This is a genomic window from Desulfopila inferna, assembly GCF_016919005.1.
Taxonomy (GTDB): domain Bacteria; phylum Desulfobacterota; class Desulfobulbia; order Desulfobulbales; family Desulfocapsaceae; genus Desulfopila_A; species Desulfopila_A inferna.
On record NZ_JAFFQE010000001.1, the window covers coordinates 173,014 to 230,684 of the forward strand.

Here is a 57,671-nt window from a genome sequence, read left to right on the forward strand (position 1 = left end):
TATTTCGGTATTCGGAGATGTCATCGGCAGAGCCTGACAGCAAATCCTTCTTAATCTCTCCTTTTACGCTTTAATCCCAGATGTTCACTAAAGCTCTTGTGGTGAAAATCCTTTGCAGATAACCCGAGGCAGGTTGCGGTTAAGTCCTGGCCATATAAGGTCCCACTGAACTTTCAGATGGGTTTGAGAAAAATTCCACAAGTCAGGGCAGGAGATCTGTCTTTCCCCAAGTCGGAATTTATGCCCGTACGGGTGCTTATCGTGATACTCTCATTGTTGAAAAATCTGATTGATGGTAAGCTCCTTTTCTTTGCACTTCTGCCTATCCCAGGCAAATCTTTTAGACAGCAAATCATTACTATCAAGAGAACAATCATGGATAACGTATTTCTTTGCAGCCGCTGTGGATTTTGCTGCCAAGGTGAAACTACAGTGTCATTAAACGAGAAAGATCAGGAAAATATGCTGTTTTTTCTTGAAACAACACGCGAAGAAGCCTTGAAAAAATATTGGAGGCTAACTGACGGAGAGGTACAGATGAAAACCGTCAACGGACACTGTATCTTTTTTGAGAACGGCTGCACTATTCATCAGGCAAGACCATGGCGATGTCGTGAATGGCCGCTGGTGAAGGCTATTCTGATTGACAGAAACAACCTTGAGTCCATCAGCTCTTCATGTCCAGGGCTAAACAGGGAAGCATCATATACCGATATCTGCCGCATCATAGAAGATGGCGGTTGTCTGGGCAGTAGTACTTCGGATAAGAAGGAGGATTTACGTAGTGAAATATGAGATTCTCCTACTTGGAAAAACAAAATTATCGTTTATTTCTGAAGGAGTAAATGATTACAGCAAACGACTGCAGCATTATTCTCAGGTCGAGCTTAGGACTTTAAAAGCCAAAAAGATTCAAGGCAGCGACGAGCAGATAAGGGAGAAAGAAGGGGAAATACTTCTGGCAAATATTTCTTCTTCTACCTTTCCTGTGGTGCTTGACGCTCAGGGAAAACAGTTTAGTTCAACAGAATTCAGCACCATAATTGATCATTGGGAAGGAACTGGAATCAGGCATGTCACCTTCATTATAGGCGGGCCGTTGGGACTGGCTGAAAAGGTACTGCAGCGTGCCGAACTTGTTATTTCGCTGTCAAAGATGACGTTCACTCATGATATGGTCCGGCTTTTTTTGCTTGAACAGCTCTACAGGGCACATACCATCAAATGCGGGGAAAAATATCACAAATGATGGCGTCGTAAAAAGCCCGATCTCCGGCGTTGCAGGTTTTTGGCAGGCCTCCGACATACTACCTGTATAGTCGGAGAACTGCCAAAAACACTGCGCCTTGTATCTCGAACTTTTTATCTAGCCATCTGACATCGTGGCGACTTTTTACGGATTATCACAAATGATTTTTAGGTGGTAGTAAATAGACGTCGAAACGGCCGCTCTTCATCAAAATCCGGTGAGATGGTTTCGGAACTGGGCTGATGGGCTCGGCATTTTTGGGTCGTTTGACCACGACTCTGTTGTCTGCAGTCTGCAGCGCCGTTAAAAAAAGCTCCCTGCTGTCAATATCACCGCCCACTATCTCTCTGAGCATCCTCATTTCCTTTTTATTCAGTGCTCCTCCTTTTACGGTTTCCGGATACATTGGATCGACAAACACCGTATCGGCCCGACTAAGATGCGGCAAAATTTCTGTTGAATTTCCCTCCATAAGTCTCAGGTTGTTACCAATAATTTTCTGGAACCGCCAATCTTCCACAGCACGCCGAATACCGTCGTGCAGCAGGGCGTGCACCACCGGATTTCTTTCAATTAACAGAACCGAACATCCTAACCAGGCCAAGGTGATTCCATCCATTCCCATACCCGCCGTGGTGTCGATAATCGAAGGTCGCTTACCCGATTTGATGCCGACAGCCTTGCACAGGGGGTCCTTGATGGAAGTTGTCAGCAAACGCTGATGGATAGAGCCGCTCGGGAAAAGGTCAATATAGACGGGCTTTTCTTTCTGTGTGGTGCAGCCAGGATTATGTTGAAGCTCAAGTCGAATATCTGTATATACAAGGTGATATTTACAGCGGTTCTCGTGGCTCTCTTGGAGAGGAAGACCCAGTTTTTCTGCAAGAGCAGCTGCCTTTTCTCTCTGTCGAGGGAATCTGCTTGCAAGTACAATGCATAATGTATTTTGAGACATGAGTATATTCTGAATTTACCGATGAAGACAGCTTGGTGAGTTCCTGGAAAAATGAAAAATATCACGGGTACAATAAAAATGGAATCAAATATTGAAGTAGTGGCAATTATTCCCGCCAGATATAAGTCAAATCGTTTCGAAGGCAAACCTTTGGCTTCGATTTGCGGGAAACCAATGATTCAGCACGTGGTTGAAAGGGCTAAAAAGGTAAAGTTATTATCCCGAATCGTCGTGGCGACAGATGATATTCGCATCGGGGAATGTGTCGAATCATTTGGCGGGGAATTTGTGCTTACCAGGGATGATCATGTTTCCGGAACCGACCGCCTTGCCGAGGCTGCGGAAAAAATCGGAATTTCCGAGCACGATATTGTAGTGAATATACAGGGGGATCAGCCCCTTTTTCCTGAAGAAATTGTCGAACAGGTTGCCCGGCCATTACTCGATGATCCGGCCTTGCCGATGTCAACTTTGATGTATAAGATTATACGGAAAGAAGAGATAAATGATCCCAACCATGTAAAGACTGTCTTCGACAGAGATAATTATGCTCTCTATTTCTCCCGCGCTCCCATACCATTTCAACGGAATCCCGAAGACACCGAGACTCCTACCTACTATAAGCATCTCGGCTTCTATGCCTACAGAAAAGGTTTTCTGCTCTCCTTTGTGGCATTGCCGGAAGGGGAATGGGAACGTTTTGAGAAATTAGAACAACTGCGTGCACTGGAGTTCGGGTATCGGATCAGGGTTACCTTGACCGAGCATGATTCCATTGAAGTGGATACAGTGGAGGATCTCAAACGAGTCGAAGCTTTTCTCAAGTTCCACATGGAAAAGTAAGTGAAGGTAGCGTAGTAAAAAGCCCGATCTCCGGCGTTGCAGGTTTTTGGCAGGCATTTGACATACTACTTGTATAGTCGGAGACCTGCCAATAACATATATAGAATCTTTTATCTAGCCATCTCTCATCGTGGACTTTTTGCGAAATTATAATGGAAGGCATATGAAAAAAAATGGTAAGGCGGAACTGGAAGAATATGTGGAAAAATTATCCCGTCCATTTCTCTCTCCGCTTGATTTGCTCCCCCATTCGGATTTCAGAGAGAAATGTATTGATCTGGTTTTAAATGGAATTCCCGGAAATTTTGATCACTCAATCATCGCAGACTTTCATGAACTCCGGCGGTATCTGGTCGAGAGCGAAGTAGGTGATGTTCGCGTTGTCGTTTTCGGCGGCGGAACGGGACTTTCCAACATAATAGGCGGAGACAGCCGGAGAAGCTCCTGGCCCAGGGAACCATTTGCCGGTCTGAAGGAGATCTTCCCCCGGACACAATCGATAGTCTGCGTCACCGATGATGGCGGCTCTACCGGCGAACTGATCAAGGATCTTCCCATAATAGCCCTGGGGGATATCCGTCATGTCCTCCTATCTTCAATTCAACTGCAGCTCCTGCAAAAAAGATACAGCATTACCTTGCAGGAGGCTCAGGATGCAGTTGACGGTCTGGCGTCTATTCTTAATTTCAGATTCCTGGCAAATGAGATTACCAGGGACAAGGTGACAGCTGTCTGCCAAAATCCAGAAATCCGTTTGCCATCTCAGCTGGAAAGCTATATTGCCCACCTCGTTGACACGCTTTTTTCGGACAATCGTTTATCCGGTACCCTCTCCCGGTCTCATTGCCTGGGGAATCTCCTCTTAGTTGCAGCTATTTATGCAAAGATAGAGAAGGAATGTGATAACAGCAGACTCGAAAATGACAGAAGAGTGGCCAACACGGCATTATATGCCGGGATTGATGAATTTTCGTACAGAATCGGCACAGTGGAGAGAGCCGTGCTGCCCTGCACTACGACACCGTCCCAACTCCGGATCTGTTATACCAATGGCGTTCAGGTGACGGGTGAGTCCAAATCAGGGGATGCCGAACGTGGATTCCCCGTTGACCGGGTGGTTGTCGACTTTTCTGATACCATTCATGTCCCGCCGCAGATTTTTAAAGACATCGAGGCGGCCGACATTATTATCATGGCCCCGGGCAGCCTTTATAGTTCCATCATTCCAATTTTTCAGGTTCCTGGAATCGCAGAGGCGGTCAGAAGAAATAAACCGGCGCGAAAGCTTTTGATCTCTAATCTCTGGGTTCAGGCCGGGGAAACCGATATCGCTATTTCCGACCCCGAGCGAAAGTTTTATGTATCGGATATGATCAGGGCCTATGAACGAAACATTCCCGGCGGCACCAGAGATCTTTTTCATGAAGTTTTTTGCCTGTCTTTAAAAGATGTTCCCGCCTCGGTAATCCAGAATTATACCCTTGAGGGAAAAATCCCCATTTATCTGGATAGACATATTGTCTGTGACCAGGGATATCTGCCAATCGAGTGCGGAATATATTCCAAAAAAGCGCTGGCGGAGAGAGGTGTTATACAGCATGATCCGGAAATTCTGGCACAAGCGGTCAAAACCGTTTTTATTGCTTCACGACTGCAGAAAAAACCGGATTGCTCGGTGGAGGAGGCGGATTCGTCCTCTACCGAGATTGAACCTCAGTATGTGCAGACCAGAAATGTTATGTATCCTTCACGGAAATACCGGGTGCTGGAATCCTTTATTCAGAATCTGCCCATCTCCTTTTCACCTGCGGAACAAAAAACCGAATCTTTCAATGCCTTACGTAGCCGCATTATCGATATTATCTGGAAACATCAGGATATTTCCTTAGATCACCTGGTGTTCATTCGCGGTATTGTCTGTATTGCCAAGGAAAAATGGCGAAGAGAGCAGATTTGGGACAAGGTGTTTTCTTTTTTTGATCCTGAGGATGGATATATTAAAATTCGATCAGATCTGATCTCCGATTTTCGCAAGCTTGAAGTCGGGATCCTCATAGCCATCGGACAATCTCTTCTGGGTAATTACGCTAAAGAAAAAAGGGTCGAGGAAGTTACTGTCGATGGTGTTACGGTAGGTAAGATATATCATCTGCACGTTCGCGGGATCTCCGAGATTGAAGCTTTTTTTACTTCTGAAGAAATTGACCGCTATCTCCATTTTGCCAAGATGATCGAAACAAGCAAAAATGATCACCATTTTACCCGGTTGATCAATGGGAATGACGGCTTCACTCCTCCCGGTGTACTGATGGGGCTTACCTATGCCTGGTACCTTGATAACAGGCTCGCCTCTCATATAGAATACAAAATGGCTCTGATGAAAATCGGCAGGTCCGATCTCATTCCGGAACAGCAGAAGATGCTGGAACGACGCAATTCCATGGTCGATTTTTTCAGAGAAGTGGTATTTTCAGGATAACTGACCAGGGAATCACCAAGATTCGGACACCGTAGGTTGAATTCCGGAATGTTTCCACTGCAACATCCTATTTTTTCTTATGCATCATCAGGAAAATCCCGACGATAAACATCGGAAGTCCGACAAGCGGCTGATGGTTGTGCAGCAAAATCAATGATAATATGGCGAGCAACAGGCCGATAATGACTTTATTCATAAGGACGACCTGAATATATCGCCAAAGCCGGTGGTGGGATTAGCACTGCTCACAGATGTCCCTCCAGGTAGTCTTCAGTTTTTTTTGAGATACAGGCAGGGCGGTTTTCAGCTCCGGTGAGAACACAGCTATGCGCATCTCATGTACCATGCGTTCGTAAATCCGCATTTTTTCTTTACAATGGTCTGAGAGATCCTTTTCCTTTTCCTGCAAAGTTGCCAGATTTTGTGCGTGAGGAGCAATCATTTCAGCCTTTTTCATATCCTTAGCCAAGTCGGAGTGAGCACGGGCAATGCGAATAATAAGGCATTGCAGATATCTTTGACGATCGGTCAGGTCATAGGAAAAGTCTTCCAGGAAATTATCGGGAAGGATCTCCCCGAGCATACGTTGATACTCGGTATATTGTGGTGCCGAATGGGTTCTGGTCTTTTTCGCCAGCTCTTCATGCCGGCTGATTTCACTGATCACTTCTCTTCTCTTGCGCAACAGAGACAATACTTCATCACATATGTTTTTGCCGGTGTCGAAAAAATTCGTCTTCCGTGCCTTTTCGATCTTTTGTTCAAAAATCTGCCTGGAAGGTATCTCCCCTTGAGCAGTGGAAAATACCGTATCGACAATAAAATTCAAGAGAGAGTCAACGGCCTCAGCCTTTTTCTGAAAGATGTTTACCAGCCACAGAGAGGAAGGTCCGGACAAGTTTGTGGAGCAGTAATTTTTAAGAGATTTATATTGTGCTGAGAACTGAAGCCTATAAAGATATCTCATCCCGGCACGAGTTTCCGTCTCCGCCTTTTTAGAGGTAGAATGGAAGCGAATTGTCACCGATGCTTTCTCATATACAGGAGTAACCGCAGGATAAAGAAATCCCGCAATCTCCTTGCTGTCGGAGAAAAGAGGGATATTTACCGGCAAATCATCAAAGGCCCAGGTTGCGGTCAGGATCTCTTCCCACTGCTGCATTGTCTCCTGCTCCTTCGGGGCGGCGCGTTGCAGAGAAACAGGAGTGGGAGTCTCGCTCTTTGAGGTAATAAAGGAGAAGTCTCTGCTGCAGGCCACTTCCTTTCCGCTAAGATCAAAGAGAACGAAGCGCATCTGCAGATGAATCGGAAGCTGATCCGTCCAGTCAGATCGTTTGACGGATATCTGGAAATGCTTGAATATCGAAGCTTCAATGGCCCTGTAATAGGAACCTTTATACATCTCGATATCATCAAGAACTTTGTCCACAGCGATGTTGAGAGGAACAAGGTGCTTGCGGATTTTCTTGGGAAGGCTTTTGAGGAGGTATGTCGTCTTCTCTTTTATCAGTCCGGGCACCAGCCACTCGAAAATATCGTTTCTGAGTATATCAGCCAGTGCCTGAGGAATTCTGACAGTTACTCCATCCTGTTCACTTGCCGGGTCGAAGACATATTCCAGGTTGAGGCTATGTGAACCTATGGTAAGAACAGGCGGAAAATCGGCGAGTTCACGGTCTTGAGGGGTTCTTGCAATAACGTCTTCTTCCTTCAGTTTGAGGAAGGCGTCATTTTTTTTCTTTTTCAGGAATCTGTTCAGGGTGAAGCGATCATAGACAGAGAGCGGGAGCCTGTCCTGGTAAAACTGCAAAATGGCTGTCTCGTTTGTCAAAATATCACGGGTGCGCAACCGATTTTCCACATCTTCCCAGTTTTTCACCAGGTTGATATTGTGCTGCAGAAAATCATAACTCCCGGAAAGGTTTCCTTCCAGCAGTGCCGACTGAAGAAAAATGGAGCGGGCCTCCTCCCTGTTGGCATCGTTTGTCCGGCCAAAATCCACTTTGCGCGAGGCAATAATAGGGAGACCGAACAGCGAGACTTTCTCTTCAGCGATAACTCTTCCTGATTTTTTGTGATAGCGGGGATTGAACCAGCTGTATTTGCAGAGTCTGCCCCCGGGTTTCTCCAGCCATTCAGGTTCAATTCGGGCAGCATTCAGGGCATAGAGCCTGCTGGTCTCCAAAAAAGAAGAGGCAATGATCCATGACGGTTTTTTCCTGTATTGCCCTGATCCGGGAAAAATCACAAGCTCCTTGCCGGATGCCCCAAGGTACCCCCCTTCCTTTTTCATGGCGATATTTCGCAGAAATCCTGCAGCAAGAGACATGTGGATGGCATTATAGTCGGCGTCCTCGGTGTTCATCTGCAGCTGACCCTGTGATTGCAGGATGTTGACCATCTGGTCATGAAGATCGATCCATTCGCGCATTCTCTGAAACGAGAGAAAATGACTTTTGCAGAATTTTTTCAGGCGGGACCATGAGGTTTTTGTCTTTACTTTATGAAAAAGGTTCCAGATATTGAGAAAGGTCAGGAAGTCCGATTGCATATCGATAAACTGTTCATGGGACTCATCGGCCTGTTTTTCAAAAGCTGATGGTCGCACCCTGGGATCCTGAATTGCCAGAACAGTGGCAATGGCCATGATTTCTTTAAGGCAGTTGTTCTCTTTTGCCTCGATGACGATACGGGAAATACTGGGATCGATAGGCATCGAGGCCATTTTTTTTCCGATTGCGGTCAACCTGCGCTCCCCGGATATGGCCCCGAGTTCCAGCAGTTGATTGTAGCCGTCATTAATAGCCGAAGCCAGTGGAGGATCTATAAACGGAAAGGTGGATGGATCGCCGAGCTGATAGGAGAGCATCTGCAGAATGACCTCTGCAAGATTTGATCGTCTGATCTCCGGAATACTGTATTCTTCGCGTCCCAGATAATCTTCCTCTTCAAAAAGACGTACACACACGCCGGGAGCTACACGGCCACAGCGGCCCTTGCGCTGGTCGCAGCCGGCTCGCGATATTTTTTGAATCGGCAGGCTGTTGGTTTTGGCGCGGAAATTATAAAAGGCCATTCGCGCCAGACCCGTATCCACGACATAGCGGATCCCGGGAACGGTGATGGATGTTTCGGCAACATTGGTGGCAACCACGATTTTTGTGCGTTTGCTCGGCAGGAAGATCTTCTTCTGATCCCCTGTATGAAGTCTGCCGAAAAGAGGAAGTACCTCTGCATCAGGTATTTTCTTCCTCAGAATATCGCAGCAGTTGCGGATATCTCTCTCCGTGGGGAGGAAAACCAGCATGTCCCCTGGCGGTTCTATGGTGTAGAGTTGCCGGACGGCACTGACACAACAGTCAATATAATTTTCAAGTTCACCGTACTCATCCGGATCAGGGGGAGAGTAGCGCACTTCAACGGGATAGGTTTTACCAGGGATCGAGACAATCGGGGCATTGTTGAAATGTTTGGAGAAGGCTTCCGTATCTATGGTAGCCGAGGTAACGATAATTTTCAGGTCAGGGCGCTGGGGAAGAATATTCTTCAGATGGCCGAGGAGGAAATCGATATTCAGGCTTCTCTCATGAGCTTCATCGATAATCAGAACGTCATAATCGGGCAGAAGTCTGTTCTTCCGCGTTTCGGCCAGCAGCACACCATCCGTCATAAATTTGATTCTGGTGCCCTTGTTGGTGCGGTCCTGAAAACGGATCTTGTATCCCACTGTATGGCCAAACTCTCCCAGTTCTTCAGCCACTCGTGATGAAACGGTCAGGGCTGCGATTCTCCGCGGTTGAGTGCAACCTATCCTGCCCGATGAGTGGAGCTGCAGTTCGAGGCACATTTTAGGGAGCTGGGTGGTTTTTCCGGACCCGGTATCACCGGCAATAATAACGACCTGATTGTTGCGCAGCGTTTCCAGGATCCGCTCACGCTGTCGGCTGACCGGAAGTGTGTCTGGGTAATTGAAATTCATGAAAAATATTGGAGGTAAAGCTCTTTTTGTGGTAAATATAATATGTCGAATTTCGATTTTTACCACATTTATTCATATTTGGTTATTGAAAAATAAGGAGCCTCTATGAAGGTCAGAAAAGCGGTTATTCCGGTAGCAGGCTTAGGAACACGATTTTTGCCGGCAACAAAGGCTATCCCTAAGGAAATGCTCACTATTGTTGATAGACCGACGATACAATATATCGTTGAGGAAGTTGTGGCTTCGGGTATCGAACAGATAATATTTGTCACCAGTGAGGGAAAGTCGGCCATCGAGAATCATTTTGATTATAACTTTCAACTTGATTCCGTTCTTCGGGAAAAAAAGAAGGTCGTCCTCGGTGAAGAGCTTAACATGATCTCCAATCTGATCGATATCGTTTCGGTACGGCAAAAAAAACCACTGGGACTTGGACACGCTATCTGGACGGCAAGGCATGTCGTCGGTGATGAACCATTTATGGTCCTGCTGGGTGACGATCTGGTCCTGAGCAAACAGCCCTGCGCCAGGCAGATGCTCAATCTTTTTGATGACGTCGGTGAGTCCATCATAGCCGTACAGAGGGTGGCCCCGGAGCAGACCCATCAATACGGTATTGTCGAGGGGGAAAAAAATGGCCGTGAACGCACCTACAAAGTAACCAGGCTCGTGGAAAAACCGGCCCCCGGAACGACTGACTCCGACATGGCCATTATCGGCAGATATATCCTGATGCCGGAAATATTTGATTTGTTGAGCAGAACCACTCCGGGCCATGGCGGAGAAATCCAGCTCACCGATGCCCTGCTTGCGCTTTCCAAAAAACGTGAGATGTTCGCCTATGAATTTGAAGGCACAAGGTATGATGCGGGTGACAAACTCGGCTATTTAAAGGCCATAATAGCCTATGGTCTCCGTCATACCGAGTTGGGTGAACCTTTTAAAGAGTATCTAAAAGAGACATTAGCGGATTTATGATTTATCTGGAGGTGGCTGTTGCAGCACCTCTCTTTTCGACGTTGACCTATCTTCTTCGGAGCGAGGAACGTGAAGAGGGAGTAGGGGCTGGATCAGAATATATCGGGTATCAGGTGCTGGTTCCTTTGGGTCGTAGAACGGTTTCCGGATATATTCTGGGACGAATGGTTGTTGAGAAGGTTGAGTATTCTCTGAAATATATCCGGGAAATTGTCAGCCCTGGCCCGCTTTTTCATGCCAATATGGTCCCATTTTTTCGCTGGGTTGCCGACTACTATCAGTTTCCTCTGGGGGAAGTTATTACCACCGCCTTGCCCGCCGGACTGAAGCGTTCCTCAAACAAAGTATTGAGGCTTAAGGAAGATAGCGGTCTTACGGAGTTCCTGCAGTTAAATGACCAGCCCCCCTGGTTTGAGGAGCTGTCGGCAAAAAAATCTCTTAGTCCTGCGGTTACCCGGAGCATCCTGGCTGATCCACAGTATAAAAAGTATATCTCCCGGCTTCTGGACGAGGGCATTGCCGAGATCGAGCATCAGGTCAGTGAGCGGACAACCCGGGAGAAGATGGAAATCTGCTACTCCTCGACTCTCGATATTGTCCCTCCCGATCAGCTCGATGGTATCAACTCAGAGCAACTTCGGGAATTTGGCGAAAAGTTGCGCGGCGGCTGCCAGCTTGACTTGAAGCTCTCGGAGATCAAGGTTCTTTACTATTATGCCAGGCACCACGGCGCCACTTCTCAATCCGTGCCGCAGAAAGAGATTCTACGGTCATACAAAGGCGGAAGCGCCCCCCTGAAATCACTTTGTGAGTATGGTATCCTGAAAAAGTCCTCAAAGCGAATCTACCGAAATCCATTAGGTGAAATTCCTGAACATCTGCCTCGGCCTGAACGTTTGACCAAGGAGCAGGAAAGTGCCGTCAAGGCAATAGGAAGCAGTATTGAAGAACAGGATTATGCAGCTTTCCTTCTTCATGGAGTAACCGGCAGCGGCAAGACCGAAGTTTATCTGCAATCAGCACAAGCCTGCCTTGATACTGGCAGAGACGTCCTTGTTCTGGTTCCTGAAATTGCCCTGGCAACACAGCTGGAAGCCCACTTCCTGTCCCGCTTCGGCGAAGGAATCGCTCTTCTCCATTCAGGTTTGTCTCAAGGCGAAAAGTATGATCAGTGGTCTCTTGCTGTATCCGGTCAAGCCAGGATTGTTATTGGGGCCAGATCGGCAGTGTTTGCTCCTTTGCAAAACCCCGGGCTGATCATTGTCGATGAAGAACATGATGGTGGATTCAAACAGGATGACGGTTTAAAATATAATGGCCGTGATCTGGCAGTCCTCCGCGCCAAGCTGCAGAATTGTACGGTTGTTCTGGGCTCCGCAACACCTTCTGTTACCAGCTATTTTCACGCCAAAAACAAGAAGTATCAGCTTCTGACCATGCCCGGCAGAGTTGGAGGGAGTGAACTGCCGCAGGTTGAAGTCATTGATGTGAACAAGGATCAAAAAAAGAATAAAAAAAGTATATTTCACCAGAGATTCATCGATGAGCTGGAAAAAAACCTTGAGAAACAGGAACAAAGCCTGGTTCTTATTAACCGCCGAGGGTTTTCAGCTTCGTATATATGCCGGGAATGCGGAACTGCCGTGCAATGCCGCCATTGTAATGTCACCCTTACATATCACAAGGGCAAACAATCTCTGATTTGTCACTATTGCGGATATTCGGTGGGGAGCAGGCTTATCTGCTCAACCTGTCATTCCGACACCCTCGTTCCTGTAGGGATCGGCACCGAACGTATAGAAGAGGAACTGCGGCTGCGCTTTCCCTCTGCACGTATTGAACGGCTCGACTCGGATACCGCCTCCGACAGGAAAAAATTCCTGTTAATCCTTAAGGCAATGCGGCTCAGAGAAATTGATATACTCATAGGGACGCAGATGATCGCCAAGGGACATCATTTTCCCCATGTCACCTTTGTCGGCGTGGCCTGGGCCGACGGCGGCCTCAATATGCCTGATTTCAGAGCCGCTGAAAGGACATATCAGCTTCTTTCTCAGGTGACGGGAAGATCCGGCAGAGGTGAAAAGAAGGGCAGGGTGATTATACAAACCATGCGTCCCAATCATTATGCCATTGAACTCGCCAGAAGACATCAATATGAGGAGTTTTTTAAAAGAGAAACGACTCTGCGGCAGCGCCCGGTCTTTCCTCCATATGTCAGGCTTGCCTGTTATAGGATTTCGGGGAAAAATGAATACGAGGTGCGAAAAACTTCGGAAAAAATAGCCGCGGCCTGCAGAGGATTGGCACGAGGAGAGGAGCTTCCTCTTGAGGTTTTAGGTCCGGCCACTTCGCCCCTTGAGAAAATCAAGGATAAGTATCGCTGGCAGATTCTGTTGAAATCACCCCGGACTTCCATATTTCATCAAATCGGCAGTCATATCGGATCACGCCGCAAAGACCTGGTTATCGGTAAAACTCATATCACTCTTGACGTCGATCCTGAAAACATGATGTGATCCGGGAAATCATAGTAGAGAATCTTTGAAGATATACTGCAGAGACTGAAGATTGTCATCCAGTTCAAGATAGAGAATCTGCGCCAGACAATTGAGAATCACGATGGCATTCCTGTCTGCATCTTTTCTCGAGGCTTTTCGTATCCTCTCCAGAATACCGCTGTTTACGACTTCTATTTTGCTGTAGTAGGCTTTGACGTTTTCGAGATGGAAATCACTGGCGCCGCTATCCAGATGAATAAAATATTGGCGGAGCAGGTAGACTGAAATGGATCTGAACATTGATTCGTCGACTGTCGCAAAGGGCAGATGAAACCGGGCCATCGGCTTTAAAATATCCATGATGGGGCAGCCGCTGGTGGCCATAATAATTCCCATTATAGAGCTCAGTCCCTCTTGTACGATGGTATTCTTGGAGATAACGCGTTCAGCTGTGGTACAGGAGACGTGACAGGATTCATAGGAAGCGGTATCGGTGAATGCGCTTACAAGTTCCGAGAGATTGGCGGCTATGGGACAGTGCTGGTTTTCTTCAAGCGAGAGAGGGCAGCAAGAGCACTGGTTGCTGGAAAGTCTGGACCAGTCTGCAAAAATGTCGGTCCCGGGAATGAGCAGCAGCGTATTGTGGTCGATTTCTAGGGTAAATTTTTTTTTCTTACCGCGAGGAAAGGTAAAGCAATAGTCGTAGTGTATGGATGCCATATTAACATTCTCTTTTCTGAACAAACACAGTTTAGTGCCTTACAATTGAAATACCACCACAACCAACACGTAACATAAAACGTATTAAAATTCGCGACGAACCCTTACACCCAATGCACTTATCCAGCTCAGCTGGGATAGTGCCTTACCCCTGCAAAACTGCCCATCTATTAGAATTTGTGAGCCTGCCTCTATAGCCAAGGCTTTAATACACCTCAATGGGGTACTGTAAAGAGTCCATCTCAGCTGGCTAGAATTTAAACCACTTCTTCTTCGGTGAATAGATACATGAGGTATTTCGACCGCTTTCCTTGGCGGCGTAGAGGGCACTATCCGCTTTGCTGATCAGTTGGTTTTTGTCGAAATTGTCTTCAATTGCCGGCCTGCTACCGGCTACACCAAAACTTGCAGTAACCGCGTATTGCTCTCCGCCATCATCGAAGGAACTTTTTTCTATAGCCTGCCGTAGTTTTTCAGCAACGGTCAATGCCTCGCTTTCCTCCGTTTCGGGGAGAATAATAACGAATTCTTCACCGCCATAACGGGCCAGCACATCATATTTTCGCAGATGGTTTTTCAAGACGCCGCAGAATTCTCTGAGAACGAAGTCACCTGCCTGATGGCCGTAATTATCGTTAAATTTCTTAAAATGGTCGATATCTGAGAAGACAATGGAGAGACAGTTGTCATTGCGTTCGGCCCGGCTTATCTCCTGATCCAGGATATTTTGGAAGTACCTGTGATTAAAGACGCCGGTCAATCCATCGACATTGGCAAGATTATCCAGTATACGATTTTTTTCTTCAAGTTCTTTGGTTAAATTTTCGAGGGTCATTTTTGTTTGAATGAGCTGCTTGTTCATTTGGTCATAATCGAGGTTAAGCAGGCTCAAACGGATGTTGGCTTCCTGTAGAATATCCTGAATGGCACGGGTGTTTTTGATCTTCAGGCCAAAATAGTGGCCGGCCTTTTCCACCTGATTGTGGATATCATCAAGAATGGATTCGATATCGGCAGGGGAGATTTTAAGCAGTTTCCTGGCTTCCTTGCGGAATTGCCTGTGATAATCTTCAGGCTTTTCTGAATAGAGAATATTAATCAGGATATCGGAGAGATAGACGGCATTGATCATCTGCTTGAGTTTTGCGCTCTTACCTTCAAATCTATCTGGAGAGTGGTGATGCAGAATGGGCAGAAGCAGTGTTTCCGGGAAACCCCATTTCCTGGCGACTTCGAACCCGACGAAGCAGTGATTGGCCCCGATTACACTCTCTTCCGCAAGGATGGTGTCATGCTGTTTGTCGGCAACTTCGTGGAGCACCCGATCATATTCTGCTGCGAAAGTGCGGGCAAAGATGAGCTCTCCCAGATTCTGTAAAAGTCCGGAGATAAATATCTCTTCTGTATCGGCTTCCTTCACCTTTTCGAGAATAAGCTTTGAGGCAACCGCGAGCGCCAGGGAGCGCTGCCAGAATTGTTCAAAATTGAATTTGGAGGCATTACTGCCCGATTTAATGGAAAGAAAGGAAAAAGAGAGTACAAGGCTCCTGACCGCATTAGTGCCGAGAATCGATACGGCCTGATGGATGGAGCCGATCTGTTGCGGAAAACTGTAGAACGCCGAATTAGATACCTTCAATATCTTGGCAGATAGGGAAATGTCTTTTGATATCAGTTCGGCAATATCAGAAAGAGTGGTATCCTCCTTGGAAGTAAGGGTAATCAGCTTTGATGCCACCGTCGGCAGTGTTGGCAGATCTTCGGATCTCAGTACCTCTTTGAGGATATCTTTTTGCTTCATGATGCTCTCCAGGATAGGGAATGAATATACGCGCTAAGAGTAAGCTAATTTTTACTCTCGTTCAAGAGGGATAAATTTTTTAAATAACTATTTCAGCAAGGAGCTCAAAATTGGGGATCTACCCTGAAAGTTAGCTTTTTAAAAGGTATCGACGGGCTCAGGATAGTGACAGATCTCCCCGGTATAGTTGGTAAAGCTGAGATCTGAGCCATGATTGATTATATATTCAGGAGTCAGTGGTATTTTGCCTTTTCCTCCCGGAGCATCAAGGGCAAAGGTGGGTATGGCCATCCCTGAAATGTGACCAATAAGATCCCGCATTATAGCTATGCCTTTTGCCGTTGGGGTACGGAAATGATTGGTTCCACACGTCAAATCCGTCTGAAAAAGGTAATACGGCTTAACGCGGATTTTAAGGAGATTAAGGAACAGGCGGCGGAGAATCTCGCTGCTGTCGTTTATTCCTTTGAGAAGAACTGTGTGGTTGCCCAGCGGAATTCCGCCGTCTGCCAGAAGATTGCAGGCGGTTTTCGCCTCTGCGGTTATCTCCAGGGGGTGATTGAAGTGGGTATTGATGTAGAGAGGGTGATACCGCTTCAGCATGTCGACAAGCTGCTTCGTAATCCGCATCGGAAGTGTCCCGGGAACCCTGGTGCCGATACGGAGCACTTCGATAGAGGGTATTTCCCTGAGCCTGCGGAGTATATCTTCTAATTTATCATCTTCAAGGAGCAGAGGATCGCCTCCGGAGATAAGCACTTCCCGGATCTGCGGCGTAGCGCGCAAATAAAGATAACAGTCTTCAAGGGATTTGGCGGTAATCCGCATTTTTTCAGTTCCGACTTTTCTTTTGCGTGTACAGAATCGGCAATACATGGCGCATCGATTAGTCACCAGAAAAAGTGCTCTGTCCGGATATTTATGAACCAGGTTATTCACCGGGCTGAGATTGTCTTCATCAAGAGGATCCGATATACCCACAGTGTCCTGAATTTCCAGGATATTCGGAACTGCCTGACGGCTCAGTGGGGCTCCGTGCTTTTGAATCAATTCTAAAAAATATGGATTAATCCGCATTGGAAACGTTGCTATAACATCTTCTAATACGTTATTATCGCAATTTAAATGCTTTTGAAGATCGGCGAAAGTTGTTACACTTTGTCTGAGTATCTCTTGCCAGTTTTTCATGGAGGTCATTATGGTAGTGTACTTCTAGCTCAGCAGAGCTGGATATTTATCTTGGTGGTTGTAATTGAGCTGTTTGCTTTTTCTTTAAAGTACTTTCCGTTTTGCTGTTTTTAGTGGAAGACTTTTAGGAGCAATACACTAAAAAGTCAATGGACTCCTGAGCCAGCTTAACTTTTTGTAACTATTCAGCAAGAAGCTAAAAACCGGCAGTTTGCCCTGAACTATAACTGTTCAGCAGCGCTCCAGTTGTGCGCAGGTAAGCGCAGACTCCGAGCAGCCCGGAGAACTATAGTGTGCCTATGTTTTACGGGTTGATCGGGTGCAGATGGGATGCTGCTGAGGTTACCACTTTTTTATTGAATCGAGCATTGAGGATTATACATGGCGACTAATCAATACAGATTTAAATATGATGAATATGGAAATACCAGAGAAATCCTCGTCTACGACAGCGGTCCGTCCGTTCATGCGATAAGTTTTGTCAACAAGGGAACGGCGTTCAACCTCAAAGAGAGAAAAATGCTCGGTCTCGAGGGTGTTCTGCCGCCATCTGTTCGTGATCTCGACAGCCAGGTCGAGGCGACCAAAGGCAAGGTTGAGGCGCGGCAGGACGATGTCGAAAAATTTCGGTTTATTCGCGAACTTTTTGATAGAAATGTTACCCTTGCTCATGCGGTCATAGAAAGCGATATAGAAAAATATATCGGTATTATTTATACACCTACCGTTGAACTGGCTGTACAGCAGTATTCTTCGATGTTCCGAAAGGCCAACGGCATACATTTATACCCCGGTAATATTAATAATGCCGAGGACATCCTCAGGAGATATGCTCATCGGGATATCAGGATCGCTGTAGTCACAGATAATCAGGGAGTCCTCGGGGTTGGTGACCAGGGTGTCGGAGGAATTGCCATCTGTCTCGGCAAACTGATGCTCTACACTCAGGGTGCCGGAATAGCTCCCTGGCACTGTTTGCCGATATCGCTTGATGTCGGCACGAACAATGAATCGCTGCTGGCCGATAACGAATATTTAGGTTGGCGTCATGAGCGGCTCCAGGGGGAGGAATACCTCCAGTTTATCGGCAGGTTTGCCCGTGCATTCAGGAATGTTTTCCCCCATGCAATCTGTCAATGGGAGGATTTTACCAAGCAGAATGCCTTTTCCACCCGAGATGCTTTCAGTGATGAACTGATTTCCTTCAATGAAGATATTCAGGGGACGGGAGCTATCGTGCTGGCATCTATCCTGACGGCCATGAAAATAAAAAGAGAAAAACTTACCGATCAGATATTTCTGATTCATGGTGCCGGTACATGCGGAGTAGGTGTAGCCGAACAGCTCGAACTTGCTTTAATGGAAGAAGGCCTGTCTGCCGCCAAGGCCAAGGAGAGAATATTCGCCCTCGACTCAAAAGGCATAATCTATAAAGGGCGTCAATGTGAGCTGTATAAAAAGAGATATGCCAAGGATGTCAATCAATTCCCCTGGATAAGGGAAAAAAACCTTCATCTTGAAGATATAATCGCCAAATCCGGCGCCACAGTCCTGGTCGGCACCTCGGGGCAGGGAGGATGTGTCGGCTGCTTTACTCAGGAGGTGGTAGATGCAGTTGCCGGAAATACCTCCAGGCCCGTGATCCTGCCGCTCTCCAATCCTGAGTCTGTTATTGAAGCGCAGCCGCTGGATATCTATAAGTGGACAAATGGCAGGGCCATTGTCGCCACAGGCAGCCCATTTTCACCATTTCATATTGACGGGAAGGTGTATACCACCAGGCAGGCCAGCAATGTTCTGGTCTTTCCAGGCATAGGGTTAGGCATTCTGGCTTCCGGCGCAAAGGAAGTGCTTCCCCAATTTTTTACGGCTGCAGCCAGGGCGGTGTCCGATTGTGTAACACGAGACGAAATGGAAGAAGGCTGCCTTGTTCCCCGGCTTGCCGAGCTGAAAAATATTTCACTCAAAGTTGCACTTGCGGTGGCCATGAGTGCAGTAAGAGAAGGAGTAAGCAGACCTTGTGTATTTTCAGATTTCCAACATGAAAACGATGAGCAGCGAATGAAAAAGTTGATCCGCAAGATGCGCTGGGAACCAGACTATCTGCCGCTTGTTGCTATGTAATTCCGGATATCCGGTTTTTATGATAGTCTTGAATAGTTGCGGGTTTGATTGTTTGGCAGGAATTTATCCGTTGGCTTTGGTCAATTATTTATAATTCTTTGGCATTTTGTAGCAGGGCGTGGTATTTCAGCTGAATATAACTGTGCTGGAGGTACCGGCTTATCAGCAGAACCAATCTATTGATGGCATCATAAAAAGTCCCTGCACCCCAAGGGTATCCAAAGTACTTGCTTATCTCGGGTCTTCGCTACTTTCATCCAGCCATTCGGGGAACATAGCGAATTTTTGCACTATCATCATTTTAAAATATTTTTTTTTTGAAGAGATGGATTAACAATCATTCCAATAAATTGCCTTTTAAGCTATTATTTCGAGAGATTGTCCGGCAACCTGCGGACGGTATATAAGGGACTTAAACAGGGGTTCCAGACGAGAGGGAGAAACATTCAAGATAAGCTTTCAACAAGAGGTGAAAAAAATGACAGCTAAAATTATCAGCGGTACTGAAGTAGCTAAGCAAATCAGGGAAGAACTGAAAGTAGAAATCGCCGAATTAAAAGAAAAGCACAACATTATACCAGGTCTCGTGACCATCCTAGTAGGAGAAGATCCCGCTTCACAATCATATGTTGCTGCCAAGAACAAGACCGCGCATGCCATCGGTATCCATTCCGAACAGATAACTTTAGATGCCGACACACCTGAAGACGAGCTTCTCGAGCTTGTAAGAAAATATAATTCTGATGATTCATGTAACGGCATCCTGGTCCAGTTACCTTTGCCCAAGCATATCAATGAAGGGTTGATCCTCAACGAAATCAATCCGGATAAAGATGTAGACGGATTTCACCCGGTCAATATAGGGAGAATGGTACTGGGCGAGAAATGCTTTCTTCCCTGCACACCTCATGGTGTTCTCGAACTCCTGGCCAGAAGTGGTGTAGAGACCAGTGGTGCTGAGGTGGTGATCATCGGAAGAAGCAACATCGTCGGCAAACCTATGGCAAACCTGATGATGCAGAAAAGAGAATCAGGAAATGCCACCGTCACCGTCTGCCATACCAGAACAAAAGATATGGCGGCTCACTGCCGCCGGGCCGATATAATTATTGCCGCCGTCGGTGTTCCGAAAATGGTAACCGCGGATATGGTCAAAGATGGTGTGGCTATAATGGATGTAGGAGTGAACAGAATAGGCAAGACAGAATCAGGTAAAGCTATTCTTGCCGGAGATGTTGATTTCGACGCTGTTAAGGAAAAGGCCTCGGTCATCACGCCCGTACCTGGTGGTGTCGGACCTATGACGATTACCATGCTTATGAAAAATACTCTGCAGTCTGCCAAAATGGCGGCAGGACTGATTTGATCAGATAAATAAAATCGTCCTGCGTTCAGCCGAAAGCGGCAGTTTTGCAGGGCGATTTTCATTCCCCCTATCTTTCCGCAGGAGTTTTCTCAACTCCTGTAACTTCTTCACACCTGCTGGTTCGACGCAAGATCTTTCATCAAGGTATGGAGTTCAGTAAATGATGAGCTCTCATATATTTGTTTACGTATTTGGGCGCTTCCTTTCATATGCTTAACATACCGGCCTATGTGATTTTTTATGACGGCGAGCAGGCGCTCCACATCCAGGTGTTGCTGCATCAGCTCAAGATGGCGGCTCGCTCCCTTGAAAATATCGGCTGGTAGGCCAGGACGCCCGTCCTCAGAAAAAACCCAAGGGTTCCCTAATGCACCTCTGCCGATCATGACACCGTCGCAGCCTGAAGTCCGTAATCGTTCCCGTGCCTCCTGAAAACTGCCGATATCACCGTTGCCGATAACCGGAAGGGATATTGCCTTTTTTACCTGCGCAACACACTCCCAATCGGCAATACCGGTAAATCCCTGGCTCCAGGTGCGGCCATGAATTATTGCGGCAGCAGCACCGCATTCTTCAACCATTTTGGCGAAATCGACGCAGGATATCGAGTGGGCATTGATACCTTTGCGAAATTTGACCGTTACCGGAGCCTCGCTGTTTTTGACAACCTCTCTGATAATTTTCTCAGCCAGCTCGGGTGTAGACATTAAGGCGGCCCCCGCGCCTTTTTTGGTGACTTTTTTAACGGGGCACCCCATGTTGATATCGACAAGATCAGGAGAGAAGGAATTGAGAATCCCTGCAGCCTTGGCCATCATATAGACATCGGCACCAAAAAGCTGGAACGACACCGGCTTTTCTGCAGGAAAGGAGCTGAGCATCTGCAGCGTTTTTTTCTGCTGATAAGCCAGGCCATGACAGCTGATCATTTCCGAGACGCACATTCCTGCGCCGAATTCCCGGCATAATAGCCGGAATGGTAAATCGCTGTAGCCGGCAAGTGGAGCGAGGACAAAAGGCGAAGAGAGTTGGATGTTGGCGATACTGAGCATTATTTAAAAAGCAAGAAGAAAGGCGTTAATCTCGGACAAGGGTGCTTAAGTCAATTGCCGTAAGATCAGTGAACTCCTGACATCGATGGGTATTTAACCCGCAAAGATGATGGGGAGAGAGTTGGGCGAGGAACCTTTTAAACCATTATCCATTAGCCATTAACAATTAGGCAGGTTCAGGATAGCTGCCGTCAGCATCATGTTACTCCTGGCAAACCGCCATAAAAAATGTGAGGTTGTCTCTATGGGGCTGGGCTATTATCCTGTTTCGCCGCCGCTGGTTTAGTGCCTGACGAATTATTTTCCTGGTATTTTAAAAAGCAATTCGTCTAAAGGCACTTGTCAGGCACGGCTGGGTTTGGGTGGTGCTAAAGCGTGGGCAGTTTTGTCAAAGTTTGCAGATAAATATCCTGGGAGAGTTCGTCAATAATGGTTTCAAGGGCTTTTTCTTCACTGTCACGAGTGACTGAAGAATCTGCTGAAACCACATATTCTTCGGTGCGCAGCTGGTTTGGTTGCTGGAAGAGTATTTCCCCGGTCTCGATATCCTTGAGGATATATCTGACCCTAAGGAGAAGCTTGACCTCCTGAGTCGTGTTGTTTGCACCATAAGAGAGGCTCGGCAAGTCAATAGAGATAATTTCTCCGGCCAATATCAGATCCGCGGAGGACCTGTCTTTCACAATATTCAAGGAATCACTCTTCTGGAACCACTGCAGCAACGATTGATAAATTTCTGATTCGAGCTGAAGCTCACTGGTCCTGTTTTTCCAGGAGGTGATATAGATGGATTTATCAGGCCCGGTATAAACGTAAGGATTTCTATAACCACAGGATACCACAATCAAAAGCACGCCAATACATAAAAGAATAGAGATTTTGTTTTTCAATTGTAAACTCCGTTAAGTTGTGACAACTATGATCAAATTACCAGAAATCGGTTTCTTCGCCAAAGAATGACCGAATGGTTGAGCGGTAGCGCTTATCCCCAGACAAACCTATCTAAATCTAAATGACGATATTAACAAGTTTCTTCTTTACCACAATAATTTTTTTCACAGGTTTCTCGCCAAGAAAACGTCTGATCTTTTCATCTTCCATTGTCATTTCTTTAAGAGACTGGTCATCAATATCGGCCGGCACCTCCAGACGCGAACGGACCTTGCCGTTTACCTGCAGGACTATGGTCAGCATGTCTTCTTTGGCAGCTTCCTTATCGAATTCAGGCCAGGTTCTGCTTTCTATATCATCGCTATTTCCGCATATTTGCCACATTTCCGCGGTGAAATGGGGAACCATGGGAGAGAGCAGAAGCAGCAGAGTATCCACCGCCTCCTGGATAACTGCGTCCGGGACATCGGCATCTCCGCCCTCCGCGGTGAGGGAAGAAAGAGCGTTGAACAACTCCATAACCGCACTGATAGCAGTGTTAAAATGGAAGTTCGTCTCAATGTCATGGGTTACTTTACGAATAGTCTGGTGACATTTGCGATGCAGTTCCTGTCCTTTTCCAGATAGCTTCGGCAGAGTGCTTTTGCGATCATGCAGACTTGCCTTGTTGGCATCGATGAAACGAAAAACCCGGTTAAGAAAGCGTGAAGCGCCTTCAACACCCTGGGAAGACCACTCCAGATCCCTTTCCGGCGGAGCCGCAAAGAGACTGAACAACCGTACCGTATCGGCGCCATATTCAATAACGAGATCGTGCGGGTCAACCACATTCCCTTTTGATTTTGACATCTTGGCTCCATCCTTTATCACCATTCCCTGAGTGAGCAGGTTGGTAAAGGGCTCAGCTATATCCAGGTAACCGAGGTCCCTGAGAACCTTGGTGAAAAAACGGGAGTAGAGAAGGTGAAGGATAGCATGTTCCACGCCGCCGATGTACTGGTCAACTCCAAGCCAATATGATGCTTTTGCCTTGTTCAAAGGTCCATCAGTGTAGGAAGGGCAGGTGTATCTGGCAAAGTACCATGAGGATTCAACAAAGGTGTCCATGGTGTCGGTTTCCCGTCGTGCCGGGCCGGAACAGTTTGGACATGATGTTTCAATGAAGGAATTACGCTGGTGCAGGGGCTTACAACTGCCGTCCGAAGTTGGCGTGTCCTGAGGCAGTTTCACCGGCAAATCTTCCTGCGGTACCGGCTGTATCCCGCATTTGTCGCAATAAACCATGGGAATGGGTGCTCCCCAGAATCTCTGCCTTGAGATCCCCCAGTCTCTTAACCGATACGTCGTCTGAGCTGAACCAAAAGCATTTTCTCGGGCATAATCAATAATGGCCTTCTGGGCTTCGATACTTTCCATTGAGTCGAAGTGACCGGAATTTCTCAGCACGCCGGGAAGAATGGAGGCTTCCTCCATAGTTTCTCCATCTAAATCTCGGTTTTCCGGAATGACGACTGGACGGACTTCGAGATTATATTTCCTGGCAAATTCGAAGTCCCGCTGATCGTGGGCCGGTACCGCCATGACTGCACCTGTTCCATATTCCATAAGAACGAAGTTAGCGACATAAATAGGAATTTTTTCACCATTGAAAGGATTGATGCAATACCTTCCGGTAAATATACCTTCCTTGACCGGTTCTTCCTCATGGCTGCTGCGTTGCTTTTCGGTAATGATCCGGTTGGCAAATTCTGTAACTTCTTTTTCCCTGTCGGTGCCGGCAATCAAACTGTGCAGCAACGGGTGTTCAGGAGCAAGTGAAAGAAAGGTGACGCCGAATATTGTATCCGGCCGGGTTGTGAAAATTGCAATGGATGCGTCGGCGCCGTCAACTTTAAATTCACAATTTAATCCGGTGGATTTACCTATCCAGTTGCGCTGCATGGTGAGAACCTTTTCCGGCCATCCCGTCAATGAATCGAGATCGGCGAGCAGTTCTTCGGCAAAATCGGTGATCTTGAAGAACCAGCCTTTCATTTCACGGGGAAGAACGGCTTGATCACAGCGCCAGCAAACACCTTCCACTACCTGTTCATTGGCAAGAACCGTCTGGCAGGATTCGCACCAGTTCACCGTGGTGACCTTCTGGTAAACCAGTCCCTTGCGGTACATTTCCAAAAATAATACCTGTTCCCAGTGGTAGTATTTTTCATGGCAAGTGGCTATCTCTCTTTCCCAATCATATGAAAAACCGAGCTGTTTCAGCTGATTACGCATGTAGTCAATGTTTTGATACGTCCATTCCGCAGGGTGGGTGTTATTCTTGATGGCTGCATTCTCCGCAGGAAGGCCAAAGGCATCCCAACCCATGGGATGAAGAACGTTGTAGCCGCGCATGCGCTTGTATCTGGCGACGACATCCCCAATGGAATAGTTTCTGACGTGTCCCATATGAATACGACCGGAGGGATAGGGAAACATTTCCAGGACATAGTATTTTTCCTTGGTGGAATCTTCGGAAACACTATATGATTTTTCAACTTCCCATTTTTGCTGCCATTTCGCCTCAATGGCTTTAAAGTCGTACCATAAACTGTTTGTTGTATTTTCACCCATTGGAAGACTCTCAGTTGCGCTGTGTTGATAGTGGTATTGGTGATTCCTGAAAACAGTCGAATTATTAATGGTAATCGGAATCATCAAAGTTGCTCATGTTCTCGAACATTGTGAATTCTTTAATAAATGTTAACTTGGCCACACCGGTAGGTCCATTACGCTGCTTGCCGATGATGATTTCAGCCGTACCCATGTCCGGGTTATCCTCCGACTTGTTGTAAACCTCGTCGCGATAGATAAAACAGATGATGTCGGCATCCTGTTCGATAGCGCCCGACTCGCGAAGATCCGACATCATCGGCCGTTTGTCGGTTCGGCTTTCAAGCCCACGATTCAGCTGAGAGAGGGCGAGAACAGGCACATTATGTTCTTTGGCCAATGCCTTCAATGATCTGGAAATTTCACTAATTTCCTGGGTCCTGTTTTCGGTGCTGTTTCGTCCCCGCATAAGTTGAAGATAATCGACCAGTATCATGCCTATCGGATACTGTGAAGCAAGTCTGCGTACTTTTGACCGCATTTCCAAGACGGAGATCGCCGGAGTATCATCGATATAGAGCGGAGCCTCAGACAGCATGCCAACTGCGCGAGTCAGCTTGGGCCAATCTTCATCGTGAAGTTTGCCCGTGCGAATTCTCTGTGAATCTATTCTGCCGACAGAACTCAACAATCGCATGGTAAGTTGTTCCTTTGACATTTCCAGACTGAAAATCGCCACTCCTGTTTTTTCTACCAGAGCGGCATGTTGAGCGATATTCATGGCAAAGGCTGTTTTTCCCATGGATGGCCTTCCCGCCAGGATGATAAGATCGGAAGGCTGCAGTCCGGCGGTCATTTTATCAATTTCAAAATATCCGGTCGGTACCCCGGTAATGAGTTCCTTGCGTTTGAAGAGCTGTTCGATTTTTTCAAAGGCTGTCGGGATAATTTCTTTTAAAGGAGTGAAATTCTGCCCGCTTTTCTTCCCCGCAATATCAAAGATCGCCTGCTCGGCGTCATCGACAAGCTGGTCTATCTCACCCTGTTCGTCGTAACACCTGCCGGCAATTTCGGTATTAACTTCTATGAGTTTTCGTAAGACGGCTTTTTGTTTAATGATGTTGGCATATGATGAGATATTGGCTGTAACCGGCACAATAGAAGTGAGATTGGCCAGATATGCAGCACCGCCAACCTGATCAAGGGAATTTTGATCCTTGAGATAATTGGCCAGGGTAATGATGTCATGCGGGTCATTTTTTTCAAACAATGACATCATCGCATGGAAGATGATCCGATGCGCGGGAGAATAAAAATCATCAGGATGCAACACTTCAACAACATTGCCGAAAGCATTGTTTTTGAGCAGGATGGAGCCGAGGACGGATTGTTCAGCCTCAAGGTTCTGGGGGGGGACTCTGGACTGTGCTAATGAAGTTGACGGATTACTCATTGTCTTTTCTTTCTACACTGTTTTTTGAAAACACAAACACACCATAGAGAGCATTATCTCATATGGTGTGTAGAGGTCGAACGGGTCCGGACACCGGCAAAACTTCATGAAGCTGATCAATATCTCTGTTTGGCCGGATTTCAAATTACATTTACTCGTTAGTATCCTTGGCAGAAACTTTTATTTGAATATCTGCTGTTATCTCAAAACCAACTTTAATTGGAACAGTGGTGACGCCGACGGTTTTGATAGGATTGGGAAGAACAATTTGCCGTTTGTCGATATGTATGTTGTGCTCTGCAAGCTTTTCGCAGATATCGCCGCTGGTTACCGAGCCGAAAAGCCTCTCGTCCTCGCCGACGAGCTGTGTAATCTCAACAGAAATACCGGCAAGTTTCTTGGCGAGCGCCTCCGCTTCTTTACGCTCTTTTGCAAGACGCGCTTCAATGATTGCCCGATTTTTTTCAAAAAGGGCTTTGTTCTGAGCGTTGGCGATAACGGCCTTGCCTTTAGGCAGCAGGTAGTTCCGCCCAAAACCGGGCTTTACCTTTACTACATCGCCTTCCTGGCCAAGTGAATTAATAGTTTCTTTAAGAATGAGCTCCATTTTTTGACTCCCTCAATAGTACTGGAAAGAATAATCTATCGTAAATAGTTGTTATTCCGTATCAGTGGTATCATTTTTTTGTTCTGAATGTATTCGCCTTATGTCGAACCATACATCAGCTACCCCGGCAACGATTAAAAGAACCGTACCAAAGGACTGTAAAATTATCATTATATAGATGAGCGAACGGACCAGTCGTGGAATATTCCATTTATCCAGCAAAAAAGCAAGTATGGCCAGTCCTTGAAAACTGTATAGTATGGTAATAATAATTACACAGTTTATTGCAGCGATTCGGATCATATTACCAGGTATCATTGCAGCAACACCTGAAATAATCAACCCCCAAACCAACGTTTCGGGCAGGCACCAGCAGCGGTAGTCCGGCCAGGGTTGAGCAGCTCCAGTTTTGGGGAGTAATGCGTTACCCAGCACCAGCGTCACCCAGGAAACAAGAAGCAGTATACCGCCTAGAATCGCTGGCATAATCAAGGGAGCGCCTGCTTTTACCTGCTCCAGAGTCTGCTCCAGCATGGCAAAATTTTCAGCAGACAAACTGTCGCTTGCTCTGTATTGCCTTAAAGCCTCATCTATGCCGTGATGAAGCGATGCGGTAACAGCCTGAAAAAAAGAAATTTCACTGTTGATAAGCAATATGCCGAAAAACAGAAAAAAGGATAAACATAACGTCAGCCATGCTTTTAAACCAGCCTGCCAGGGTAAATCTCCGCGTTGAGCCGCGTAGGCTGCAGCATATCCAGCCGGCAAAAGTGCTGTAGAAAAAAATACCAGCTCCAGGCTTTGGAATAAGTAGCCCAAAAAAAGAGCGGCGGGCCCTGCGATTACCAAGTGGTTGTTAGTATATCTCCACCCATATTTGTTGATGAAAAAGAAAACAAGCAGGGGTAGAAAGCAGCTGGTCCAGCCAAATACCATCCACATTGTGCTCGGCAGCAGCAAGGCCAGGGCAAGCAGGACTATATGTGCCAGATTTTTCTTTCTCTCAGGTTTTTTTTCAACCTGCTTGGCCACAATAAAAATTCCTAGTAATGAGTGTCTTGAAAATTGTTTTCCTCAGGTGGTCCTTTAGAGGAAAACAATTTTCCAAAAAGACACTACACCCCCTTAAGGGATACTGTAAAATCTAACTTGGCCGATTATCCCTGCAGAGATCCGGAATAGGGCAGCAGGGCTATCTGGCGTGCCCGCTTGATCGCCTCGCAAAGATGCCTCTGATGAGTGGCACATGTTCCGACGATGCGGCGGGGTATAATTTTTCCTCTCTCTGAGACGAAATTCCTTAAGGTTTTTATATCCTTGTAGTCTATGGTCGCTTCTTTGTCAGCACAGAACCGACAGACCTTTTTCCTTGAGAATAATCTTTTTTGTGGTCTTTGTGCCATAACTTGCTCCTATATCGTATGCGTTGTTTCCACGCTGTTTTAGTTTCTTTACGATTGTGTTCCTGTTATTTTGCAGGGAAATAATCTATCCAGAGGTTCTGAATACTGCCAGGAATTTGTTGAAAACCCCTTCGCTGCTTTTATTCCGCCTCTGAATCAGATATCTCCGAATCTTCTTCTTCTTCTTCTTCTTCTTCTTCTTCTTTTTCGACCTCAGTAGCTTCAGCGTCTTCGGATTCTTCCTCGGCGACGGTTTTGTTTGCCGCTAAAGTTGTTGCTTCGGCTATCTCTTCTTCAGTGATAACGTCGGCTGTCTTGATTGTCATGTACCGGAGTACTGCGTCCTCGATACGGAATTTACGTTCCATCTCGGCAACCGCTTCAGGCGTACCAGAGTAATCGGAGTATATATAGAACCCCTGAATCTCTTTTTTGATCGGATAGGCCAATTTCTTCATGCCCCATCTGTCGAGTTCAATAATTTGCCCGCCGTCACCTGTAATGACTGCGGTTGAATTATCAACGATGATGTTGATTTCTTCTTCATTCAATGAAGGACGAAGAATATAGATTGTTTCATACCTACGCATGTGTTCCTCCTCGTGGACTCATGGTTTAAGGGATTGTTTGTCCCTTGTTGGTGGCCCTCGCTTTCCTGTTGTTTTCAAGCAGAGAGCGAAGAGGTAGCAGCCGCAGCCGAAATGGTGCGGTGCATACTTGTTGACTGTAACTGGTTCCTCAAAATTTAAGGCATTAAATCATGAAGAACAGAGCAGTATAGGTTAAACCAGCGAATGTGTCAAATAATTCCTTTTTTTTCCTCTCTTTTTATCTTCTCCCACTGAAGACGCAGATCCTCGTCATTTTGTATCTCTTTGCCGGCAAAAACATGTGGATGGCGTCGTATCAGCTTGGCATCTATCTCGTTAATGCTGTCGTTAAAAGTAAATTGTTCATTTTCCGCATGGATCTCGGCCAACATTATAAGAATATAAAGCACATCTCCGATTTCTTCACAGATATTTCCTGTATCATCATTATCAATTGCCTGGAGAAGCTCACCGACTTCTTCTTTGAGATATTTTTGCAGAGAGTCAGTTGTCTGTTTTTTATCCCAGGGACATCCCTGAGGTCCGCGCAGAATTTGAATGGTATTAAGTAATTTGTCAATAGATATAGTGCTGTTTTTCATAAATATAAGAGATATAATCTGTGTCCTGCAACAAAAAGCTAGCAATATTTTGAGAGATGCTTTAGGTTGTTAGACAGCTACGGAGAGAGATAGTTATTCGCACCTGATAAAGTAAAAAAAATGTTGACATAGGTCACCTGACCAACTAATTAGGTTTGCTTTCCGGTGAAATATGACAATATGGATGCAGCCTCAAAAAATAAATCTGAAGGTAAATTAACTCATTTAGTAAATATATGCTATCAAGCATAGCTATAAAAAATCAGTTTTTACATTAACAGTTAAAATCAGTGAAGAAGGAATAAAATGGAAGACGACAAGAAACAAAACATACTATTAGAGAAGCATAAGGATATTGCCCGAATCGACCAGGAATCCAAACGCACCCACGGTTGGTATGTGCGGGTTCGTTTTCTGGGTAAGACTCATTCAAAATTTTTCTCCGATAAAAAGTGTGGCGGACGTTATTCAAGCCTGCTTTCCGCTATCTCCTGGAGAGACAAGACAGAAGGCAAGCTCGGTAAAATTCGTACCAATAAGCACATGGTTACCGTCAGCAACTCCGGAACCGGAGTTGTCGGAGTGAGGTTGAATGACAAATTGAACAGGTATGAAGTAAGTTGGGTTACCGACAGCGGCAAACAAGGCAAGACATCAGTTTCCATTGCCAAACACGGCAAAAAAAATGCTTTCAATAAAGCATGCTCAATCCGAAAGCAGAAGGAATTTGAAAGATTGGGCTATACCACCTGATCTTGCTTAAAGATGATTGGCCTCTGGGTTGGGTTGTAAGGCAAGGGAACAGAAGCAGTATTCTTCTTCTGTTCCCTTTTTTGTTGTGATGGACTCGTAAAAAAAATCACGATCGGCTCATTTCGGTTTCTACGTTTAGTTTAAAGAGCTTTTTTAGAATCCATCCCAATGACTTTTAGTAAGATCACCTATTGTGAGAACAGATAGGGAAGGTATTCCATTTTCATGGAAACTGCTGTATATTAAAAATAAATATTGACATAAGTCTCATTAAAGTGTCAAATTCAATGTTCTGGTAAAAATAATTATATTGTAATTGAATAACTTGCGTAGATGAGGATCATATAATGTATGCTATAGTCCGTACCGGTGGAAAACAGTATCAGGTTGCCCAGGGAGATCAACTCCGCGTCGAGAAAATCAACGGTGAGGTTGGTGATACTGTCGAGCTCAATGATGTACTCATGGTTGTCAATGAAGAAAATGTTGATATCGGTACGCCGCAGCTTGAAAATGCTAAGGTAAGCGCGACCATTGTTGAGCAGGGAAAAGCAAAGAAAGTAATTGTTTTCAAAAAGAAAAGAAGAAAGGGATATCGCCTGAAGCAGGGACACAGGCAGCTCTACACTGCTCTTGCGATCAAAGAAATTACGGTGTAAACCTTCGGTGACGTAAAACTGGTGTCCGCCAGGAATGAACAATTTCGAACTACGCTATCTGTTCCTCATTGAACACATGGAGTTAGAGTGAATTTTTGCATTTATGGATGGGCACAAGCTGTAATAAGGAGTAAGAAATGGCACATAAGAAAGCGGGCGGAAGTTCAAGAAACGGTCGTGACAGCAAAGGACAGCGTAGAGGCGTAAAGAAATTTGGTGGAGAAGAAGTCAAGGCGGGCAATATAATTGTGCGTCAGCTTGGAACCAAGATTCATCCCGGTACCAACGTAGGTTGTGGGCGGGATTACACCTTATTTGCTAAAATAGACGGCGTTGTAACGTTTGAGGCATTCGGAAAAGACAGAAAGAGAGTCAGTATTTACCCTGCAGCATAGAAACTCCGATAACCATCAATGCCGTCAGGCTAGGCCTTTTAAAAAAATGAAAACTCGACCTCATGGAATTGATGGTCGAGTTTTTTTGTGCGGTTACACTCTCCTTGTCATCCAAGCTGTTATTTGCTGCGGTCTCTCCGTTCTCCTGGATTCAACAGGCAACATCAACAAAAAGAGTAATTGAAGTTTTTCCTCTGATGTTTCAGGATGAGAAAAGAACCGATAATCTGGATTGATAATCTCCTGAAGTCATCCGATAAGTGCAGATTTCGGGAAGGATCGAAATCAGAAGTGTGTGAAACGGTAATTCGGCACTACACGTGGTACGGCGAATCGTCGTGTCAGATCTACAACGATGTAGATCGAGCTTTTCACGAATCCATTTGGATAGATAATCATCCGGGAATACTCCTTCCTTATTCTCTTTCTTGATGCAGATAAATTATCATTATACACAGTTCCCGGTGAGAAAACTGAAATGACCTTTATAGATGAAGCCAAATTTAATGTAAAAGCCGGAGATGGTGGGAACGGATGCGTTAGCTTCCGAAGAGAGAAGTACGTTCCCAAAGGCGGCCCCAATGGTGGCGATGGTGGCCATGGGGGCAGTGTGGTCATCGTTGCCAGCAGCAAACTCCATTCTCTCATCGATTTCAGATTCAGATCCCATTTCAAAGCTGAAAGAGGCATGCATGGTCAGGGAAAGAACATGCACGGCAGGAAAGGGAAAGATTGTATCGTCACGGTTCCCGTGGGATCTGTGATCAAAGATGCTGAGAGCAATGATATCCTGGCTGATCTGGTCCATGAGGGTGACCGGTTCATTGCTGCTGAGGGCGGTTCCGGAGGTCTAGGCAACAGCCATTTTGCCAGCGGTTCAAACAGGACACCTCGATTTGCCACAAAAGGAAAGGAAGGGGAGGAGAGGTGGCTGAAAATCGAACTCAAGCTTATAGCGGACGTAGGTTTGGTCGGATTGCCCAATGCCGGTAAATCGACGCTTTTGTCAAAATTGTCTGCAGCTAATCCCAAAATTGCCGATTACCCGTTTACTACTCTGGAACCGCAGCTTGGAGTACTTCACCTTCCCTATCACAAAAGCTGTATCATTGCCGATATACCCGGACTCATAGAGGGAGCAAGCGAAGGAGTTGGTTTGGGCCATATCTTTTTGCGGCATATTGAAAGAACTAAAATCCTTCTTCATGTAATTGATGCTTCTCAGGAAAATGCAGTTCCTGATTTTAAAATAATTAATGCAGAACTGGAAAACTATAAAGAGGAGCTGCTGCAGAGAAAACACCTTGTTGTTCTCAATAAATCTGATATTACTGATGTCAAACGACTGGAGAATCTGAAGAAATACTTTGAACAAGAAGGATATCAAGCCGTGGAAATATCTGCTCTTCAGGAGGACAATATAGAATCCTTGAAAGAATTAATCGGCAATATTCTATTCTTAGACTCTTGATAATATAATGAAAAGCTGCTACCAACTTAGATGACTGGATAGTTAGTTTTATAAGGATCAGGTTGGAGATCGGGCTATTTCGACAGCATCACTATGATTGGGTTAATTACGGTGCGAAAATTCTCTAGTTATAGCTCAGGGGCCCGTCTGAACCTTTTTCCGGAATATATGTACTCGTCAGACGATATTCTCTCGTTTGAGAGAAATTTTCCTCCTGATGTTATCACTGGGAAATGATATGACATTACAACATATTAAAGATCACGAACTTCAATGCCGAGATGCTTTGTTTGCCAGGGCAAAACGAATCGTTATAAAGGTTGGAAGCGCTGTTTTGACCTCTTCCAATAGCATGAATCTTGAAGTTATTGAAAACATCGCCAAAGAGATCTCCTTTCTGCACAGCAGCGGCAGGGAAGTTATCCTGGTGAGCTCGGGAGCAGTAGCCGCAGGGAAAAACAAAATCTCCTTCATCGATGATAGAGATATTTCTTTGCAGGAAAAACAGGCCTTGGCCGCAATCGGCCAATCTCATTTAATGCATATTTACGACTCGGCTTTTCTGAAACACGGGAAAAATATAGCTCAAGCCCTGTTGACGCATGCCGATCTTGCTCATAGAGACAGGTATGTCAACTTCAAAAATACCATCTTCACCCTTCTGAAAATGGGAGTCATCCCCATTATTAATGAAAATGACACGGTTGCAACAGAGGAACTCCAGTTTGGTGATAATGATAATCTGGGAGCACTTGTCACTAATCTCATCGAAGCCGATATGTTCATTTGTCTGACTGATGTAGATTGCCTTTACACCGCAAATCCTGGGACCGACAGCACTGCAGAACCCGTCCATACAGTTGTCGAGGTCAACGAGGACATTGAGCGAATGGCCGGCCATAGCAAGAGCGCCTTGGGAACAGGCGGCATGCGCAGCAAAATTTTAGCGGCGAAAAAGGTGGCTGCCGGGGGTGGCTCATCTTTCATTGGACCCGGGAGAATGGAAGGAATTCTACAAAAAATATTTTCAGGTGAAATGATAGGCACCTTTTTCCTGCCCCAGGGAAGAAAACTTCAGGGCAGGAAGCAGTGGATCGCCTTCGTTTTAAAGCCCAAAGGTATTTTAGAGTTGGATTGCGGAGCAGGTCAGGCCATATGCTGTAACGGCAGAAGCCTGCTGCCCTCCGGTATAGTCTCTGTCAAAGGAAAATTTAATGTGGGTGAGTCCGTTCAATGTGTTGATAGCGAAGGTCGCATTATTGCCATAGGCACTACCAATTACCGGGCAGAGGAGATAGACCGTATAAAAGGTTCCAACTCGGGAAAGATCCAAAATATACTTGGACATCGAGAGAGTGATGTCGTCATTCACAGGGACAACCTCGTTATTTTGTAATGGTATACCGGAGGATTATATGAATGCACTGGAAAAAGACATTATCTCTGTAAGCCGGAGAGCTCGGCAGGCCTCGCGCGCTTTTCAATCTGCCTCATCTGAGATCAAGAACAGGGTGCTTGCCAAAATTGCCGACCTGCTCGATAAACGCAGAGCATTTATACAAGAAGAAAATGCTAAGGACCTGGAAAGCGGCAAAAAAGCAGGACTTTCCTCGGCCATGCTGGATCGGCTGCACCTCTCCGATGCTGTCATAGATTCTATGATAGCCGGTCTTGAAGAGGTTATTTCACTCCCGGATCCGGTGGGCAGGATCAGTTCACTGGCTCGCCGTCCCAACGAAATGCTGGTCGGACGCATGAATGTTCCCCTGGGAGTGATCGGCATGATTTATGAATCCCGTCCCAATGTCACGGTGGACGCCGCGGCCCTGTGCCTTAAGGCCGGTAACTGTGTTATTCTCAGGGGAGGTTCGGAGGCATTCCATTCCAATAACGCTCTGGCTGGGGTCCTGCAGGAGGCCCTTATTCTCTGCGGCCTCAATGAGAATACAGTCCAGGTGATTCCGGTTAAAGAACGAGAAGCGGTCTCTGTACTGCTGCGCCAGGAAAAATATATCGATCTTCTCATTCCCCGTGGTGGTGAGGGCCTGATTCGTTTCGTTTCTGAAAACAGCCGGATCCCAGTGTTAAAGCATTATAAAGGTGTTTGTCATATATTTGTCGACCGGCTGGCCGATCTCGACAAGGCCACTCCGATTATCCTCAATGGGAAGGTGCAGCGGCCGGGTGTATGTAATGCGCTTGAGGGATTACTGATCCATCAGGATATCGCAGAACATTACCTTCCTGTCATAGCCGGGGCGCTTCATCGGCACGGAGTTCGGCTGCTCGGCTGTGAGAAGGCCGTGAAAATTGAGGCAAACATCGAACAAGCAGATGATTCCGACTGGGGCACTGAATTCCTGGACCTGATACTCACGGTGAAAGTTGTGGAGGGGTACGATGAGGCCAAGGAATATATTGAACGATATGGTTCACAACATACCGAATGTATTTTAACAGAAGATTATTCTCTGGCACATAAATTTGTCCGGGAAATAGACGCCTCGGCGGTAATGGTCAACGCCTCAACTCGATTTAACGACGGCAGCCAACTCGGTCTTGGCGCCGAGATCGGTATCAGTACCACCAAACTGCACGCCTATGGCCCAATGGGGCTTGAAGAGCTGACCACGAAAAAATTCGTGGTATTCGGCGAGGGGCAGGTGAGAAGCTGATGCGGGCAACAGGTTTGTTCGGCGGCACTTTCGATCCCGTTCATGTCGGTCACATAGAACTTGCCCGGCATGCCCTTGAATATTGCCGTCTTGCAGAAGTTGTTTTCATACCGGCAGCCTCTCCGCCCCACAAGTCGCGGAAACACCTGACTGCCTTTCACCATAGAGTAGCAATGCTGACTCTGGCAACAGAAGGTGAAAGCCGTTTTTCCGTATGTGAAGTAGAAAAAGACCTGCCTCCTCCCACCTATACCGTAGACACTCTGAATCATCTTCTGCAAAAAAATACCTGCGCTACTGAATACTATTTTATAATCGGCATCGATGCTTTTCTTGATATTCATACCTGGAAGGAGTATGAAAAAGTAATCGGCCAGGTTCATTTTATCGTTGCTGCCAGACCAGGCTATACTGTTAGTGACCTGCAGGAATGTATAGCATCACTCCATTACCAAAAGAAAGTTGATCACTGGTATAATGCTTCGTCAAAGCGCAAAATATATTATCTCGAGCTTGAATTAGCTGACGTATCATCAACCGATATTCGAAAAACTGCTGGTAGTTCCACTTTGCCAAAGGATGCTATAGCACCCGCCGTATTTAAATATATTAAAGATCATAACCTGTATTCTTCCGGGAGATGATAGACGGCAGTTGCCCTGCCGCTACCCGGGAATCCACGGGCTGGAATAGATCAAACCATCAGGGGACTGGAGGGGAAATCTAAATTGAAGAAAATGGATTTGACGGAGCAGAGGGATCACGTTCGAGTCGTCATCGTGGATGACTCCATACAATACAGAACAATCCTCAGCCGATTACTCAAGGGACATCGGCAGATTGAAGTGGTCGGTGAAGCGGTAAACGGCATTGAGGCACTGGAACTCATTTTACAGGTGAAGCCCGATGTGATTCTCATGGACTTTGAGATGCCGCTGATGGACGGCATGACCGCACTGCAGCATCTCATGATTCACATCCCCACCCCAACTATTATGTTTTCAAGAATCACTCAGGCCGGTACTGCGAGATGTTTTGATGCCCTGAAAAATGGAGCAGTAGATTTTTTCTGCAAAGACAGTTTTCATACAACTGCATCGGACAGTTTTTTGCGGGAAGAACTCACTGAAAAGGTCATATGCGCCTCGGAAGTAACCATTGGTGCAGTTGAGCCGATCTTTGCCAAACTGCCCGCAGAAGACGGCAAAAAATCCCGGGTAAAAACTCTGGTCTTCTGTGAGGAATGTGGGTCGAAAGAAGAGCTGATTATACCAGAAAATCAAGATCAGGGCGGGGTATTATGCACCACCTGCGGTGAATATATTTCTCTTGAACAGCGAAATAAATATAGAAGGGCAAATTGTCTCTCAATCATCGTCGCCGGGGAAGGAGCATTTATTAATCTGCTCAAATTGGTTCCGCAGCTTCATCAGGATATGAATGGTGCAATATTTATTATTATCGATGGTACCGTAGAGCATGTTGATGCATTTGCTCAATATCTTGACGAAATCAGTACTGTGAATGTTGTCCGAATAAAAAACGGTCTCTCTATTCAGGGTGGCAACTGTTATGTCGGCTGTGATAATGAAAACATCTTCTTAAAACCTTTCAGTGCCGATTATTCTCTCAAATGTTCAGAGAGTGGTGTGGAGGATTTTCCTGTAGATAAAACAATCCATTCAATCGCCACGGTGTTCAAGGAGCGTACTACGGCAATATTTCTTTCCGGAAAGGAACGGCAGGGAGATTTCGGACTGATAAAGCTTCTTGAGAACAATGGAACTATTGTGGTATTAAACCCCGCAAAATGCCTCAATAAACCGATGGGAAAGAATATACTGAATAAGTTCAATGCACTTACGGCAACAGATGAAGACAGTCTTGCCCGGATAATCGGCAGGATTCATCTTCATTACCGAGATACCATTGTGACTGCATAGTCAATAACCCTGCAGGATAAGCGGCTTGGCTTCAGGAGCCAATGTATAGATCCCATTCATTTTTGATGGCGTCGCGATATGCGCCGACTTCGAGAAAGCCCTATCTTTGTTTTTCGTTTTCTAGGAGCCTGTCGGAGAAAGCACTTCTCGGAGTCTTCGCTTACCGGCCCATCTTGGCGTTGTTTTTAGAAAATCAATGCTCGCAGGTAAGCGCAGACTCCGATATTAAGTATATGGCTGTGCTTGATTTCCTAAAAACGCCTTAATCTGAGGAATAATTGCAATTCTCCGACACACTCCTAGTTGTTTGTCAGTTTTTCACGAATAAGGTTACTAATATCATTCAGAGAAAGAAAATGTTATGGGAAGAACAGGTGCCTCAGCTACAGCAGGGCTGCCATAGACAACTGCTCGAAAAGGCCCATGGAGAGCTCTCCGCCGGAAGAAAGGTGTATCCCCGACGGGAGAATACTTTCAATTCGATGCGATTGACGGCCTTTGATGCCGTCAAAGTGGTAATAATCGGTCAGGATCCGTACTTTAACGAACATCAGCGCCTTGGGCCTGAAGCCCACGGTCTCTGCTTTTCCGTGCAGGAGGGAATTCCCGCACCACCCTCGCTGCAGAATATCTTCAAGGAAATCAGGAGGAGCATATATCAGGATGATAAGGAGAAAGTATTTTCAACAGATCTGACCAGGTGGGCGCAGCAGGGAGTACTGCTCTTGAATGCCAGTTTAACGGTTATAGCCAAATCACCGAATTCGCATGCCAATATAGGCTGGCACAAGATAACGGATAATATTATTGAAACCCTTTCAAATAAAAGGGAGTTTCTGGTCTTTATGTTATGGGGAGCCTTCGCTCAGAAAAAGGCCGCACTCATTGATCACGATAACCATCTGGTATTGAAGACGAGCCATCCCTCGCCGCTCTCTGCCCATCGGGGTTTCCTCGGTTCGGACGTTTTTAAAAAATGCAATTATTATCTCGAAACCCGCGGAATTGAGCCAATTCAATGGTGATGGCGTCGTAAAAACTCTTCATCTGCGTCGTTGCTGCAAAATTTCTATCATTACGACGTACCTTAGTACGCCGAAATAATAGAAATTTTACGCGCCTAGCATATGAAGTTTTTTACTTAGCCATCCGAAAATTTAGGTTTTTACGAGTTTATCAATGGTGAAAATCTTGGAAAAAGCCCACATTCCGCATTGCAACACGGCCTAGGGTCGCGCTCGATACTCAGAGAGAGAGTGGGCATCGATTTTTAACCCCCTCCTGAAAATTTGCTGATCAACATAACCCCAAAAAGCGAGAGAGTTAATTTCCAATGTCTACGAGATCAAGGTCTTGATAATATCCCTTCGGCCGATTACACCGACCAACTGATCACCCTCGACCACGGGGATGGTATGGATCTTTTTCTCAGCCATTATGGTGGCGATATCTTCGAGCAGTGTTGATGTATTTACCGTTTTTACGTTTTTAGTATAAATTTCGTTGACGGTGACACCGGTGATCTTCTGCATTTCTTCACGCATTTTCTCTTGACTTTCCAGGTAGATGACCGAATCAAGTATGTTGATGACAGTGGGGATGTGGACCTTTTTCTGCTGATAAACCAAATCGTTTTCCGTGACTACTCCAATCAGGGTGTTGTTGGAATCAACCACCGGAGCACCACTGATATTGTTTTCCGTCAACAGTTGTGCAAGTTCGCTGACGGTTGTCTGCGGAGTAACGGTTATGACCTTGGTGGTCATGATATCTTTAGCTTGTTTCATAACGTCTCCTGTTGAAGGAATCTCCTCAAGGTAAATGGAATCTGATCGGCAACCTCTGTTGCGCTGAATCCGTAGCCGGCACGAAGATGAAGTTCATCCGCGGCGGTACCGTGCAGAAAAACACCCGCGGCTGTGGCCTCGAGACAGCTGAGTCCCTGACTTATCAATGAACCTATTACTCCACTCAGCACATCTCCCATACCGCCTGTAGCCATCCCCGGATTGCCGCTGGTATTGATCATGGCATATCCATTATCAGAGACAATGACGGTTCCGTCTCCCTTGAGCACGATAATAACCTGTTTATCATTGTTGAACGATGCATGTGCTTCACGAGCAGCCTCGAGTCTGTTATCCTGGATCGTTTGGGTGGTAGTATCAGTCAGCCGTGCCAATTCTCCGGGGTGGGGAGTCAGGATTCTCGGTCCGGCCGGTTTTTGAATTTTCTCACGATGCCGGGCCAGAATATTCAGGGCATCGGCATCGACAACCATGGGGCGCGAAACGTGATTGTACAGATGAACGACAAGTTCGGCCGTACGCTTGTCCTGCCCCAGGCCCGGTCCGATGACGATAACATTTTTATTATTCAAATGTTTTATGATAAAGGGGAGATCACTGACATTGATAATAGATGACGATGTCGGAAGGGGCAGTGTCATCGCCTCGATCACGCTGCTTTCCAGAATAGCATTAAGGTCATAAGGGGCAGCGAGTGTGACCAGGCCGCAGCCGCTGCGTAAAGCACCTCTTGCCGTAAGAACGGCAGCTCCGGTTTTGCCTGCGGAACCGGCGATGACAAAGAGATGACCGTGGGAGCCTTTGTGTGATGACTTATCACGGCTCAGTTTTTTTAGCCAGGTCCCGGCAATGTCTTCGGTAACGAGTTCCGTGGGAATAGGAGATTTGGCAAACGCTTCCGGCGGTATACCGATATCGATTATCTGCAGCGTTCCAGTGAGTTCTGAACTGCCGTGCATGATTTGGCCCGGTTTGGCGCAGCCGAAGGTGGCGGTGAGATTCGCAACGACGGAAGTCCCCAGAATCCTACCACTATCGGAGTCCATTCCTGAAGGAATGTCGACGGATACAACCGGGACATTATGGGCAAAATCGGGACGATTGATCAAGTTGATCGCATTGGCGAAATGACCTTCCAGGCTTCTAGAGAGTCCGGTGCCGAAAATAGCGTCGATCACGCAATAACATGGTTTCCCTCGTGATTCAATCTGTTTGTAGAGAACCGGAACGGTTTCGACCCTGGTCGAGTTGTCGACCACATGAAATGGGAGTTTGAGCTGCCTGATAATATTGAGGTTGACTGCTGCATCTCCTTTGAGCGAATCCGGACTGACCAGAAAGAAGAAGATAGGATGGCAGCCTCGCTGATGGAGATGCCGCCCTATGACGAGTCCGTCACCCCCATTATTGCCTGGTCCGACGAAGATAATGGCGAATTTGTCTTTACCGGGTCCAAGTTTCTGCTCCATCATCAAGACGGTGCCTAAGCCGGCATTTTCCATCAAGACTATTCCCGGGATGCCAAAATGTTCTATGGCGCATCTGTCCAAAGCCTGCATTTCATGTGCTTTCGGCAGTTTCATAGAGTTATCTCCAGCGGAGTGATGTTGTGTCTTTTAATAAAGAGACAGAGTGTTCTTATATGAAGTAATGCTGAATTAGCTGTTGTGCAACTAACATGTTATATTTTAACGTAATTAAGGATGCTCTGCCATAAAATTATAATTCAATAGAGCCCGGTTGAGTTTCTTGTAGGTATATTTGAGCTGTTCTGCTTTTAAGTATTTTTCGATTTTCTTGTAATGTATGACTATTTCCAGGAGTGCCTAAATCAACTGAACCCGGTAAGCGTCTGGCTTATAGATTATAGCAACAAATCGAACTTTCTCGAAGTCTGCGTTTATCGCAGAGTCCATCTCGGCAACTTCGATGAACGATATACGGGATAATGGTACTTGACAAGGCTCCATATCAGGCGTTATCAATTCAATCATGGATATTCGGCAGGTGCAGATTAGACTCCGCACTCTGCATCGTATAGATTTATCTGACAGGTGAAAATATGGACATTATTGTTTTTCAACAAAACGGCTCGGCTCTGAAAAAAATTGAGGGCATCAAAAAATATGGTCGACAACTGATCATTAAGGATCTTTTTTCCATTGATGAAGGTTTTCCAGAAGTTGTTGAATTTCCCGAAGAGTATGTCAAACAGGATTTTCAGGGGGATCTGGTTTTAAATTTCCTTAAGCATCCTGATTTGTCAGCTTATCTGGTTGAGTTGTGTGAGCAAAAAAATATACCGGTTGTAACTACCGGAAAGCCAGGAAAAGGGTATACGCCTTTTACCTGCTGTGGTCTGGGCAGAGGTGAGAAACTTGGAGAATATGGCAGACAGTTTGGTTTTCCGGAATACAGTGTCGAGATCGAAAATGACCGTATTGTCGGCATTGAGGTTTTGCGTGGAGCGCCTTGCGGAGCAACCTGGGCTGCAATTATCGACACAATCGGAAGTCCGGTTCAAGAGGCCCTGGTTAAGCTGCCGTTGCGAGTGCAGCAGAATTGTTTTGCCAATCCAGCCGCCTTTGATCCTATTTCCGGAAAAAGCCCTGTTCATTATGCAGGATATGTACACCTGGCGGCGCTTAAAAAAGCAATCGAAGATGCCACCAAGCTCCAGAAAACAGAATAATGCAGGAAGAGGGACTATCAAACTTCTTATTTGTTGCGTTGTTGCCTTTGGAGCTTCATTTCGTCCAGCTTTTGGCGGAGCACGATGAGTTTGTTATTTAAAGCCTCTGAAAAGAGAGGCTTCTCGCTTGCAACTCGATAGATTGCACCCATGGTGAGCAGGGAAAAGAAGATGTTTGGCGCCCACATCGAAAGACCAACGGGTAAAAGTGAATCTTCAGCCAGTGTCTTGCCGATCGTATAGACAACATAGTAAAAAATAAAGAATCCCAATCCAAGAGGAATGCCGATTGCTCGTTTGCCGGGACCTGACTGCAGACCAAGCGGCAGGGCCATCAGGCTCATGATCAGGCACCCCACCGGAAGAACCAGTCTTTTGTGAAATTCAATGAGATAGTCACGACCGGTCTCACTGTGGGAACCATGGGTTAATGCCGCCTGCCGGAGCTCCTTCATATTCATTGCCTTAATCCCGACCACGGTGTTTTTGGTCGCAGGAAGGGTCAGGGGAATGTTGACCGTATATCTGTCGAAAATGACAATCTGGCTCTGTTCTTCTCCGGTTCGATGAAGGCTTCCGTTGAAGAGATCTATGGTGACAGCCATGTCCTTTATATCTGCCGACATACCACCTGTTTGTGCCATGGTAATAGAGGGAGTGCTCTGACCCCGCATGTCCGATACCCAGACATCGCGCCATTTATTCGTCTGCTCATCTATATCTTCAACGTATACAACAAGATCTCCAAGTGCAGCTGTAAATTCCTTCTCTTTTATTCCCCTGTCGATCTTCTCCTTGGTAAGCTGATAGAACAGCTGTTTCATGGCAATTTCACCTGCCGGGATAAGATTAATGGAAATGTAGGCTGATATCATAGAGATGAGGAGAGACACAACGATGACGGGAGGCAATACATTGTAGAGACTGATGCCGCATGCTTTAAACGCCAGAATCTCAGCATCATTGCTGAGTCGGGTGAAGCCGATAATTACCCCCATCATGGCTGACATGGGTATGGAATAAATCATCATATTAGGAAACAGATAGGACAACGACCTGATGAAGTCAGAGAAGCTTATGTCCAGTTCCAGAACAACATCGAGAAAAGGAATCAGCCTTACCAGAAAAAAAATGCAGTTCATTATAATGAAACTTGCAAAAAATGGAGCAAGCATCTCGGTGGCAAGATAACTGTAGAGAAGTAATGGTTTAGGTCGTATTTGAGTCATGCTTTAGAACTGCGGGAATATAATCTCATCTCATCCGGTAAATGGTATACGGCGACAGGCCAAGAGAATACAGAATAAACGATAAAGCAACAAGTGGGAAATAAGAATATTTTTTCTTCCCCTGCAGTAGAGTGCCGGGCATGCTGCAGATGTGATCCCGATCACGCCATCCCATGGGTTGTGACCGCCTGTTTATGGTGGGAAAGCGGCAGAAGCCTTATCGGGAAGAGAAGGATTTTTGTTGAAAATCAGAATATTTTATCTTTTGCCGATAGCAGAGATTTGTTGATAAAAAAACTCAAATACAATAGTATTTCGACAATTTCTTCTCGTTCCCTAAACCATAATAAATGCCTAAATAATGAGTACATCCGCAGACATATACGACGAAAGCAAAATTAAAACACTGAGTTCTCTGGAACACATTCGCAAACGGCCCGGCATGTATATCGGACGTCTGGGCGACGGCAGTAACCAGGATGACGGCATCTATATCCTGCTTAAGGAAGTAGTTGACAATGCCGTTGATGAGTTCATCATGGGATCCGGCAAAAGAATCAATATCACCATCGGTGACAACGGATTCGTGACGGTCAGGGATTTCGGCAGGGGTATACCGCTCGGCAAACTGGTTGACTGTGTGTCCACCATAAATACCGGTGCAAAATACAATACGGATGTCTTTCAGTTTTCGGTTGGGCTGAATGGTGTAGGCACAAAAGCAGTTAACGCACTTTCACGTTTTTTTAAGGTATCCGCATTTCGCGAAGGCAAATTTGCCGCGGCAATTTTCAAACGGGGGAAGCTGGTCTCTGAAGAGAGTGGCGAAAGCACTGAAAAAAACGGCACACTTATAGAATTCGAACCTGACCCTCAACTTTTCCCGGAATATTTCTTTGATCTGGAATTCATAGACAAAAGACTATGGAGATATGCCTATCTCAATGCCGGCTTAAAGCTGTATCTCAATAAAAATTGCTATTATTCATCGAAAGGACTCCTTGATCTCCTCGAGAAAGAACTGGACGGCGGAGAATTATACCGGCCCATGTACTACAAGGACCCCACCCTGGAATTTGCTTTATCTCATATCGATTCCTATGGCGATACCTACTATAGCTTTGTCAATGGTACCTATACCAGTGAGGGAGGAACGCACCTCTCCGCCTTCAGAGAAGGTATATTAAAAGGAATTAACGAATATTCCAGTAAGAAGTTCGTCAGCAAAGACGTGCGTGACGGTATTTTCGGGACGCTTGCCATAAAAATTAAAGAACCTGTTTTTGAGTCTCAAACAAAAAACAAGCTCGGCAACACCGAGATACGTTCCTGGATCGTCAATACCGTCAAAGATGCGGTTTCCAGTGCGTTGTACAAAGATACAGATGCCGCGGAGATAATGATTGAAAAGATCCTTCGCAATGAAAGGGTGAGAAAAGAGCTGCAGAGCGTGCGTAAAGAGGCCAGGGCCAAAGCCAAAAAGGTGGCACTGAAAATCTCCCAGCTCAAGGATTGTAAATATCATCCGGCCAGAAACAAACCATCTACTGACGGCAGGGAAAACATGATCTTCATCACCGAGGGCCAGTCGGCGGCCGGTTCGATTGTTTCCTCGCGGGATCCGATGACGCAGGCGGTTTTCTCCCTCAAGGGAAAACCTATGAATGTTTTTGGACAAAAGCTTGCCATATTGTATAAAAACGAAGAGTTGTATTCATTGATGCGGGCGCTTGATATTGAGGATTCCATTGCCGGTCTGCGTTTTGATAAGGTAATACTGGCAACCGATGCCGATGTCGACGGCCTGCATATCCGTAATTTACTGCTCACCTTTTTTCTGCATTATTTTGAACCTCTGGTGAAGATGGGGCATGTCCACATCCTTGAGACACCTATCTTTCGTGTGCGCAACAAGAAAGAGACCATATACTGCTATTCCGAGAAGGAAAGGGAGGCGGCTACCAGAAAACTCAAAGGACGCGGCAAAGATGCCAAAAATGTGGAAACCACACGATTCAAGGGATTGGGGGAAATTTCACCAAAGGAGTTCAAACAGTTTATCGGAGCCGATATCAGGCTGCGGACGGTAAACATGGACTCGGTAAGCGAGGTGGCGAAAGTACTCTCATTTTATATGGGCAAAAATACTCCGGACAGGAAACAGTATATCATGGAACATCTGGTTTAGTACCTATCCGGAAATATTAACAGATACATATCACTGCAGACGTAACTATGTACACACCCCACGGAAAACTACACAGGCTTTTTGATGAAAACTTCCTTGAATATACCTCTTATGTAATCAGGGAAAGGGCCATACCCGATATCGATGACGGTTTTAAGCCTGTACAGCGTCGAATTCTGCAAACATTGTATAATATGGATGACGGCCGTTTTCATAAGGTGGCCAATGTCGTCGGGGAAACAATGAAGCTTCATCCTCACGGCGACGCCTCTATTTTTGCCGCTTTGGTCAATCTGGCCAATAAGGGTTTTCTCATCGAAACACAGGGAAATTTCGGCAATATTTTTACCGGTGATCAGGCCTCGGCTCCCCGATATATAGAATGCCGGCTGACCCCTCTGGCCAAAGAAGTTCTCTTCAACAAGGATCTGACGGAATTTGAAGAATCCTACGATGGCCGCATGCTTGAGCCAGTCAGCCTGCCCGCCAAAATCCCAATGCTGCTGCTGCTTGGTGCCGAAGGTATAGCTGTGGGTATGGCTACCAAGATAATGCCTCACAATTTCCGTGAAGTGCTCGAGGCCCAGATAAAAATACTTAAAGATGAAGAGTTCATACTTTATCCCGATTTTATCAAAAAGGGTTTTCTCGATGTCTCGCAATATGAGGATGGCAACGGCAGGTTGCGTTGCCGTGCCAAGATAGAAGAGCTGAATGAGAAAACCATAGTTATTAAGGAGATACCGTATTCAACGACCACCGAATCATTGATCGACTCTGTAGAGAAGGCGGCGAAATCCGGAAAACTGAAAATAACTTCTATCAACGACTACACCGCGGAAGAAGTTGAGATAGAGATAAAACTTGCCAGAGGTATTTACGCCAAGGATACTATCAAGGCGCTTTATGCGTTTACCGACTGTGAAGTATCGATTACCCCGAATCTCACCCTTATCAGGGAAGAAGTGCCGGAAACCAGTACCGTAACGAAGGTGCTCAAACATAACACCACCAAGCTGGTAGCGGACCTGACCAAGGAACTGGAGATCGAGCTGAGCCGATTACTGGAAAAGCTCCATGCCCGAAAACTGGAACAGATTTTCATAGAAGAACGGCTCTATAAACAGATAGAGGAAGAAAAAAGCTATAGCGGAGTGGTCAAGACCGTGGAAGAATCACTGCTCCCCTACAGGGAAGAGCTGGTTCGCGATGTTTCCAGAGAAGATGTGGAGAAGTTGCTCGAGATCAGGATAAAGCGCATCTCCCGTTATGACATTGACAAACAGCACAAGGAAATCCGTACCATAAACAAGGATATTAAAATTATACAAACCAACCTTAAAGATACTATCGGCTTCACTATTTCTTACATTGAGAAATTACTGGCAAAATATGGGAAATCCTACCCGCGGCAGACGGAGATTACTGAATTTAAAGAAGTCAGTATCCGCAAGGTGGCTTTGTCCAATCTCAATGTGGTGTACAACAGATCAACCGGTTTTCTGGGGTACAGTATTAAGGCTGAAGACGAAAAAACTGACATTTCCCTGGCATGTTCCGAATACGACAAGCTCTTCCTCATCTTTTCAAACGGAATGTACAAAATAATTCCGGTGACAGATAAGCTTTTTGTCGGCCACGAACTGGAATGGTTTGGAACGGTTGAAAAGGGCCAGTGTTTCAATATGGTCTATCGGGATGGAGAAGAAAATCTCTCTTATGCGAAACGATTTGAAACCCCTAGTTTTATCCTGGAAAAAGAGTATTATCTTTTCAATCAGCACAAAAGATCGAAAATTCTCCTCCTTTTGCACGGGCATGGAAAGTTTGCCCGCGTCAGTCTGGTGCCTTCCCCTCGGGCAAAATCAAATATTGTTGAAATTGATTTTGAAGAACACCTGATAAAGGGTGCCACAGCCAAAGGAAAACGCGTGTCGAACAGAGTGGTTCGACGTGTAGTTGAAGCCGCAGGTGTCGAGAACAGAGATGAAAAGGCTAAGAACCTTACCCTGCCCGGACTGGACGGTTCAGGTGAGCAGATTGGCAAACCGAAGAACGAGAGTGAGTCGGACGAAAAAGCGGACGACAAGGAGTAATCTGTAGCCAATTATCGGCAGAGATCAAGGATCGAGAGAACCTTCTCCCTGTCGTACTCCTGTAATCTCCAGATCTTGGCGAGAAAACGGGTGTTTTCGCCGATCGGCAGGAGATTGCATTCTCCTATCAGCGAGGTCAAGGACACAGGGCAATTGATTTGTTCAAACCATTGTTTAAACTGCTGTGCTGTCGCTGCGGCAATATCCTCATCGTCTGCTCCCGCCAGACCAAACAGACGTCGGCCCAGGCCGGCAATTTTGCGTGGCCGGCTTCTGCCTTCAAACTCTAGCCAAGCCGGCAATATAACTGCAAGACCAGCTCCATGAATGGTGTCATGCAGGGCGGATATGGAATGTTCTATCAGATGCATGGGCATTCCGACCCTGCCCAGCCCGGCCGACGGTAAACCACTGAGTGCCAGAGATGCCGACCAGAGGAGCTGTGCCCTGGAATCATAGTCGGTCGGATTCCTAAGGGCTATTTCCGTATTCTGCATCACGCTCTCGATGATCCCTTCCATAATTCTTTTCTGGAGCGGAAAAAACTCCACCGAGTTTGTGCAGTAAAATTCAACCAGATGGCTGATTATGTCGACCGCTCCATAAGCAGTTTGTTTCTCCGGGACCGTATAGGTTGTCCGGGGATCCAGAATCGAGACTTTGGGATGGAGAAGCCTGCTGCCGTAGCCGAATTTGTGCTGTTTCTCCTCGTTGGTGATGACCATGCCTGAGTTATTTTCAGATCCTGATCCGGCTACTGTGGCGATGCAGGTAAGCGGAACTGCGGATTTGATGCTTTTCTTTGCTGTAAAAAATCTCCAGACATCATGAGGGGCCGGATGGGCGCAGCTGATGGCCTTGGCTGTGTCTATTACCGAACCGCCACCCACCGCGCAGATGACACCGCAGTTCTTCCGCCGCAGAATGTCCACTCCTTCTTTTACCTGTCTGAGCGTGGGATTGGGCTGAACCCCTCCGAATTCCACAACTGTGCAGCCGGCCTTGTTCAGCGATTCAATGACCTGGTGGTGCACGCCGTTTCGCAGGATCGATCCCTGTCCGTATACCAGAAGAACATTGGCGCCATAGGTTGCGGTCTCGGGACCGATTCTGGAGATAGTGTCCCGGCCGAAGAGTATCTTGGTAGGATTATGGTAAACGAAATTTTTCACAAAGCTTCCTTTGAATCGGTCATCATTTCGGCTATGGCCTTGGTCAGATGCACAAAATCCAGCAAGGTAAGATTTTCTGCGCGCTCACCTGCATCAAGCCCGGCTGCTCTGATCGCCTCGGCTGCGGCTATCTTTGCCCTCTTCTTCTCCCCGAAACCGGTACAAAAATCGGAAAGGTTGTTTAACAGGGTTTTGCGGCGTTTGGCAAAACCAGCCCGGACGACCCGACGAAAAAGATCAGGGTCAAAAGAGGGCAGGTTCAGTTCCAGGTGGGGCTGGGAGTAAAAATCCAGACGGATGACCAGAGAATCTATTTTAGGCTGAGGGTGAAACTCCTGCGGTCTGATCAGCATGATCTTATTTACGCGGGCACAGCTTCCCAAAAGAATTGTGGGTATACCATACTCCTTGGATGAAGGAGCAGACATGAGCCTCTCAGCCACCTCTTTCTGCAGCATCACCACTACCCAGTCAATATATTCGCTGTTGTCGACAAGCTTGAAGATGAAAGGGTTGGAGATGGAGTAGGGCAGGTTGGCGATTATTTTGAGTTTGGCACCGCTCTGCTGCACAAGATCGGCAAAATTCGCCCTAAGAATATCACCATGGATGAGGCTGACATTCTCGGGAAGATCGTTTTCTTCAGAATGGTAACGGATAAGTCCGCTGTCTATTTCTATACCAATTACCTTCTTTGCCTGCTCTGCAAGTGGGGCGGTGAGTGCGCCCAGGCCGACGCCTACTTCAATAATGACATCATCCCGGTTGACGGCAGCGCGATCAACAATAGATTCTGCTGTATGAGGATTGATCAGGAAATTTTGTCCGAGACGCTTACTGGGCGCAAGGTTATGCTGCCGCAGTTTCTGTTGTTCTGTTTTCTTGATCATAATATCCTGACGAGGGTTACCGATTGAGTCTTAAGAGTTTTTATCAACACTCTAATCCAAATTAAATGTAAGGGAATAGAATAAATAATTACAGATGATCCTTTCGGAATACGCTAGCCCAGGGTCGAGCGGGAATAGACATCACCTTCCAACGGATGAGATGAGGGTGTTTCACGGTATTGATGATATCCGGCCATGGCGATCATTGCGGCGTTGTCGGTACAGTAACGGGGCTGCGGCAAAAAAAGTCGAAATGATCGGGCGCCGCAGTTTTCCATCATCGCCTGGCGCAGTCTGCCGTTTGCAGCAACTCCGCCACCCAGGACAATGGTATCTACATGGTGCTGCTCGGCGGCGAACATGGTTTTGGTAACCAGGACATCGACGACGGCCTCCTGAAAGGATGCGCAGATGTCAGCTGCAGGAAGGCCAGATTTTTCCGGAAAAGTATGGCACTGGTTTAAAACCGCGGTCTTCAGACCACTGAAACTAAAATCGACAGAATCGGCTTCAAGCCATGCTCTGGGGAAGCGATAAGCATTTTTGTCACCCTGGTCAGACAATTTTGCGACAATCGGACCTCCCGGATAGCCGAGATCGAGGATCTTGGCGACCTTGTCAAAAGCTTCACCGGCTGCGTCATCCCGGGTTCGTCCCAGAAGCTGAAAATCGGAATAGCCTCTGCACAGGAACAAAGAAGTTGTTCCTCCGGAAATAATAAGAGCGATATAGGGAAAAGCGGGGGTGTCTTCTTCGAGAAAAATGGAAAGAAGGTGACCGGCCAGATGATCTACGCCGACATAGGGTATCTTGCTGACATAGGATAAAGCTTTGGCGTAGGAAAAGCCGACAAGAAGGGAACCGATGAGTCCAGGCCCCCGTGTGGCGGCTATAAGATCAATATCCATGAGTTTTTTTTCAGCCCGGGCGAGGGCCTCTTCAACTATCGGATGAATAGATTCCAGGTGTTTTCTCGAAGCCAACTCCGGTACTACCCCGCCAAATCTACTGTGGATAGCATCCTGGCTGCTGACCACCGAAGATAATAGTGTGGTGTCATCCTCTAAAACAGCAGCGGCTGTATCATCGCATGAACTCTCAATTCCAAGTGTCAACATGGTGTCTGAATGAATTATGGGAATATGATTGATTTGTCATTAATGTATCACTGATAATCTCGTAGAAAGATGCCAGGAAGCCCTCAGAGGGTTAGATAAAATTTTGAGCAATAAGGCAAAGTGTTTTTGGCAGTGTAGCCATGAACGGTATAGATGACAATGAATTCATTGATCTGAGAGTGACATTGCACGCCGGGTACAGTGTGAAGTCTTCGAAAAGGCAATCCGTGACAGCATACTACAAATGCCTTCATGCCGCGGGACCAAACAAGGACAACAGGTCCCTATGGTGGATCCTGTCCGGTCTTTGATTTAGAAATGTCACGTATCTGAGGATGATTCATCAGCGCTCGGATAGGATCCCAGCCATTCAAAGTAAGAACAATGCTCCCGAAGCTTTTCGCAGCCGTTTTTGATGGCTTGATCCTCAATATGGCCCATCATATCGATAAAGAATTGATACATCCAGAGCTTGCCCTTGACGGGCCGTGATTCTATTTTGGCAAGGTTTATGTTTTCTTCCGAGAGGATCGACAATACCCTGTTGAGGGCTCCCGGTTTGTCCATCAGGCCAAGCAACAGCGAGGTACGGTCAAACCCGCTCGGGTTGGGTGATTTTTTACCTATGACCAGGAAGCGGGTGGTGTTCCCGCTGTAGTCTTCTATTCCTCTGACAACTACCTGCAGTTCATAGGTTTTTATGGCAAGAGAAGAGGCTATTGCCCCGATGTTGGGGTTGTTTGCCGCCATCTGGGCTGCAGCACCCGTTGAAAAAACCGGTAATGTAGGAACGTTCGGCATATGTTTTCTCAGCCATTCCCGGCACTGCGCCAAAGGTTGAGCGTGAGATGCAACTGTCTGTATATCCTCGATATCACCTGACCGACAGACCAGATTATGGGTAATTGAAAGCCGTACTTCTCCACAGATTTTCACGTTGTATTTCATGAAGGAATCAAGGGTTGAGAAGACAGCTCCTTCTATGGAATTCTCTACCGGTACGATTCCATAGTCAGTCCTCTCCTTTTCCACATTGGCGAAAACATCGTCAATGGATTCCATGGGGAGATACTCGGCGGAGTGGCCAAAGTATTTAACCCCGGCGAGATGGGTGAAAGTTGCCTCTGGGCCTAAGTAGGCGACTTCAGCTTTTTTTTGTGATAATCGGCAGCTCGTTATGATTTCGTGAAAGATGGAGCGGAGTGATTTTTCGGGAAAGACGCCGCTGTTTTGCCGCATCAGGTCTTCGTATATCCTGCGCTCCCGCAAGGGATCCCATTTTGCCCGCTTTCCTTCATCCTTGAGACGGCCTATTTCCTTTGCCAGTGCAAGTCTTTCCTTGAGAAGATGAACTATCTGCGAATCTATGTCATCGATCTTGGTCCGTGCTCTATTAATACCCTCTTTGGGTCTATCCGTCATGATATTACCTGCAATATGAGGAAACTAGAAAACATCTTGTTGGTGGTGAGATCAAAATCTAGGGGATTGAAATTGCTATGTCAAGGTATAAAAAAATAGTATCAGTTGGAAAATTTATAAACCTGAGGTAAGCTGTGAGCTCAACATGGGAGCTATAGCTCTAAAAAACAGGAGCTTACAGCGCAAATTCAAATACCGGACTGTGAAGATGGCTAAGACATATAAAGAAATTAATGCGAAGATACAAGCCGGAGAGGCTGTTGTCGTCACCGCGGAAGAGATGGTCGATATCGTCAGGTCGAAAGGAGCTGAGCAGGCAGCGGAGCAGGTGGATGTCGTCACAACCGGAACTTTTGCACCGATGTGCTCCTCAGGGGCTTTTTTCAACACCGGGCAGATGGTACCGACGATAAAGACTTCCAAGGTATGGTTCAACAAAGTTCCCGCATATGCAGGGCTTGCTGCAGTAGATGCTTTCCTTGGTGTTACCGAACCAAGTGAAGACGACCCTCTGAATAAAATTTATCCCGGTGAATTTAAATATGGCGGCGGTCACGTTATTGAAGATCTTCTTCGGGGAGAGCGCGTTTTCCTTGAAGCAAAAGCTTATGGAACAGATTGCTACAATGCCAGAAAAATGAAAAAATATATAGGGCTGGAGGATCTTCCCAACGCTCTGCTCTGCAATCCCCGCAACGGTTACCAAAATTATAACTGTGCTGTCAACCTGACCGATAAAACGGTATATACTTATATGGGCATGCTCAAGCACAGGTGTCAAAATGCCAATTACTGCAGCGCCGGCGAGTTGAGCCCACTGCTCAACGATCCTCATTATCGCACGATTGGAATGGGAACCAGAATCTTTTTGGGTGGAGGCGTAGGCTACGTGACCTGGCACGGTACCCAGCACAACCCTCATGTCGACCGGACTGAAGGCGGGGTACCCAGAAGACCTGCCGGAACCATTATGGTGCAGGGTGATTTAAAACAAATGACAGCTGACTGGCTCCGAGGCATCTCGATTCTGGGATACGGCAACACAATGGCGGTGGGGCTTGGTATTCCCATACCCGTACTCGATGCTGAGATGGCCGCTTTTACAGGTGTATCCGACAAGGAGTTGTTCACACAGGTTGTCGATTACGGTTATGACTACACCAACGGCATCTCCCGTAATTATGGCGAAGTGAGTTACTACCAGCTCAAATCAGGTTCAATTGTTGTCAACGGCAAGGAAGTTCAGACGGCTCCTTTATCATCCATAGTCAAAGCCAGAGAAATTGCCGAGACCTTGAAGCAGTGGATAATGGATCGCCGTTTTTACTTAAACAAACCTGCGGAAACCTTGCCTGGAGTGCAGTCATAGCAATGTTCCGGAGCCCATCTCAGTAACTGAGATAACTTTATAGAAATTTCCGGCAATAACCGACAGTTTTTCTGAACAGTTATATTTTTTCACGAGATCATCATGGAAAAAGATGTCTTTAAGAAATTTGAAAAATTAAAAGAGAATATCAGTAACTGCAAGAGGGTTGGAGTCGCCTTTTCCGGAGGTATCGACTCCTCTTTGCTTCTTTACGCCGTGGCAAAAACATTGCATTCTGCCGATGTTATTGCACTGCATGCCAGATCATCTCTGAGCTGTGATGAGTCTGCCTTTGTACGCCTTTATGAAGAATATTTTAAGCCGCTGGTCAAGTTGGAGATTATTGATCTTGATCCATTAAGCTGGCCGGAATTTACTAATAATGATAGCAAACGCTGTTATTATTGCAAAAAGAAGACGTACACTTCATTTTTCAACTTTCTTGGCAGTCGGAATACTGAAACTTTGCTGGATGGCACAAACAGAGATGATCTGGATGAATCCAGGGCAGGACTAGCCGTTCTGCGGGAACTTGGGGTCAAAACTCCTTTGGCGGAGGTTGGCTTGAGGAAAAAAGAAATCAGGTTTTTAGCAAAGATCTTCGGTTTGCCGAATTATGCCGCACCTTCGAATTCCTGCCTGGCGACGCGGTTGAATTTTATGCAGGAAATAACGGCGGAAGGCCTGGAAAAGGTGAAAAAGATAGAGGCACAGCTTAATGAGCTGGGTTTTTTGGGGTGCCGGGCCAAACCTTTCAAGGATGGTTTGGTGATAGAGCTCAGCAATCAGGATTTTCTCAAAATGTCCTCGAAACACAAGAGGTTAACAATTATAGAGAAATGCAGGAAACACGGCTTCGAGCAGGTTTATATCAACCTAAAAGGAAGGTAGAAAGGGCTTTCCAGCAAGAGATAACGAAGCAGAACAAATTATTTCTTGCTTATGGCTGATGATTACATTAAGGTAACAGATTGAATCGACGTAAAAGCCTGATTATAAAGGATTGTAGCTTGATAATTCTTTATATAAAAGAAGAAAAAATCTTTTTTTCTTTTGACAATTCGATGTAGTTTGAGTAAAGCATCAGACACTAGGAGAAAGGGAACAGTGCAAATAAGGCCTGTTGCTAAGTTAGAAAGATTTAGTAGGGAGGAAATTCATGAATAAGAAGGAATTGGTTGAAAGTATTGCAGGAGCCGCTGATATCAGCAAAGCAGCTGCGGAAAAAGCATTGAACGGTACGCTGGCAGCGATTGCTGAGACACTGAAAAAAGGCGACAAAGTAACTCTCGTGGGATTTGGTACTTTTTCGGTATCTAAACGTGACGCACGTCAGGGTAGAAACCCACAGACAGGTGCTGCCATAAAGATACCTTCCAAGAAAGTAGCAAAATTTAAAGCTGGCAGCAAGTTATCCGAAGCTATCAACTAAGTAACCTTCGGCATTCGTGAATATCCGTGACGTCACTGAATAGGTAGGTTCGTCTTACAGAGATAAAGCAGAGATAAAGCACTGCTGAATTAAGCAGCCTGTTCATACAACAAAGGAATTTACTGGACAATTACTCGCTCAATTGTTTAATCCGGCGTCGAGCTCGGTTAGAAAAGTCAGCTTAAAAGGTCATTCCCTCGGGAATGACCTTTTTTGGTTTTACATCAGGTATATAGAAATGCTTCTTGCTGGTAGATTCAATACCTTATTATCTTCTTCACGATGGACTCGTAAAAAGCGCGATCTGCGTCCTCGCAGATCTGAAACGGCGATTCGCCGACCACATGTACTGCCAAATTGACATTTCAGATCTTACTTCAGTATATTGAACTTAGTCTGTGCTTATCACAGATTCTCATCTTGACTACTTCAATGATTTTTCACAGGATCATCTTTTTATGAAGGGTATTAAAAATGATTACAATGCTTGATTATGGTGCCGGAAATGTTCGCAGCGTCAGAAATGCAATCAGGAGTATCGGGAGCGATGTAAAAGATATAGAATCTCCAGAAGATATACTACATGCTGAAAAGCTTATATTTCCCGGTGTCGGTAATTTTGGTGTTGTCATGTCGCGGCTGCGGGAGGCGGGATATATTGAACCGCTGATTCAGAGAATAAGAGAGAATAGGCCGCTTCTGGGTATCTGTATCGCCCTGCAGACATTTTTTGAAGGCAGTGAAGAAGCACCCGGGGTCCAGGGACTAGGCATCATTCCCGGTATGGTAAGAAGATTTGACGATGCTGCTCTATCAGTTCCTCAAATAGGCTGGAATGGAGTATCGGTTCACAGGGAATCCGGACTATTTCATGGTTATGATGGAGAAAAACTTTACTTTGTCCATTCCTTCTACAGTGAAATCACCAAAGAAAACCAGCCGTGGATCCTTACCACAACGGATTATGGTTGTGAATTTATATCCGCCGTGCAGCGTGGCAATATAGCCGCTTTTCAATTCCACCCTGAAAAAAGCGGGGCTGCCGGTCTCAATCTGCTGCGAAATTTTATTACAAGTGATAAGGATATCAGCTGCGGAACCATGTCCCTCTCGGAAAGGAAGAAAACATCGATTGTCAAACGTGTCATCGCCTGCCTTGATGTAAGAACGAATGATACAGGTGATCTCGTTGTTACCAAGGGAGATCAGTATGATGTCCGGGAAGAAGGTGAGGTGAGGAACCTGGGTAAGCCGGTAGAACTTGCCGGAAGATATTATCGGGAAGGTGCGGATGAAATAACCTTTCTCAATATTACCGGATTCAGGGATTTTCCCATGAAAGACCAGCCTATGCTTGAAGTTCTGCAGAGAACTTCGGAAAATGTTTTTGTTCCTCTAACCATTGGCGGAGGAATCCAGGAATTTACCGATAGTGAAGGTAACTTTTATTCCGCACTGGATGTCGCTTCCGCCTATTTCAGGTCGGGGGCAGATAAGGTATCGATTGGTAGCGACGCCGTCTATGTTGCCGAGAAATATCTTCAGACTCAAGAAAAAAGCGGAAAAAGTTCCATAGAACAGATATCCATGGTTTACGGAGCCCAGGCCGTGGTCATATCCGTCGATCCTAAAAGAGTATATGTCAAAGATCCCCAAAATTGCCCGCGGCACGCTATTACGACCGACTTTCCCGGGCCAGGAGGCGAAAAATACTGCTGGTATCAATGTACAGTCAGAGGCGGCAGGGAAGGGCGAGATATCGATGTCATTGAGTTGGTGCAAAGCTGTGAAGCCTTGGGCGCGGGGGAAATTCTACTCAATTGCATAGACAAGGACGGCACCAACAGCGGTTTTGACCTTGAGCTGATACGCCATGTCCGCCAGGCTGTCTCCATTCCTGTTATCGCCTCGAGCGGTGCCGGCAGTGCCGACCATTTTGTTGAAGTTTTCCGCCAGACCGATGTAGAGGCGGCATTGGCAGCTGGAATATTTCATCGTCGGGAAGTCTCTATTGACACAGTCAAGAAAAACATGAGAGCCAATGGCATTGAGACTCGTTGAAACTTTCGCGCACTGAAACCAGAATCAGTAATTTTCTGTGTTGTAAAAGTTCAGACTGCTGATAAATTTTTCTCCTTCATTTCTAAAAGATGGTGTCCGCAGTGCCGGCAGGGTTTGCTCCATATAATTGAGATCTATGCCTATCTCGGGAGCAAGAGGATGACGGCAGACCAAACCTTCACTGAACACTTCTATGTAGGGATAATGACCCTTTTTGGTGCTGCCATAATCATCATATTTAAATTGATAACGGATGCAAAGCCCGCTGGCTATTTTTTCGTATGAGTAGTCGAAAGTGGAATTGTGATAGCGACTTGCGGAACATGCATTTTGTTTATGTTTTTGCACATATTCCAGCAATTCTCCTTTATGATTACTTTCGTTTGCAAAGGTGAGTTCCGTTGCCTGTGTTGTTAAGGCATACCCATTTTCTCTGGTTCTCTTGAAGTAATAGAGGGTATTGCTGAGGTGCTTTTCGTACCAGTCTCTTCCCGGAGGCGGTGAAATCGAAAACCCAAGTGAACTCACTCTTAGCGAGTCATCATTTACAGGGTAATATTTTTCTTTTTTCGGACCGCATGCGATCAGTGAAAGCAAAACAAGGGTTGTGCCGATAGTTGAAAAACAATACTTCATCATATAAAATCCTGAAAAAACATTATACTACACAAGATGTGTTAATCCTGAATAGCATGGGAGCGAAGGGAAGTAAACGAAATACTCTGCTTCCACCCGGTATTTATCCTGTATTAATATTTGTTCATGAGGTAAAAAGTCTCTCACGATGTCAGATTGGCGGAGAGAAAGTTCGATATAAAGGCAACTTGTTTTTGGCATCCACCGGACTATACAGGTTGGTATATCGAAGCCCTCCAAAACACAATACAACTCAGGTAGTTGTGCTTCTGCGATGCTATCAATATTG

General features: G+C 46.1%; 48 protein-coding genes (1 of these 48 running past the window's edge). 25 read left to right on the forward strand and 23 right to left on the reverse strand.

The window, feature by feature from the left end:
- From JWG88_RS00690 to JWG88_RS00700, 3 genes are all read left to right on the forward strand, one after another.
- Positions 1 to 37, forward strand: partial view of a YqgE/AlgH family protein gene (locus JWG88_RS00690; protein ID WP_205231761.1) — the final stretch only. The gene continues 539 nt to the left of window position 1, outside the view; only the last 37 of its 576 coding nucleotides appear in the window; its start codon lies off the left edge, out of view; its stop codon occupies positions 35 to 37.
- 146 nt (positions 38 to 183) lie between these two features.
- Positions 184 to 795 (forward strand): YkgJ family cysteine cluster protein, encoded by a 612-nt coding sequence (locus tag JWG88_RS00695; protein ID WP_240194209.1) that lies wholly within the window; start codon positions 184 to 186, stop codon positions 793 to 795.
- Positions 785 to 1,249 (forward strand): 23S rRNA (pseudouridine(1915)-N(3))-methyltransferase RlmH, encoded by a 465-nt coding sequence (locus JWG88_RS00700; RefSeq protein ID WP_205231762.1) that lies wholly within the window; start codon positions 785 to 787, stop codon positions 1,247 to 1,249. Before JWG88_RS00695 ends, JWG88_RS00700 begins: the two co-directional genes overlap by 11 nt.
- 154 nt (positions 1,250 to 1,403) lie before the next feature.
- Here the strand turns inward: JWG88_RS00700 and JWG88_RS00705 are convergent, their stop codons facing one another.
- Positions 1,404 to 2,204: a class I SAM-dependent methyltransferase gene (locus JWG88_RS00705; protein ID WP_205231763.1), complete on the reverse strand. Its 801-nt coding sequence runs from the start codon at positions 2,202 to 2,204 to the stop codon at positions 1,404 to 1,406.
- 51 nt (positions 2,205 to 2,255) lie between these two features.
- Here JWG88_RS00705 and kdsB point away from each other — a divergent pair, with 51 nt between their 5' ends.
- Positions 2,256 to 3,047 (forward strand): 3-deoxy-manno-octulosonate cytidylyltransferase, encoded by a 792-nt coding sequence (gene kdsB / locus JWG88_RS00710; RefSeq protein ID WP_240194211.1) that lies wholly within the window; start codon positions 2,256 to 2,258, stop codon positions 3,045 to 3,047.
- Between the two features lie 163 nt (positions 3,048 to 3,210).
- A complete protein-coding gene (locus JWG88_RS00715) occupies positions 3,211 to 5,526 on the forward strand; it encodes a gluconeogenesis factor YvcK family protein (protein WP_205231764.1) in 2,316 nt (771 codons plus the stop codon).
- A 67-nt stretch (positions 5,527 to 5,593) separates the two neighbouring features.
- On the opposite strand, the gene JWG88_RS21805 is transcribed toward JWG88_RS00715, so the two are convergent.
- Both JWG88_RS21805 and hrpA read right to left on the reverse strand, forming a co-directional pair.
- Positions 5,594 to 5,722, reverse strand: coding sequence for a hypothetical protein (locus JWG88_RS21805; protein WP_306793027.1), 129 nt, complete (start codon positions 5,720 to 5,722; stop codon positions 5,594 to 5,596).
- Positions 5,723 to 5,761: 39 nt separating this feature from the next.
- Positions 5,762 to 9,505, reverse strand: a complete 3,744-nt coding sequence (gene hrpA / locus JWG88_RS00720) for an ATP-dependent RNA helicase HrpA (protein WP_205231765.1) — start codon at positions 9,503 to 9,505, stop codon at positions 5,762 to 5,764.
- A gap of 105 nt (positions 9,506 to 9,610) precedes the next feature.
- Between hrpA and galU the strand changes: the two genes are divergently transcribed.
- Positions 9,611 to 10,483, forward strand: coding sequence for a UTP--glucose-1-phosphate uridylyltransferase GalU (gene galU / locus JWG88_RS00725; RefSeq protein ID WP_205231766.1), 873 nt, complete (start codon positions 9,611 to 9,613; stop codon positions 10,481 to 10,483).
- On the forward strand, positions 10,480 to 13,002 hold the full coding sequence (gene priA / locus JWG88_RS00730; protein WP_205231767.1) for a replication restart helicase PriA: 2,523 nt from the start codon (positions 10,480 to 10,482) through the stop codon (positions 13,000 to 13,002). Before galU ends, priA begins: the two co-directional genes overlap by 4 nt.
- 9 nt (positions 13,003 to 13,011) lie before the next feature.
- Here the strand turns inward: priA and JWG88_RS00735 are convergent, their stop codons facing one another.
- The 3 genes from JWG88_RS00735 to JWG88_RS00745 all read right to left on the reverse strand — a co-directional run bounded on the left by JWG88_RS00735 (position 13,012) and on the right by JWG88_RS00745 (position 16,702).
- Complete coding sequence (locus tag JWG88_RS00735; protein WP_205231768.1) at positions 13,012 to 13,704, reverse strand: DUF6901 family protein; 693 nt, start codon at positions 13,702 to 13,704, stop codon at positions 13,012 to 13,014.
- 250 nt (positions 13,705 to 13,954) lie between these two features.
- Positions 13,955 to 15,505 (reverse strand): sensor domain-containing diguanylate cyclase, encoded by a 1,551-nt coding sequence (locus JWG88_RS00740; RefSeq protein WP_205231769.1) that lies wholly within the window; start codon positions 15,503 to 15,505, stop codon positions 13,955 to 13,957.
- Between the two features lie 138 nt (positions 15,506 to 15,643).
- Positions 15,644 to 16,702 (reverse strand): KamA family radical SAM protein, encoded by a 1,059-nt coding sequence (locus tag JWG88_RS00745; protein ID WP_306793028.1) that lies wholly within the window; start codon positions 16,700 to 16,702, stop codon positions 15,644 to 15,646.
- Positions 16,703 to 17,074: 372 nt separating this feature from the next.
- On the opposite strand from JWG88_RS00745, the gene JWG88_RS00750 reads away from it, so the two are divergent.
- Together JWG88_RS00750 and JWG88_RS00755 are read left to right on the forward strand one after the other, a co-directional pair.
- Positions 17,075 to 18,817 carry an NAD-dependent malic enzyme gene (locus tag JWG88_RS00750; RefSeq protein WP_205231771.1) on the forward strand — a complete coding sequence of 581 codons (1,743 nt, stop codon included), beginning with the start codon at positions 17,075 to 17,077 and terminating at the stop codon, positions 18,815 to 18,817.
- A 478-nt stretch (positions 18,818 to 19,295) separates the two neighbouring features.
- Entirely contained in the window at positions 19,296 to 20,183 is an 888-nt protein-coding gene (locus JWG88_RS00755) for a bifunctional 5,10-methylenetetrahydrofolate dehydrogenase/5,10-methenyltetrahydrofolate cyclohydrolase (protein WP_205231772.1), read from the forward strand.
- Positions 20,184 to 20,290: 107 nt separating this feature from the next.
- On the opposite strand, the gene dusB is transcribed toward JWG88_RS00755, so the two are convergent.
- The 9 genes from dusB to JWG88_RS00800 form a co-directional block, all read right to left on the reverse strand.
- A complete protein-coding gene (gene dusB, locus JWG88_RS00760; protein WP_205231773.1) occupies positions 20,291 to 21,235 on the reverse strand; it encodes a tRNA dihydrouridine synthase DusB in 945 nt (314 codons plus the stop codon).
- A gap of 368 nt (positions 21,236 to 21,603) precedes the next feature.
- A complete protein-coding gene (lptE, locus tag JWG88_RS00765) occupies positions 21,604 to 22,125 on the reverse strand; it encodes an LPS assembly lipoprotein LptE (protein ID WP_205231774.1) in 522 nt (173 codons plus the stop codon).
- Positions 22,126 to 22,243: 118 nt separating this feature from the next.
- A complete protein-coding gene (leuS, locus tag JWG88_RS00770; RefSeq protein ID WP_205231775.1) occupies positions 22,244 to 24,739 on the reverse strand; it encodes a leucine--tRNA ligase in 2,496 nt (831 codons plus the stop codon).
- Between the two features lie 64 nt (positions 24,740 to 24,803).
- A complete protein-coding gene (dnaB, locus tag JWG88_RS00775) occupies positions 24,804 to 26,171 on the reverse strand; it encodes a replicative DNA helicase (RefSeq protein WP_205231776.1) in 1,368 nt (455 codons plus the stop codon).
- A gap of 151 nt (positions 26,172 to 26,322) precedes the next feature.
- On the reverse strand, positions 26,323 to 26,778 hold the full coding sequence (rplI, locus tag JWG88_RS00780; protein WP_205231777.1) for a 50S ribosomal protein L9: 456 nt from the start codon (positions 26,776 to 26,778) through the stop codon (positions 26,323 to 26,325).
- Positions 26,779 to 26,829: 51 nt separating this feature from the next.
- Positions 26,830 to 27,810: a DUF2232 domain-containing protein gene (locus tag JWG88_RS00785; protein WP_205231778.1), complete on the reverse strand. Its 981-nt coding sequence runs from the start codon at positions 27,808 to 27,810 to the stop codon at positions 26,830 to 26,832.
- Between the two features lie 125 nt (positions 27,811 to 27,935).
- Positions 27,936 to 28,181, reverse strand: a complete 246-nt coding sequence (gene rpsR / locus JWG88_RS00790; protein ID WP_205231779.1) for a 30S ribosomal protein S18 — start codon at positions 28,179 to 28,181, stop codon at positions 27,936 to 27,938.
- Positions 28,182 to 28,321: 140 nt separating this feature from the next.
- The gene (gene rpsF / locus JWG88_RS00795; RefSeq protein WP_205231780.1) at positions 28,322 to 28,771 is read right to left on the reverse strand and encodes a 30S ribosomal protein S6; all 450 of its coding nucleotides are present in this window, start codon (positions 28,769 to 28,771) and stop codon (positions 28,322 to 28,324) included.
- A gap of 209 nt (positions 28,772 to 28,980) precedes the next feature.
- On the reverse strand, positions 28,981 to 29,373 hold the full coding sequence (locus JWG88_RS00800; protein WP_205231781.1) for a MazG nucleotide pyrophosphohydrolase domain-containing protein: 393 nt from the start codon (positions 29,371 to 29,373) through the stop codon (positions 28,981 to 28,983).
- A gap of 306 nt (positions 29,374 to 29,679) precedes the next feature.
- On the opposite strand from JWG88_RS00800, the gene JWG88_RS00805 reads away from it, so the two are divergent.
- From JWG88_RS00805 to ung, 9 genes are all read left to right on the forward strand, one after another.
- Positions 29,680 to 30,126 (forward strand): AP2 domain-containing protein, encoded by a 447-nt coding sequence (locus JWG88_RS00805; protein WP_205231782.1) that lies wholly within the window; start codon positions 29,680 to 29,682, stop codon positions 30,124 to 30,126.
- Positions 30,127 to 30,473: 347 nt separating this feature from the next.
- Positions 30,474 to 30,785, forward strand: coding sequence for a 50S ribosomal protein L21 (gene rplU / locus JWG88_RS00810; RefSeq protein ID WP_205231783.1), 312 nt, complete (start codon positions 30,474 to 30,476; stop codon positions 30,783 to 30,785).
- Positions 30,786 to 30,922: 137 nt separating this feature from the next.
- On the forward strand, positions 30,923 to 31,180 hold the full coding sequence (rpmA, locus tag JWG88_RS00815) for a 50S ribosomal protein L27 (protein WP_205231784.1): 258 nt from the start codon (positions 30,923 to 30,925) through the stop codon (positions 31,178 to 31,180).
- Between the two features lie 478 nt (positions 31,181 to 31,658).
- Positions 31,659 to 32,651: a GTPase ObgE gene (gene obgE, locus JWG88_RS00820; protein WP_205231785.1), complete on the forward strand. Its 993-nt coding sequence runs from the start codon at positions 31,659 to 31,661 to the stop codon at positions 32,649 to 32,651.
- 238 nt (positions 32,652 to 32,889) lie between these two features.
- Positions 32,890 to 34,047 (forward strand): glutamate 5-kinase, encoded by a 1,158-nt coding sequence (gene proB, locus JWG88_RS00825; protein WP_205231786.1) that lies wholly within the window; start codon positions 32,890 to 32,892, stop codon positions 34,045 to 34,047.
- A gap of 19 nt (positions 34,048 to 34,066) precedes the next feature.
- The gene (locus tag JWG88_RS00830) at positions 34,067 to 35,326 is read left to right on the forward strand and encodes a glutamate-5-semialdehyde dehydrogenase (RefSeq protein ID WP_205231787.1); all 1,260 of its coding nucleotides are present in this window, start codon (positions 34,067 to 34,069) and stop codon (positions 35,324 to 35,326) included.
- Entirely contained in the window at positions 35,326 to 35,970 is a 645-nt protein-coding gene (gene nadD / locus JWG88_RS00835) for a nicotinate-nucleotide adenylyltransferase (RefSeq protein ID WP_205231788.1), read from the forward strand. The genes JWG88_RS00830 and nadD overlap by 1 nt, the downstream gene beginning before the upstream one ends.
- Positions 35,971 to 36,063: 93 nt before the next feature.
- On the forward strand, positions 36,064 to 37,269 hold the full coding sequence (locus JWG88_RS00840) for a chemotaxis protein CheB (protein ID WP_240194250.1): 1,206 nt from the start codon (positions 36,064 to 36,066) through the stop codon (positions 37,267 to 37,269).
- Between the two features lie 356 nt (positions 37,270 to 37,625).
- The gene (ung, locus tag JWG88_RS00845; RefSeq protein ID WP_205231790.1) at positions 37,626 to 38,294 is read left to right on the forward strand and encodes a uracil-DNA glycosylase; all 669 of its coding nucleotides are present in this window, start codon (positions 37,626 to 37,628) and stop codon (positions 38,292 to 38,294) included.
- 312 nt (positions 38,295 to 38,606) lie between these two features.
- Here ung and JWG88_RS00850 read toward each other — a convergent pair whose 3' ends face one another.
- Positions 38,607 to 39,056, reverse strand: a complete 450-nt coding sequence (locus JWG88_RS00850; protein WP_205231791.1) for a CBS domain-containing protein — start codon at positions 39,054 to 39,056, stop codon at positions 38,607 to 38,609.
- Positions 39,053 to 40,660 (reverse strand): NAD(P)H-hydrate dehydratase, encoded by a 1,608-nt coding sequence (locus tag JWG88_RS00855; RefSeq protein ID WP_205231792.1) that lies wholly within the window; start codon positions 40,658 to 40,660, stop codon positions 39,053 to 39,055. Before JWG88_RS00855 ends, JWG88_RS00850 begins: the two co-directional genes overlap by 4 nt.
- Positions 40,661 to 41,139: 479 nt before the next feature.
- Here JWG88_RS00855 and dfsP point away from each other — a divergent pair, with 479 nt between their 5' ends.
- Entirely contained in the window at positions 41,140 to 41,769 is a 630-nt protein-coding gene (gene dfsP, locus JWG88_RS00860) for a DUF166 family (seleno)protein DfsP (protein WP_205231793.1), read from the forward strand.
- Positions 41,770 to 41,795: 26 nt separating this feature from the next.
- Here the strand turns inward: dfsP and JWG88_RS00865 are convergent, their stop codons facing one another.
- Complete coding sequence (locus JWG88_RS00865) at positions 41,796 to 42,998, reverse strand: LptF/LptG family permease (protein WP_205231794.1); 1,203 nt, start codon at positions 42,996 to 42,998, stop codon at positions 41,796 to 41,798.
- A gap of 361 nt (positions 42,999 to 43,359) precedes the next feature.
- Here JWG88_RS00865 and JWG88_RS00870 point away from each other — a divergent pair, with 361 nt between their 5' ends.
- Together JWG88_RS00870 and JWG88_RS00875 are read left to right on the forward strand one after the other, a co-directional pair.
- Positions 43,360 to 45,186, forward strand: a complete 1,827-nt coding sequence (locus JWG88_RS00870; RefSeq protein ID WP_205231795.1) for a DNA topoisomerase IV subunit B — start codon at positions 43,360 to 43,362, stop codon at positions 45,184 to 45,186.
- Positions 45,187 to 45,233: 47 nt separating this feature from the next.
- Positions 45,234 to 47,282, forward strand: a complete 2,049-nt coding sequence (locus tag JWG88_RS00875) for a DNA topoisomerase IV subunit A (protein WP_205231796.1) — start codon at positions 45,234 to 45,236, stop codon at positions 47,280 to 47,282.
- 11 nt (positions 47,283 to 47,293) lie between these two features.
- Here the strand turns inward: JWG88_RS00875 and JWG88_RS00880 are convergent, their stop codons facing one another.
- The 4 genes from JWG88_RS00880 to pheA form a co-directional block, all read right to left on the reverse strand.
- A complete protein-coding gene (locus JWG88_RS00880) occupies positions 47,294 to 48,454 on the reverse strand; it encodes an iron-containing alcohol dehydrogenase (RefSeq protein WP_205231797.1) in 1,161 nt (386 codons plus the stop codon).
- Positions 48,451 to 49,344, reverse strand: a complete 894-nt coding sequence (gene rsmA, locus JWG88_RS00885; protein WP_205231798.1) for a 16S rRNA (adenine(1518)-N(6)/adenine(1519)-N(6))-dimethyltransferase RsmA — start codon at positions 49,342 to 49,344, stop codon at positions 48,451 to 48,453. Before rsmA ends, JWG88_RS00880 begins: the two co-directional genes overlap by 4 nt.
- A 113-nt stretch (positions 49,345 to 49,457) precedes the next feature.
- Positions 49,458 to 50,462 carry a tRNA (adenosine(37)-N6)-threonylcarbamoyltransferase complex transferase subunit TsaD gene (gene tsaD / locus JWG88_RS00890; RefSeq protein WP_205231799.1) on the reverse strand — a complete coding sequence of 335 codons (1,005 nt, stop codon included), beginning with the start codon at positions 50,460 to 50,462 and terminating at the stop codon, positions 49,458 to 49,460.
- Between the two features lie 321 nt (positions 50,463 to 50,783).
- The gene (gene pheA / locus JWG88_RS00895; protein ID WP_205231800.1) at positions 50,784 to 51,884 is read right to left on the reverse strand and encodes a prephenate dehydratase; all 1,101 of its coding nucleotides are present in this window, start codon (positions 51,882 to 51,884) and stop codon (positions 50,784 to 50,786) included.
- Positions 51,885 to 52,092: 208 nt separating this feature from the next.
- Here pheA and JWG88_RS00900 point away from each other — a divergent pair, with 208 nt between their 5' ends.
- The 4 genes from JWG88_RS00900 to hisF all read left to right on the forward strand — a co-directional run bounded on the left by JWG88_RS00900 (position 52,093) and on the right by hisF (position 56,746).
- The gene (locus JWG88_RS00900; protein ID WP_240194212.1) at positions 52,093 to 53,253 is read left to right on the forward strand and encodes a homocysteine biosynthesis protein; all 1,161 of its coding nucleotides are present in this window, start codon (positions 52,093 to 52,095) and stop codon (positions 53,251 to 53,253) included.
- Between the two features lie 102 nt (positions 53,254 to 53,355).
- A complete protein-coding gene (gene larE, locus JWG88_RS00905) occupies positions 53,356 to 54,144 on the forward strand; it encodes an ATP-dependent sacrificial sulfur transferase LarE (protein WP_205231802.1) in 789 nt (262 codons plus the stop codon).
- A 268-nt stretch (positions 54,145 to 54,412) separates the two neighbouring features.
- The gene (locus tag JWG88_RS00910) at positions 54,413 to 54,685 is read left to right on the forward strand and encodes an HU family DNA-binding protein (protein WP_205231803.1); all 273 of its coding nucleotides are present in this window, start codon (positions 54,413 to 54,415) and stop codon (positions 54,683 to 54,685) included.
- Positions 54,686 to 55,159: 474 nt separating this feature from the next.
- Positions 55,160 to 56,746, forward strand: coding sequence for an imidazole glycerol phosphate synthase subunit HisF (gene hisF, locus JWG88_RS00915; protein WP_205231804.1), 1,587 nt, complete (start codon positions 55,160 to 55,162; stop codon positions 56,744 to 56,746).
- A 24-nt stretch (positions 56,747 to 56,770) separates the two neighbouring features.
- Here the strand turns inward: hisF and JWG88_RS00920 are convergent, their stop codons facing one another.
- Positions 56,771 to 57,385 carry a hypothetical protein gene (locus tag JWG88_RS00920; protein ID WP_205231805.1) on the reverse strand — a complete coding sequence of 205 codons (615 nt, stop codon included), beginning with the start codon at positions 57,383 to 57,385 and terminating at the stop codon, positions 56,771 to 56,773.
- Positions 57,386 to 57,671 lie beyond the last annotated feature (286 nt).

Excerpts from the sequence above, each read along its gene's own strand:
- JWG88_RS00850 (WP_205231791.1), bottom strand. The coding sequence starts at position 39,056 with ATGAAACAAGCTAAAGATATCATGACCACCAAGGTCATAACCGTTACT.
- JWG88_RS00920 (WP_205231805.1), bottom strand. The coding sequence starts at position 57,385 with ATGATGAAGTATTGTTTTTCAACTATCGGCACAACCCTTGTTTTGCTT.
- JWG88_RS00800 (WP_205231781.1), bottom strand. The coding sequence starts at position 29,373 with ATGAAAAACAGCACTATATCTATTGACAAATTACTTAATACCATTCAA.
- JWG88_RS00855 (WP_205231792.1), bottom strand. The coding sequence starts at position 40,660 with ATGAAACTGCCGAAAGCACATGAAATGCAGGCTTTGGACAGATGCGCC.
- rpsF (WP_205231780.1), bottom strand. The coding sequence starts at position 28,771 with ATGCGTAGGTATGAAACAATCTATATTCTTCGTCCTTCATTGAATGAA.
- kdsB (WP_240194211.1), top strand. The coding sequence starts at position 2,256 with ATGAAAAATATCACGGGTACAATAAAAATGGAATCAAATATTGAAGTA.
- JWG88_RS00705 (WP_205231763.1), bottom strand. The coding sequence starts at position 2,204 with ATGTCTCAAAATACATTATGCATTGTACTTGCAAGCAGATTCCCTCGA.
- JWG88_RS00745 (WP_306793028.1), bottom strand. The coding sequence starts at position 16,702 with ATGACCTCCATGAAAAACTGGCAAGAGATACTCAGACAAAGTGTAACA.
- proB (WP_205231786.1), top strand. The coding sequence starts at position 32,890 with ATGACATTACAACATATTAAAGATCACGAACTTCAATGCCGAGATGCT.
- galU (WP_205231766.1), top strand. The coding sequence starts at position 9,611 with ATGAAGGTCAGAAAAGCGGTTATTCCGGTAGCAGGCTTAGGAACACGA.
- ung (WP_205231790.1), top strand. The coding sequence starts at position 37,626 with ATGTTATGGGAAGAACAGGTGCCTCAGCTACAGCAGGGCTGCCATAGA.
- JWG88_RS00735 (WP_205231768.1), bottom strand. The coding sequence starts at position 13,704 with ATGGCATCCATACACTACGACTATTGCTTTACCTTTCCTCGCGGTAAG.
- rplU (WP_205231783.1), top strand. The coding sequence starts at position 30,474 with ATGTATGCTATAGTCCGTACCGGTGGAAAACAGTATCAGGTTGCCCAG.
- priA (WP_205231767.1), top strand. The coding sequence starts at position 10,480 with ATGATTTATCTGGAGGTGGCTGTTGCAGCACCTCTCTTTTCGACGTTG.
- nadD (WP_205231788.1), top strand. The coding sequence starts at position 35,326 with ATGCGGGCAACAGGTTTGTTCGGCGGCACTTTCGATCCCGTTCATGTC.
- JWG88_RS00750 (WP_205231771.1), top strand. The coding sequence starts at position 17,075 with ATGGCGACTAATCAATACAGATTTAAATATGATGAATATGGAAATACC.
- JWG88_RS00875 (WP_205231796.1), top strand. The coding sequence starts at position 45,234 with ATGTACACACCCCACGGAAAACTACACAGGCTTTTTGATGAAAACTTC.
- dusB (WP_205231773.1), bottom strand. The coding sequence starts at position 21,235 with ATGCTCAGTATCGCCAACATCCAACTCTCTTCGCCTTTTGTCCTCGCT.
- JWG88_RS00830 (WP_205231787.1), top strand. The coding sequence starts at position 34,067 with ATGAATGCACTGGAAAAAGACATTATCTCTGTAAGCCGGAGAGCTCGG.
- larE (WP_205231802.1), top strand. The coding sequence starts at position 53,356 with ATGGAAAAAGATGTCTTTAAGAAATTTGAAAAATTAAAAGAGAATATC.
- pheA (WP_205231800.1), bottom strand. The coding sequence starts at position 51,884 with ATGACGGATAGACCCAAAGAGGGTATTAATAGAGCACGGACCAAGATC.
- obgE (WP_205231785.1), top strand. The coding sequence starts at position 31,659 with ATGACCTTTATAGATGAAGCCAAATTTAATGTAAAAGCCGGAGATGGT.
- JWG88_RS00715 (WP_205231764.1), top strand. The coding sequence starts at position 3,211 with ATGAAAAAAAATGGTAAGGCGGAACTGGAAGAATATGTGGAAAAATTA.
- hisF (WP_205231804.1), top strand. The coding sequence starts at position 55,160 with ATGATTACAATGCTTGATTATGGTGCCGGAAATGTTCGCAGCGTCAGA.
- tsaD (WP_205231799.1), bottom strand. The coding sequence starts at position 50,462 with ATGTTGACACTTGGAATTGAGAGTTCATGCGATGATACAGCCGCTGCT.
- JWG88_RS00865 (WP_205231794.1), bottom strand. The coding sequence starts at position 42,998 with ATGACTCAAATACGACCTAAACCATTACTTCTCTACAGTTATCTTGCC.
- dnaB (WP_205231776.1), bottom strand. The coding sequence starts at position 26,171 with ATGAGTAATCCGTCAACTTCATTAGCACAGTCCAGAGTCCCCCCCCAG.
- rsmA (WP_205231798.1), bottom strand. The coding sequence starts at position 49,344 with ATGATCAAGAAAACAGAACAACAGAAACTGCGGCAGCATAACCTTGCG.
- JWG88_RS00870 (WP_205231795.1), top strand. The coding sequence starts at position 43,360 with ATGAGTACATCCGCAGACATATACGACGAAAGCAAAATTAAAACACTG.
- JWG88_RS00840 (WP_240194250.1), top strand. The coding sequence starts at position 36,064 with ATGGATTTGACGGAGCAGAGGGATCACGTTCGAGTCGTCATCGTGGAT.
- leuS (WP_205231775.1), bottom strand. The coding sequence starts at position 24,739 with ATGGGTGAAAATACAACAAACAGTTTATGGTACGACTTTAAAGCCATT.
- JWG88_RS00910 (WP_205231803.1), top strand. The coding sequence starts at position 54,413 with ATGAATAAGAAGGAATTGGTTGAAAGTATTGCAGGAGCCGCTGATATC.
- rplI (WP_205231777.1), bottom strand. The coding sequence starts at position 26,778 with ATGGAGCTCATTCTTAAAGAAACTATTAATTCACTTGGCCAGGAAGGC.
- rpmA (WP_205231784.1), top strand. The coding sequence starts at position 30,923 with ATGGCACATAAGAAAGCGGGCGGAAGTTCAAGAAACGGTCGTGACAGC.
- hrpA (WP_205231765.1), bottom strand. The coding sequence starts at position 9,505 with ATGAATTTCAATTACCCAGACACACTTCCGGTCAGCCGACAGCGTGAG.
- JWG88_RS21805 (WP_306793027.1), bottom strand. The coding sequence starts at position 5,722 with ATGAATAAAGTCATTATCGGCCTGTTGCTCGCCATATTATCATTGATT.
- rpsR (WP_205231779.1), bottom strand. The coding sequence starts at position 28,181 with ATGGCACAAAGACCACAAAAAAGATTATTCTCAAGGAAAAAGGTCTGT.
- dfsP (WP_205231793.1), top strand. The coding sequence starts at position 41,140 with ATGGACATTATTGTTTTTCAACAAAACGGCTCGGCTCTGAAAAAAATT.
- JWG88_RS00740 (WP_205231769.1), bottom strand. The coding sequence starts at position 15,505 with ATGAAGCAAAAAGATATCCTCAAAGAGGTACTGAGATCCGAAGATCTG.
- JWG88_RS00755 (WP_205231772.1), top strand. The coding sequence starts at position 19,296 with ATGACAGCTAAAATTATCAGCGGTACTGAAGTAGCTAAGCAAATCAGG.
- JWG88_RS00805 (WP_205231782.1), top strand. The coding sequence starts at position 29,680 with ATGGAAGACGACAAGAAACAAAACATACTATTAGAGAAGCATAAGGAT.
- JWG88_RS00900 (WP_240194212.1), top strand. The coding sequence starts at position 52,093 with ATGGCTAAGACATATAAAGAAATTAATGCGAAGATACAAGCCGGAGAG.